Below are 57,671 nucleotides of genomic sequence, written 5' to 3'. Positions count from 1 at the left end.
GAATGGACCGGGGTCGGCCTGGGCAATTCGGTGCAGAAGCTCTACTACCTGCCCGAAGCGCACACCGACTTCATCTTCTCGGTCACCGCCGAGGAGTTCGGCTTCCTGGGCACCTGCGTGATCGTGGCCCTGTACGCGCTGCTGGTCGGCCGTACTTTCTGGCTGGGCATGCGCTGCGTCGAGATGAAGCGCCACTTCTCCGGCTACATCGCCTTCGGCATCGGCCTGTGGATCAGCATGCAGACCTTCGTTTCGATCGGCGTGAACCTGGGCATCCTGCCGACCAAGGGCCTGACCCTGCCGCTGATCTCCTCCGGCGGCTCCTCGGTGCTGATGACCTGCGTTGCGATGGGGCTGCTGCTGCGCGTGTCCTATGAGCTCAAGCGTGCCGAGCGCCGCCAGGCCGTGCGCATCGGTGGCGGTGAAGAGGCCGTCGCTGCGGCGGCCGTGCACGAACCGGTGGCGCCGGCCACGGCCAGTGGGCCGATGCGCGCCGAGCCCGTGGCAGTAGCGCCCGCCGCACGGGGGACCAGCCGGCTGCAGTCGCGCGTTGAACCCACTTTCGGGAGGCTGTCATGAGCGCCGCTCCGAACGCCGCTGCCAGCCCCCGCCCCGTGATGATCCTGGCCGGTGGCACCGGCGGGCACATCTTCCCAGGTCTGGCCGTGGCCCGCGTGCTGCGTGAGCGAGGCGTTCCGGTCACCTGGATGGGTGCCGAGGGCGCGATGGAGACCCGCCTGGTCCCGCAGCACGACATTCCGATCGACACCCTGGCCATCACCGGCCTGCGCGGCAAGGGCAAGCTGGCCCTGCTGGCGGCACCGTGGCGGCTGATGCGCGCGCTGCGCGCCGCAGGCATGATCATCCGCCAGCGCCAGCCACGTGCGGTGGTGGCTTTCGGTGGCTTCGCGTCCGGCCCCGGCGGGATGGCCACGCGCCTGCATGGGCTGCCACTGGTCGTGCATGAGCAGAACCGTGCGCCGGGCCTGACCAACCGCATCCTGTCGCGCTATGCCCGTCGCCTGCTCACGGGTTTCCCGGATACCTTCGCCGCGCGCGAGGAGTTCGTCGGCAACCCCGTGCGTGCCGAGATCGCCGCCATCGCGCCGCCGGAACAGCGCTTCGCCGACCGCCAGGGCCCGCTGCGCGTACTGGTGGTCGGTGGCAGCCAGGGCGCGCGTGCGCTGAACACCGGCGTGCCACAGGCGGTCGCCGCGCTGGGCACGGGTGTTCCGGTGCAGGTGCGCCACCAGAGTGGCGAGAAGATGCATGCAGAAGCCGTCGAGGCGTATGCCAAGGCCGGCGTGCAGGCTGAAATCACACCGTTCATCGCCGACATGGCCGAAGCCGTTGCCTGGGCGGACCTGGTGGTCTGCCGTGCCGGCGCATCGACCCTGGCCGAGCTGTGCGCGGCTGGTGTCGGCAGCGTGCTGGTGCCGTTCCCCGCTGCCGTCGACGATCACCAGACCCGCAATGCGGAGTACCTGGCCGAGCGCGGCGCGGCGGTGTTGCTGAAGCAGGACGGAACGCTGGCCGACGGCATTGCCGCACTGCTGCGCGATCTGTCCGAAAATCCCGCCCGCCGCATGCAGATGGCGCAAGCCGCGCGTGCCCTGGCCAAGGTCGATGCCGCCGAGCGCATCGCCGATATCATTCTCGAGGAAGCTGTATGAAGAAGGCATGCCACCGCGCCTGCCCTGCGCGAGGCCGCGCATGATCCGCCGCCTGCACGACACCAACGACCTGGTGCGCGCGTTCCCGCGCGTGCATTTCGTCGGCATCGGCGGCACCGGCATGAGCGGTATCGCCGAAGTGATGCTGACGCTGGGCTATGAAGTGTCCGGCTCGGACAACGCCGACAACGTGGCGACCCGCCGCCTGGCCAGCCTCGGCGCGCGCATCATGCGTGGCCACTCGGCGGCCAACGTGCTGGGCACCGACTGCGTGGTGGTTTCCAGTGCTATCCGTGAGGACAACCCGGAACTGATGGAGGCACGCAGCCAGCGCATCCCGATCATGCCGCGGGCAGCGATGCTGGCCGAGCTGATGCGCTTCCGCCGCGGCATCGCGGTGGCCGGTACCCACGGCAAGACCACCACCACCAGCCTGACCGCTGCGGTGCTGAGCGAAGGCGGCCTGGATCCGACCTTCGTGATCGGTGGCCAGCTGCTCGCCGCCGGTGCCAACGCCAAGCTGGGCGGTGGGCAGTGGCTGGTGGCCGAGGCCGATGAAAGCGATGGCAGCTTCCTGCGCCTGAATCCGCTGATGTCGATCATCACCAACATCGATGCCGACCACCTGGAAAACTACGGCAACGACTTCGCCCGCGTGCAGGCGGCGTTCGCCGAGTTCCTGCAGCGCCTGCCGTTCTACGGCCTGGCGGTGCTGTGCATCGATGATCCGGAAGTGGCGCACTGGCCGCCAGGACCCCGCGCCACGTGATGAGCTACGGCATGAGCCCGCAGGCGGACGTGCGTGCCGAGAACGTGGTGCAGGACGGTGCGCGCATGCGCTTCACCCTGCGCCTGCCGCAGGGCACCAGCCAGGAGGTGGTGCTGGCACTGCCGGGCCGGCACAACGTGCTCAATGCACTGGCTGCCGCTGCGGTGGGTTGGCAGCTGGGCGTGGCGCCCGACGCGATCGCGCGCGCGCTGGAAGGGTTCGCCGGCGTTGGCCGTCGCTTCAACGACCTGGGTGAGGTGACCACCGCCAGCGGTGCCCGGGTGCGCATCATCGACGACTACGGCCACCATCCGAGCGAGCTGGAGGCAGTGTTCGCCGCCGCGCGTGGCGGTTGGGCCGACAAGCGCCTGGTGGTGGCCTTCCAGCCGCACCGGTACAGCCGCACCCGCGACCAGTTCGACAAGTTCGCCGCCGTGCTTTCCAGCGTCGATGCACTGGTGCTGAGCGAGGTCTACCCGGCCGGTGAGGAGCCGATCGCTGGTGCCGACTCGCATGCGCTGGCCCGCGCCATCCGTGCGCGCGGCCGCAGCGAGCCGGTGGTGGTGGGCAAGGCCGCCGAGCTTGCCAGCGTGCTGCCGGACGTGCTGCAGGATGGTGACCTGCTGCTGATGATGGGGGCGGGTGATATCGGCGCCGTCGCCACCCACATCGCGGTGGAAGGCTTCAAGGCGGAGGGCCAGGCGTGAGCGCACTGACCTTCCCGCCGCTGCGCGTGACCGATCCGGCCGTGTTCGGCCGTGTTGCGGTGCTGCTCGGCGGCAGCTCCAGCGAACGCGAGGTGTCGCTCGACTCCGGCCGCAACGTGCTTGAAGCCCTGCAGTCGCGTGGCGTCGACGCCTTCGCCGTGGATGGCATTCCAGCACTGGCGGGGGCGCTCGCTGCCGGCGGCATCGACCGCGTGTTCAACATCCTGCATGGGCACAACGGTGGCGGTGAGGATGGCATCGTGCAGGGGCTGATGGAGGCCTTCGGCGTGCCGTACACCGGCTCGGGCGTGCTGGGCTCGGCGCTGAGCATGGACAAGATCCGCACCAAGCAGGTGTGGCTGTCGTTGGGCCTGCCGACCCCGCAGTACAGGAAGGTGGACGCATCGAACGTGCATGCGCTGGCCGCCGAACTGGGCCTGCCGGTGGTGGTGAAGCCGGCCAACGAAGGATCCAGCGTGGGCATCAGCCGGGTCACCGACGAAACCGGGCTGGACGACGCCGTGGCCCTGGCTGCGCGCTACGACGGCCAGCTGCTGATGGAGCAGATGGTGGTCGGGGACGAACTGACCGTGGCCATCCTGGGTGACATCGCACTGCCGTCGATCCGTATCGTGCCCAAGGGCCAGTGGTACGACTACAACGCCAAGTACATCGCCGAAGACACCCAGTACTTGTGCCCGGGGCTGGAAGGTGAGGCCGAGGACGAGATCCGCCGCATCGCGCTGGCCGCGTTCCAGGCTGCTGGCTGCCGCGGCTGGGGCCGCGTGGATGTGATGCGCGACCGCAGCAGTGGCCGCTTCTTCCTGCTGGAAGTGAACACCGCGCCGGGCATGACCAGCCACTCGCTGGTGCCCAAGGCGGCGCGCGAGGCCGGCGTCGGCTTCGAGGAACTGGTGTGGCGCGTGCTGGAGCAGACCCTGGAGGCCTCGCACGCATGAACGCGGTGCTGCGCATCTTCGTCTGGCTGTTGGCGCTGTCGGTGGTTGCACTGCCGATCGTGGCGGTGGTCAACGGCTGGGTCGGCGCCGAGCGCTGGCCGCTGGCGAAGCTGCGCGTGCACGCCGAGTTCAAGCGGGTGCCGGCTGAACAGTTGCAGCAGGTGCTGCTGCCGTATGCACGTGCCGGCTTCTTCGCCGTCAAGCTGCAGGATGCCCAGGATGCGCTGGAAAAGCTGCCGTGGGTGGAAAGCGCGCAGGTGCGCAAGCAGTGGCCGGACGTGCTGGAGGTGACGCTGGTCGAGCACAAGCCATTCGCGCGCTGGGGCAACGATCGCCTGCTGTCGGAGCAGGGCAAGCTGTTTCCCACGCCGAAAAAGCTGGCCGACCTGGCCCTGCCCGAACTGGATGGCCCGGACAGCCAGACCGGAGAGGTGATGAAGTTGTACAGCGATTCGCGTGCCTTGTTCGCACCGGCCGGCGTGGACGTGCGCGGGGTGACGATGGATGCGCGGGGCAGCTGGTCGCTGGTGCTGAGCAATGGCACCGAAGTGGTGGTTGGCCGTGACGACGCGCGCTCGCGCCTGCAGCGCTTCGTCAAGGTGCTGCCGCAGCTCAACCGCCAGGACGCGCCCATCGAGCGCGCCGACCTCCGTTATACCAATGGTTTCACGCTGAGCTGGGGTACCCCGGCCACGCCGGCGAAAACGCCGGCGACCCCGGCCAGAAGCACGCAGGAAAGGACATGAATCGCAAGGGTGACAAATCGCTGATCGTTGGCCTGGACATCGGCACCTCCAAGGTGGTGGCGCTGGTGGGCGAGTATTCGCCGGGCAATCCGATCGAAGTGATCGGCATCGGCTCGCATGAATCGCGCGGCCTGAAGCGCGGCGTGGTGGTGGACATCGAATCGACCGTGCAGTCGATCCAGCGCGCGGTGGAGGAAGCCGAGCTGATGGCCGGCTGCGAGATCCGCTCGGTCTACGCCTCGATCTCCGGCAACCATGTGCAGTGCAAGAACTCGCCGGGCATCGTGCCGATCCGCGACGGCGAAGTGACCTGGGGCGACCTGGACCGCGTGCTTGACGCGGCCAAGGCGGTGGCGATCCCGGCCGACCAGAAGATCCTGCACGCGATCCCGCGCGAATACGTGCTGGACGATTCGCAGGAAGGTATCCGCAATCCGGTCGGCATGACCGGCGTGCGCCTGGAAGTGCACGCGCACCTGGTGGTGTGCGCGCAGTCGGCGGCGGCCAACATCAGCAAGTGCGTGCAGCGCTGTGGCCTGCAGGTGGACGACCTGGTGCTGTCCTCGCTGGCCTCCAGCGTGGCGGTACTGACCGCCGACGAGCGCGAGCTCGGCGTGGTGCTGGTCGATATGGGCGCCGGTACCACCGATATCGCGGTGTTCGTGCAGGGCGCGATCTGCCACACCGCGTCGCTGCCGATCGCCGGCGACCACGTGACCAATGACATCGCGCACATGCTGCGCACGCCGACGCCGGAAGCCGAGCAGATCAAGGTGCGCTACGCCTGCGCACTGGCCCAGTTGGCAACCGCCGAAGAAAGCATCCAGGTGCCGTCGGTGGGTGACCGCCCGCCGCGCCGCATGCCACGCCACTCGCTGGCGCAGGCGGTGCAGGGCCGCTACGAGGAGATCTTCGAGATGGTGCAGGCCGAACTGCGCCGTTCCGGTTTCGAGGAACTGGTACGCGCCGGCATGGTGCTGACCGGTGGCGCCTCGAAGATGGAGGGCGTGGTCGAACTGGCCGAGGAAATGCTGCAGATGCCGGTGCGCGTGGGGATCCCCCAGCACGTCACCGGCCTCGGCGAAGTGGTCGGCAACCCGGTGCATGCCACCGGCGTGGGCCTGCTGCTGATGGGCAGCCAGATCGAACACCCGCGGCGGCCGACACTGCCGACCGGGCGCGCTGGAAGCATGTTCAAGAAGCTCAAGACCTGGTTCCGCGGCGAGTTCTGACGCGGCACCGGCAAGACCGGGCATTGCCCGGGCGCAACACCCGCAGTACCTGCATCACAACGCAACACTGGCAACACACAACCCACACAGCCGCAACGTCGGCATGCAGCAGGACGGCAGGATGCCCGAATGCCCATGCCAGCCAAAGCGGATACAACGAGGACACGGACATGGCGCATTTTGAACTGATCGAAAAGATGGCACCCAATGCGGTGATCAAGGTGGTTGGCGTGGGCGGCGGCGGCGGCAACGCCGTGGCGCACATGGTCAACTCGGCGGTGGACGGCGTGGAATTCATCACCGCCAACACCGACTCGCAGGCCATCAAGAATTGTGGCGCCAAGCTGCAGCTGCAGCTGGGCACCAACGTGACCAAGGGCCTGGGCGCTGGTGCGAACCCGGAAGTCGGCCGCCAGGCCGCGCTGGAGGACCGTGAGCGCATCATGGATGCCCTGCAGGGGGCGGACATGGTGTTCATCACCGCCGGCATGGGCGGTGGCACCGGTACCGGCGCCGCGCCGGTGGTGGCGCAGCTGGCCAAGGAAATGGGCATCCTGACCGTGGCCGTGGTCACCAAGCCGTTCCCGTTCGAAGGCCGTCGCCGCATGCAGGTGGCACTGAAGGGCATCGAGGAGCTGAGCCAGCACTGCGACTCGCTGATCACCATCCCGAACGAGAAGCTGATCACCGTGCTGGGCCGCAACGCGACCATGATCCAGGCCTTCCGTGCCGCCAACGACGTGCTGCAGGGCGCCGTGCAGGGCATTGCCGACCTGATCGTGCGCCCGGGCCTGATCAACGTCGACTTCGCCGACGTGCGCACCGTCATGTCCGAAATGGGCCTGGCGATGATGGGTACCGGCACCGCCCGCGGCGATGACCGTGCCCAGGCCGCTGCCGAGGCTGCGATCCAGAATCCGCTGCTGGACGACGTGAACCTGGCCGGTGCCAACGGCATCCTGGTCAACATCACCGCCGGCGCCGACTTCACCATGGCCGAGTTCGACGAAATCGGTCGCACCATTGATGGATTCGCCTCCGAGGACGCCACGGTCGTGGTCGGCACCGTTCTGGATCCGGACATGCAGGACGAGGTGCGCGTGACGGTGGTCGCCACCGGCCTGAACCGCGTGGCAAGCAGCAAGAGCCAGCGTCCGGGCGAGCGCGCACCGATCAAGCTGGTGCGCAACGCCACCACCGGCCAGCCGGAGTTCGGCGATTTCGACAACGGCGGTGACGCCGTGTCCAAGGCCGTTGGAGGCGTGGGCCTGGGCCTGCGGCGTGCCAGCAGCGATACCGCCGCCGCCTCCGCATCGTCGGTGGGTGCCTCTTCGGCACCGGCGGCAGCGGAACTGCCGAACGATTACCTGGACATCCCGGCCTTCCTGCGCCGCCAGGCGGACTGAGCGGGGCCGCCCGGGGCTTGTCCTCTCCGGGTCGCACCACCATGTCCTGAATACGCGGACGCCGGGCCAGGATGGGCCCGGCGCCCCGCTTGAGCGCGCGTTCCACCCGCGTGCCGGCATGCCCTGCCGGCGGCGGTCACTGGCGTTTCAGCCAGTGTAGGGGGAGGCGCGTGTTAATCTGATGTGTCACTTCCGGTCCATCCCCATGATCCAGCAACGCACCCTCAAGAACACGATCCGCGCCACCGGCGTTGGCCTGCACAGTGGCGACAAGGTCTACATGACCCTGCGCCCGGCACCGGTCAATCATGGCATCGTGTTCCGCCGCGTGGACCTGGACCCGGTGGTGGAAGTGCCGGCCAAGGCCGAGCTGGTCACTGAAGTGACGCTGTGCACCGGCCTGACCTGCAACGACGCCAAGATCCAGACCGTCGAACACCTGATGTCGGCGCTGGCCGGCCTCGGCGTGGACAACATCATCGTCGAACTGTCTTCGGCCGAGCTGCCGATCATGGACGGTTCGGCCGGCCCGTTCGTGTTCCTGCTGCAGTCGGCCGGCATCGTGGAACAGGAGGCGCCCAAGCGCTTCATCCGCGTGCTGAAGACCGTGGAGGTCACCGAGGGCGACAAGGTGGCCCGCTTCACCCCGTACGAGGGCTACAAGCTGGGCTTCACCATCCAGTTCGATCATCCGATGATTCCGGCCAAGCAGTCCCGCCAGGAAATCGAGTTCTCGACGCTGGCCTACACCAAGGAAATCTCCCGCGCGCGCACTTTCGGTTTCATGCGCGACCTGGAATACATGCGCGAGCGCAACCTGGGCCTGGGCGGTTCGATGGACAACGCCATCGTGCTTGACGAATTCCGGGTGCTCAACGAAGACGGCCTGCGCTACGCCGACGAGTTCGTCCGGCACAAGATCCTCGACGCGATCGGTGACCTCTATCTGGCCGGTGGCCAGGTGCTGGGTGCCTACGAGGGTTTCAAGTCCGGCCACGCACTCAACAACAAGCTGGTGCGCGCGCTGATGGCCGATGCGACCGCCTGGGAATGGGTCAGCTTCGATTCGCCTGCCACGCCGGCGCCGGTCGAGTACGGCGCGCCTGCCTACGCCTGAGCGGTGCAGGTTATTGAATTGAAAGACAAAAGCGCCGCCTTCGAGGGCGGCGTTGTTGTTTCGCATGCCATCAACGTATTCAGCGTACTTGAGGATCCGCAAGTCCGGTTCGAAGTCACGGTTTTGTGAATCCGACGAATCTGAAGCCTGAATTTAACGTTATATTAACTTCAATCTAACGACAGGCCCCCGGTTGGTCGCTAGGATGCGACCCGGCCCCCGAAATGTTTCACGCCGTGGAGACACGCGCGACGGGGAGCGGAGCCGGATGCTCCGCTGTCGTCAGGACCGTTTTTTCGGTTTCGAAGGAACGTCCTGCAGGCAAGCCAAGGCGTCGCGTAGCCCTTTGTGCGTGGCGGCTGAAACTGCGTGGGGGCCATTCCGGTTGTCGACCGCTGGGGAGCGGGGGGGAGTGGATGACGCAGTCTTGATGGTCACCTTGGTGGCCTTCAGCCCGATGGAACGGGCCGCGTCGATCACCTGGGCCTCGGCAAGCCGCAGCTTGGCATGCCAGACGGGGGATTCGACGAGAAAAACGAGGTGTTCCCCGTCCACATTGGCCAGCCGGCAACGGCTGCGCAGAGCGGGCGGCAACTGGGGGCGCAACTGACGGTCCAGCGCGTCGAGCCACAGGGCACGCCGCAGCGGGTTTCCGCTTTTGTCCGCCATCACCGCATCCAGTGCCGGCTTCGGCACTGACGCGGGGCGAACGCTGGATTTCGGCTCAGACATGAAAACTCACTGATGGCATTCAAAAAGATCGTAATCAAAACGCGTGAAGGGCAGGGCAGGTCGTCGCCGATCACGCGTTTGCGGTTCTATTTCGAGGACCGCCCCCGCGCCCTGCTGGGCAGCGTGCTCGGGGTAGGCTGCATTATCGGCCTTGCCGGTGGCATTGGCGCCAGCGCGCTGAATGATTCGCGCCTGCAGGCCAAGGTCGAGCGCCAGGAAGCGGAGCTGGCCAAGGTCAGGCGCGACGCGCAGACCCAGGTCAACGCCCTGGCCGCGCGCCTCGGCGAACTGCAGGCCCAGGCCACCCGGCTGAACGCGCTTGGCGAACGGCTGACCCAGATGGGCAAGCTGGAAGATGGCGAGTTCGACTTCAACGAGACCCCGGGCCTCGGTGATGGCGACGCCGGCGGCACGACCGAAGACATTCCGGTCAAGGACGTCAACGCCGACTTACAGGTGCTGGAGCAGCGTTTCGCTGCTTCGGGCCGCCAGCTGTCGGTAATGGAGTCGCTGATGTTCGACCACCAGCTGCAGCAGAACGCCGTGCCGTCGCGCATGCCGATCCGCAACAGCTATGTGACTTCGGGTTCGGCACCCGTGCCGACCCGTTCGGCCGCGGTGCCGCTACCCACAAGGGCATGGACTTCCATGCACGTGTCGGTGACCCGGTGATGGCGGTGGCTGACGGTGTGGTCAGCTTCGCCGGCGTGAAGGGCGGTTACGGCAACGTGGTCGACGTCGATCATGGCAATGGCTATGTCACCCGCTATGCGCACAATTCGCGCCTGGTGGTGAAGGCCGGCGACCTGGTCCGTGCCGGCCAGGAAGTGGCCAAGGCCGGTTCCACCGGCCGCTCGACCGGTGCCCACGTGCACTTCGAGGTCTGGGAAAACGGCAACGTGGTCAATCCGCGCAAGTTCCTCGGCGACGGCGGCAATACGCCGGTCGGCCGCGTCAGCCGCGGCTGAACGCTGGTCGGGTGTCAGAGCCCGTTCGCCATGGCGAATGGGATCCGACCCCGATCCGACCCATCGCCGAAGGGTTGAAACCTCAGCCGGCCGTCCCAAGCTACAATGGGTGTTGCCATCGACAGGGCGCCAGGCGCCCTGTTTCGTTTGCGGCGGACGGATCCCCAGGGGGAGGCCGGGCGTCGTGTCCATCCAACCCGGTTCCTTCAATGATCAACAGCCTGCTTACCCGCGTCTTTGGCAGTCGTAATGAACGACAGCTGCGCCAGCTCAACCGCATCGTCGCCAAGATCAATGCGCTGGAGCCGGAGATCGAGAAGCTTTCCGACGAGCAGCTTCAGGCCAAGACGCCGGAGTTCAAGCAGCGCATCGCCGCCGGCGAAGCCCTGGACAAGGTGCTGCCGGAAGCCTTCGCGGTCTGCCGCGAAGCAGGCCGCCGCGTGCTGGGCATGCGCCACTACGACGTGCAGCTGATCGGCGGCATGGTGCTTCACCTGGGCAAGATCGCGGAAATGCGCACCGGTGAAGGCAAGACCCTGGTGGCGACCCTGCCGGTGTACCTCAATGCACTGGAAGGCAAGGGCGTGCACGTGGTCACCGTGAACGATTACCTGGCCCGCCGCGACGCTGCGCAGATGGGCAAGCTGTACAACTGGCTGGGCCTGAGCGTGGGCGTGGTGTACCCGGGCATGCCGCACAGCGACAAGCGCGAAGCCTATGCCGCAGACATCACTTACGGCACCAACAACGAATTCGGCTTCGACTACCTGCGCGACAACATGGCGCTGTCCAAGGCCGACCGCTACCAGCGCGGCCTGCATTACGCCATCGTCGACGAAGTCGACTCGATCCTGATCGACGAAGCGCGTACCCCGCTGATCATTTCCGGTCCAGCCGACGACTCCCCGGAGCTGTACATCCGCGTCAACCGTGTCGTGCCGCACCTGGTCAAGCAGGAGAGCGAGGACGGCGAAGGCGATTTCTGGGTCGATGAGAAGGGCAAGCAGGTGCACCTGTCCGAAGCGGGCATGGAGCACGCTGAGCAACTGCTGGTGGAAGCCGGCATCCTCAATGCAGAGACCGAAGGCCTGTACGCGGCGCAGAACCTGACCGTGGTCCACCATCTCAACGCCGCATTGCGCGCGCACGCGATCTACCAGCGCGACGTGGATTACATCGTGCGCGACGGCGAAGTGGTCATCGTCGACGAATTCACCGGCCGCACCCTGGCCGGTCGCCGCTGGTCCGACGGCCTGCACCAGGCGGTGGAAGCAAAGGAAGGCGTGCCGGTGCAGCGCGAGAACCAGACGCTGGCCAGCATCACCTTCCAGAACCTGTTCCGCATGTACAGGAAGCTGTCCGGCATGACCGGTACGGCAGATACCGAAGCGTTCGAGTTCCAGAGCATCTATGGCCTGGAAGTGGTGGTGATTCCGACCAACCGCCCGACCATCCGCAAGGACAGCCCGGACCAGGTGTTCCTCAACCGCAAGGGCAAGTTCAATGCGGTGCTGGCCGACATCGAAGAGTGCGCCAAGCGCGGCCAGCCGGTGCTGGTCGGTACCACCTCGATCGAAACCTCGGAGATGCTGTCCGAGCACCTGCGCAAGGCCGGCGTGAAGCACGAAGTGCTCAATGCCAAGCAGCACGACCGCGAAGCGACCATCGTCGCCAACGCCGGCCGCCCGGGTGCGGTGACCATCGCCACCAACATGGCCGGCCGTGGTACCGACATCGTGCTGGGGGGCTCGCTGGAAGCGGAGATCCACGCGCTGGGCGAGGACGCGACCGACGAGCAGAAGGCTGCGGTCAAGGCCGACTGGCAGAAGCGCCACGAGGCCGTGAAGGCCGCCGGCGGCCTGCACATCGTCGGCACCGAGCGCCATGAGTCGCGCCGTATCGACAACCAGCTGCGTGGCCGTTCGGGTCGCCAGGGAGATCCGGGCTCGTCCCGCTTCTACCTGTCGCTGGAAGACAACCTGATGCGCATCTTCGCCTCCGACTGGGTGCAGAAGGCCATGCGCATGATGGGCATGAAGGAAGACGACGTCATCGAAGACCGCCTGGTCAGCCGCCAGATCGAAAAGGCGCAGCGCAAGGTCGAGGCCCACAACTTCGACATCCGCAAGAACCTGCTGGACTTCGACGACGTCAACAACGACCAGCGCAAGGTGATCTACGCCCAGCGCGACGAACTGCTGGATGCCGAATCGGTGAAGGACAACGTCGATGGCATCCGCGACGACGTGATCTTCGACGTGGTTGCCCGCTTCGTGCCGCCGAACTCGATCGACGAGCAGTGGGACCTGCGTGGCCTGGAGGCGACCCTGGAGTCCGACTTCGGCCTGCAGATGTCGCTGACCGACCTGGTCAAGGAGCACGAGGAGCTGGATGCCGAGGCCATTGCCGCCAAGGTCCAGGAGCGCGTCAACCAGCATTTCGCCGAGAAGGAGGCCGGTATCGGCGAGGAAACCATGCGCGCGCTGGAGAAGCACGTCATGTTGACCGTGCTGGACCAGAGCTGGAAGGAGCACCTGGCGCGCATGGATTACCTGCGCCAGGGCATCTACCTGCGCGGTTACGCGCAGAAGCAGCCGAAGCAGGAATACAAGAAGGAAGCGTTCGAGCTGTTCTCGGACATGCTGGAGAACGTCAAGCGCGAAGTGGTGACCCTGCTGTCGCGCGTGCGCATCCGCAGCGACGAGGAAGTGCAGGCATTGGAAGCGGCCGAGCGCCAGCAGGCCGAAGCGCGCCTGCGCCAGTCTCAGTTCCAGCACCAGGACGCGGGCGGTTACAGCGCCGACGAGGAGGCCGCACAGGTGCAGGCTGCCCAGCAGGGCGTTGCGCAGCTGCAGCGCGACGAGCCGAAGATCGGCCGCAATGATCCGTGCCCGTGTGGCAGTGGCAAGAAGTACAAGCACTGCCACGGCCAGCTGAGCTGACCTCCGGAGAGCCCCGCGGAAGCGGGGCTTTTCTTTGGCCAGGATGGTCCGGCCTGGATCCGAGATTGCGCGGGTCGACCGGATCTGGGCATTCTTCCTCCATGGCTTCTCCCACCCGATCAATCCACGTCGTGGCCGCCGTCATCACCGACGCCCGTGGCCGCGTGCTGCTCAACCGCCGTACCGGGAACCGCGACATGGCCGGCCTGTGGGAGTTCCCCGGCGGCAAGCGCGAATCCGGCGAGACCTCCGAGCAGGCGCTGGTGCGCGAGCTGCGCGAGGAGCTGGGCATCGACGCCGATGTCGGCGAGTGGCTGATGGACGTACCGCAGCGCTACCCCGACAAGCACCTGACCCTGGAAGTACGCCACGTGCGCAGCTGGAAGGGCGCCCCGCGCGGCCGCGAGGGCCAGGCCATCACCTGGGTGGCGCCGGACAAGCTGGGCCGCTACTCGATGCCGCCGGCAGATCTGCCGGTGGTGGCTGCCCTGCGCCAGCCGGACAGTTACCTGATCACCCCGGCGCCGGCTGACGAAGGCAGCGGCATAGGACACTGGCACGAGCAGTTGCAGCGCGCGGTGGCTGCGGGCCAGCAGCGCATCCAGCTGCGGCTGCCGCCGGCACATGCGCAGCGGCAGGCGATGGTCGAGCAGGCCGTGCGCACGCACCGCCGCAGTGGAGTGCAGTGGCTGCTCAACCGTGACATCGAGCTGGCGCGGGCACTGGGCGTGGGTGTGCATCTGGGCAGCGAGCAGCTGCTGCAGTTGTCACAGCGCCCGCTGCCCGAGGGCCAGCTGGTGGCCGCGTCCTGCCACGATCTGCCGCAGCTGCAGGCCGCACAAAAGCTGGGCTGTGACTTCGCCGTGCTGGGGCCGGTGCAGGCCACTGCCAGTCATCCGGGCGCCACGCCGCTGGGTTGGGACGCCTTTGCCGAGCTTCGCGCCCAGGTCTCGCTGCCGATCTATGCCCTGGGCGGCATGGGCCGGGGTGACATCGCCGAAGCGCGCCGCCACGGCGGGCAGGGTATCGCCGCCATCCGCGGCCTGTGGCCGCAGTGAGGCCGCGCGCGGGGTCGGATCCCTGCGCAGCAGGGCGCTGACCCCATCGCCGCCCCCTCCCGGAAGCAATGGATCAATGCCAGGCGTGGATGCCTGCCTGCGATCACAAGGTGATCCAGAAACATCCGTACTGCCGCCGCAGCCCCAGCACCGTCGAGGCGCGCGACACGCTGCCGGGCAGCGTCTGCTCCAGGCGCAGGCCGACCGGATGCCGTGTTACAGAGGGCTCAGGGTCGGATCCCTGCGCAGCAGGGGCCTGGCCCTCATCCTCCGACGACGGCAGCGCCTGTGACGGATACACCGGAACCACGTCCACCAGCGGCCGCCGTACCAGCGATTCCAATTGACCGAGGATGCGCTGTGCACCCGCGTCGGACACCGCGCCCCACAGGTACAGCGACGACAGGCGGTTCACGTCGTTGCTGACGATGCCGGTGCGCAGCGCGTCCACCAGCTCACTCAGCCGCCGTGGGCAGCGCGCCCCGAGTGTGTCGCGCGGCAAGGTGTTGCCGGTGGCAGCGGGCGGTGGCAGCCGCGATTGCGCACCGACGCTGTCACAGGGCCGGTCGGTATACACGCTCTGGCCCTGCGGATCCGTGCAGCGGTTCAGGCGCGTCGATTGCGCATGGGCAACGCCCGCGACCAGGTACAGCAGGAGCAGCAACAACAGCAGGTGGGAAAGCCGGTTCATCGGCGCAGGGTAGCGCCGATTGCGACGGCATGGTGTGCTTTCAGCCCTGCAGCAGCTTCAACACCGACAGGGTCGGCTTCGCCAGGTTCAGGGTATAGAAGTGCAGGCCAGGGGCACCGCCTTCGATCAGGCGTTGGCAGAGCCTGGCCACCACCTCAGCGCCGAACGCACGTACCGACGCGGCATCATCGCCATAGGCCAGCATCTTGCGGCCGATCCAGCGCGGGATCTCGGCGCCGCACTGCTCGGAGAAGCGGCGCAGCTGGCTGAAGTTGGAGATCGGCATGATCCCCGGGGTGATCGGCACCTGCACCCCCAGCCGGCGCACTTCGTCGACGAAGTGGAAATAGGCATCCGGGTTGAAGAAATACTGGGTGATCGCCGCGTCGGCACCGGCATCGATCTTGGCCTTGAAGTGCTTCAGGTCGGACAGGGCATCGGCGGCCTGCGGATGGGTTTCCGGGTAGGCCCCGACCTCGATGCGGAAGGCGTCGCCGTGCTCGGCACGGATGAAGTCGATCAGTTCCGCGGCGTAGCGCATGTCGCCGGGGAAGCCCATTCCCGACGGAAGGTCGCCGCGCAGCGCGACCAGGCGGCGGCAGCCGATGGCGCGGTACAGCTTGAGCAGCTCGCGGATTTCCTGGCGGGTGCCGCCGACGCAGGACAGGTGCGGCGCAGCCTCGAAGCCATGGTGCTGGTTCAGATGGCGCACGGTCTCGGAGGTGTAGCTCAGGGTCGAGCCACCGGCGCCGAAGGTACAGGATACGTACTCGGGGCCGTAGTCCTTCAGCCGGGTGGCGGCGCGGTCGAGCTGGCTGCGCTGCTCGTCGGTCTTGGGTGGATAGAACTCGAAGCTGATGGCAGTCATGGCACGGGCGGCAGCGGCGGGTGCGGGTGAGTATATCGCTTCATCAAGATGGATGTGCGATTGCCGTGTGAGGGCAGGCCGTCCGTGGCACGCGACCGTTCACCCGGGTGACCGGCCGCTGCTCCGAAATCGCAACCGGCTTGCCTCGTCCAGGCCCACGCTGCTCCCGTCCCGGCAACACCCACCCGATGAAGGAGCTGACGATGAAGATCTTCCTGGCACTCTGGTACGCAATGAAGGCCCTGGTCCGGCTGGCGATGACCGGCATGGCGATGGCCGTGCTCGGTACCGGCCCGGCGCATGCCGCCACTGACTCGACCGCCGGCAAAGTGCAGGTCGAGGTGGTCGGCAAGGGGCGCCCGCTGCTGATGATCCCTGGCCTGAACAGCAGCGCCGAGGTCTGGCGTGAAACCTGCCTGGCATTGAAGGATGCGCAGTGCCACCTGGTGCAGCTGCCGGGCTTTGCGGGCGCTGCGCCGGCAGACCCGCGCCCGGCGGAGTTCCTGCCGGCGATGCGTCGGCAGCTGCTGGCCTACCTGCATGACGGGCACCTGGGGCCGGTGGTGGTGATTGGCCACAGCCTTGGCGGCCTGCTGGGCCTGCAGATGGCGCAGGCCGAGCCGAAGGCGGTCAGTGCGCTGGTAGTGGTCGACGCACTGCCATTCCTGCCGGCAGCGCGTGACCCGAACGCCACGGTGGAACGCGCACGCCCGATGGCCGACGAGCTGCGCAAGGGCATGCTGGCCACCGACGCCGTGCAATGGCAGGCACAGCTGAAGGCGGGCCTGGCGGGCATGACCCGCGATCCGCAGCGCCGGCCGAATTGGTGCGCTGGGGGGAAACCAGCGATCGCCAGACAACCGCCGATGCCATGCATGCGGTGATGACCACCGACCTGCGCGCCAGCATCGCCTCGATCAGCGCGCCGACGCTGGTGCTGGGAAGCTGGGCCGGCTACCAGCCGATGGGCGCGACCGAGGAAAGCACCCGCGCCGTCTTCCGGACCCAGTACGCGGAACTGCAGGGTGTGCAGATTGCGATGAGCGCGCAGGGTTTTCATTTCCTGATGTGGGATGATCCGCGCTGGCTGCAGGGGCAGGGCAGGCCTTCCTCGACCATCACCGCTGAGTTTCAATTCGCCTCGGAATGGACATGCCGGACTCCTCCTCATCGCTACGCTTCTGGCTGCTCAACGGGCTGGCATGGGCGCTTTATGGCCTTGCGGGAATCGGCCTGCGCCAGGCCTATCTCGACGATGCCGGAAGCGCTGGCGCGTTGATCACGCTGGGCCTGGCATTGGCCCTGTTCGGGTGCAGCGGCGCCATCCGTGCGCGGGCGCTGCGCGCCGACTGGTGGGCGCGCGGTACGGCCGGGCTGTTGCTGCGGCTGGCGCTGTCGGTGGCATTGGGCGCGGCAGTGGCGCAGGTTCTGGTGATCATGGCGCTGCACTCGGCGCTGGCCTGGAACTGGGTGGGCCCGGGGCGGCAGGCGGCCGACTTCAGCCCCAAGGCGCTGCTGCTCTACTGGTACACCACGGCGGTGATACTGGCCCTGTGGGCCGCACTATGGGCAAGCCTGCACAGCCTGCGCCGGATACGTGGTGCGGAACTGGCAAGGCTGCGCGCCGAAGCGGAGCGCAGTGCGCTGGAGCGAGATGCGCTGCGTGCCCGGCTCAACCCGCACTTCATGTTCAATGCGCTGAACAACCTGCGCGCGCTGATCCTGGAAGATCCTGAGCGTGCGCGCGACATGGTCACCCGCCTGTCGCGCACGCTGCGCCAGGCGCTGGCGCACAACCGCAGCGAGCAGGTCACGCTGGCAGAGGAACTGGCGGTGGTGGAGGACTACCTGGCCATCGAGACGATCCACTTCGAACAGCGCCTGCAGGTAAGCCGGCACATCGATGCCGGTGCCCTGCAGGCGCTGTTGCCGGCGATGGCGCTGCAGCTGCTGGTGGAAAACGCGATCAGGCACGGCATCGCCAGCCGCCCGGGGGGCGGTGAAGTGCAGATCCGGGCCACGCTGGACAATGACCTGCTGCGTCTGCAGGTAGACAACCCGCTGGGCACGGGCGATGAACCCAGCCATGGCCATGGCCATGGCGTCGGCCTGGCCTATCTGCGCACGCAGCTGGGCAGGCGCGGCAGTTTCACGCTGCAGCCGGTTGGCAACCACATGCAGGCGCTGCTGGAGATCCCGCAGTGAATGGTGTCCTGCGCGTACTGATTGTCGATGATGCGCGCCTGGCCCGGCAGGAGCTGCGCACCCTGTTGTCGGCACTACCATGGGTGCGGTGCGTGGGCGAAGCCGACGATGTGCCCGCCGCACGCGAGGCGATCGCCACTTTGGCGCCGGAGCTTGTGTTGCTGGATGTGCAGATGCCCTCCGGCAGTGGCTTCGATGTGCTGGACGGGCTGGAGACGGTGCCGGCGGTGATCTTCGTTACTGCCTACGACACCTACGCGGTGCGCGCGTTCCAGGCCAACGCGCTGGACTATCTGGTGAAGCCTGTCGAGGCACCGCGCTTGCTGGAAGCGCTGGAGCGGGCGCGCCAGCGCAGCGTGGTGACGAGCGAAACGCCGGAGCCGCGCAGCACGCTGGCTGCACAGGACCAGGTGTTCGTGCGCGAAGGCGATCGCTGCTGGTTCGTCGCGGTGTCCGAGATCCGCCGGCTGGTGGTGGATGGCAACTACACGCGGCTGTGGTTCCGCGACCAGGACGCCTTGCTGACCCGCAGCCTGAGCGCCCTGGAAGCTCGCCTGCCGCAGGATCTGTTCTTCCGTGCCAACCGCAATACCCTGGTCAACCTGCGCAGGATTCGCGGGGTAACACCCAGCATTGCCGACGGCTACGGCTTGACGCTGGACGATGGCAGTGAAGTGGAAGTGTCGCGGCGGCAGGCGCGCGAGCTGCGCGAGCGGATGGCATTGTAGCTGCCGTTACAGTTCGGCACTGACCGGGCTGGTGATGAAGCCCCACAACAGCCGCGCCATCACTGCTGGCGAACGTGCCTGCCTGCGCGCATAGGCCAGCAACGCATCCAGCCGCTGGCGGTCATAGAGATGGCCGGCCAGCAGCACCGCATGCACGCGGCGGGTATTGGCAATGTCGTGCAGCGGATTGCCATCAAGCAACACCAGGTCGGCGGCTTTGCCGACCTCGACACTGCCATGTGATGCGTGCAGCTGCAGATGGCGCGCAGGCTGCAGCGTGGCTGCACGCAGTACGTCGGCCTGGCTCAGGCCGGCTTGCCGCAGCCACTGCAGTTCATCGTGGTAGCGCAAGCCGCCCAACCCGGTATCGGTGCCGACCAGCACGGTGACGCCGGCACGATGCGAAGCGCCGGTCAGCGCCAACCCGTGCTCAAAGTAGGCCTTCAGTGCGGTTTCGCCGCGCGGGCCGGGGTGGCGCGCCACGATGGCCTGCAAGTCATCACGCCACGCCCAGCGTGAAAGCGGATCCATATAGGCCAGGCGCGGATCGTCGACGAAGGCGGGGTCGCGTGCACGCGCATCCTCTTCGCGGGTGACATGGGTGGGCACGAACGCGGCACCGCTGGCCTGCATCAGATCGAATGCTTCGTCGCAGACCGCGGACTGGTATCCAGTGACCGTTCGTTCGGCCAGTACGGTTGGGTCTTCGCCGTCGAGCGTGCCACTGCGCCACGCCGCCGCGTTGTCCGAGCAGTGGCGCACGAAGAGATGGGCGTGTTCGAAGCTGCGCTGGCCCGCCTGCAAGGCATCCTGCAGCGGCACGGCCCTGGGCAGATGGCCTACCAGCGGATGGCGCAGTTGCTGCGCCTCGGTGGCCAGCCGCTGGTAGGTGTCGGCACGCAGCCGGTTGTAGACCTTCAACGCGTCGATACCTCGCGCGCTGTACGCGCGTGCACGCGCAGCGCCGGCCTCCGGCGCGAGTGACGGATCTTCGAAATAGAAGCTGGCGATCTGCACGAAGCGCGGCGCAACCTGCTGCCCGGCAATGGCCTGTGCGGTCCAGCGGCGCTTGTCGGCCACGCAGGCGATCAGCGGATCGGTGGCCTGCGGGCAATCCATCATGTCGCGGGTGCCGGTGATTCCGTTGGCCAGCATCAACGGGAACTGGAGCTGCGGCGACAACTGCAGTGCATGGGTGTGCATGTCCCAGAAACCGGGCAGCAGCCAACGGCCGCCTGCGTCGAGCACCGGCAACGTGGTATCCCGTGGGGCTTCGCCAACGGCAGTGATCGTGCCGTTGCGCACCGTCACTGTGGTGGGTTCGCTGACCTGGCCGCGCGCGACGTCCACCACTCGCGCGTTGACGATCACGCGGCTGTCGCCCGGCTCGGGCAAGGGCGGTGCCGACAGCGGCCAGAGCAGGGCCGCGCTGAACAGCACCGGCGGCACCAGCATGAGGGCGACCAGCACTTTCAGCCATCGGCGGGGACGGGCGGAGCGGGATAACGCGCGTGCTGCTTCCATGAGCTGGCGATCCTGACGGTGGGTCGCCCGCAGGGTGCGGCAAGACGGAGGCGGATGCCAGTGACCATCGGCATCCGGCCCTGCCTGCCTTCGGGCCGGTTACCCTGTGCAGCAGCACTCCTGATCACACCTGCGCCATGTCCATCGTCCTCACCGATTTCGCCCGTCCCCGCCTGTTCCCGCGCGTGCCGCGCGGCAACACCATCCAAGACTGCACTGCCGAGCAGTTCGAGGCACATCTCAATGCGCATGCGCCACTGAAGGTGCTCGACGGCTACGCTCCGTTCTGCAAACTGTTCGTCTACGAGAACTGGACCAGCACGCGCTGCCTGACGGTGCCGATCACCGAGGCCAACCGCCACCTGCTGCGCAGCGGCTACGAAGCGCGCAACCGCGATGAGCTGCCGGTGCTGGTGCGCTGGTTCGAGGGCGTGGAGTCCCCGCGCGCGAACTATCTGGTGGTCATCCTGTACAGCGCCGAGCAGCTGGCGAAGGAAGGTTCGCCGATCGAGGCCGACTGGGGCATCGTCGGCTGCATCTACACCGCCGAGCCGGAAGAAGTACCGATGGCGCCGATCACGATGATGCGCAATGCGCTGGGCGTGGAGGAGGGCGGTTCCGGCGTGCCGCTGGACCGCGAGGCCTACCGGCGCGCGGTGGCGTTCTGGGAGAACAACGCCAACTGGCGACCCTGAGTCCATCCGCGCATCGCGTGGCCCTCACTCCGCGATCCATTCCCACCACGGGTAGTGGTACTCGCGGTCGATGGCCTGCCAGTGCTGCCCGCACTGGGTACAGGAGACAGCGTGGCAGTCGCCCCAGCCGTCCTTGGCCTCTTCCAGCGAGAGCAGCTGCATCTGGCCTTGCTCGATCAGCCGGCGGGGATCGAAGAACGGGTAGCCGCGATTGAGCGCGCACAGGCAACCTGCCCGCGCCTGCCAATAGCGCAGTCGTTGCAGCGCTGCCCCCAGGTGCGCCTGGTTGCTGACCAGCATGCCGCCCAGCCTGATGCCCTGGCAGCGTTGTTCGATCAGATCGGCATGTGGCGCCAGTCCTTCCAGCGTGGCAGCGGCGAACAGCCGCGCGACCGTGCGTGCGGCATCGGTGATGCGCGTGCCGTCGCGCGACAAGAGGTCCTGCAGCAACCCATCGGCCTGTGCATCTTCGAGCCGGGGTATTGGCGATGCAGGCCACGGCCAGCGCATCAGCGTGCCTTGCCGATGACGGCGAAGTGGCCGGCGGTGAGGCGCAGCAGGTCGGCCGGTGCCAGTTCCACTTCCAGTCCGCGGCGACCGGCGCTGACATGCAGGCGGGGCAGCGCCTGCGCGCTGGCGTCCAGGAAGGTGCGCAGGCGCTTCTTCTGCCCGAGCGGGCTGATGCCACCGACCAGGTAGCCGGTGGCGCGTTGTGCCACATCCGCGGCGGCCATCTCGCACTTCCTGCAGCCGGCTGCTTCGGCCAGGGCCTTCAGGTCGAGCTGGCCGGCTACGGGCACGATCGCGACCAGCAGTTCGTGCGTTTCGGTGCTGGCCAGCAGGGTCTTGAACACCTGGGCCGGATCGAGGCCGAGCTTGTCGACAGCTTCGCTGCCATACGATCCGGCGTGGGCGTCGTGCACGTAGCTGCGCACGGTGTGGGCGATCTTCTCGCGCTTGAGGAGGTTGATGGCCGGAGTCATGGGGGCATCGTAGCGTGGGGCAGGGGCGCTGCCTTGACCGAGGCTATTGTCCCACGCCATGCGTAGATGCATGCGATGCGGGGGGGCACCCCAACGCAGAACGGGCGCCCGAAGGCGCCCGTTCTTTCCGCTTCCATGGCGGGGGTAGTGCCGGCCGCTGGCCGGCACCGCGCAGGCATCAGTAGCGGTAGTGGTCCGGCTTGAACGGACCTTCCACCGGCACGCCGATGTAGTCGGCCTGTTCCTGGGTCAGGGTGGTCAGCTTCACGCCGATCTTCTCCAGGTGCAGGCGCGCCACTTCCTCGTCCAGCTTCTTCGGCAGCAGGTAGACCTTCTTCTCGTAGCTGTCCTTGTTCGCCCACAGGTCGATCTGGGCCAGGGTCTGGTTGGCGAAGCTGTTGGACATCACGAAGCTGGGGTGGCCGGTGGCGCAGCCCAGGTTCACCAGGCGGCCTTCGGCCAGCAGGAAGATCGCATTGCCGTTCGGGAAGATGTACTTGTCCACCTGCGGCTTGATGTTGACGTGCTTGATGCCCGGGTAGGACACCAGCGCATCGACCTGGATCTCGTTGTCGAAGTGGCCGATGTTGCAGACGATGGCCTGGTCCTTCATCGCGCTCAGGTGCTCGATGCGGATGATGTCGCGGTTGCCGGTGGTGGTGACGTACAGGTCGGCACGGCCCAGGGTCGACTCGATGGTGTTGACTTCATAGCCTTCCATCGCCGCCTGCAGCGCGCAGATCGGGTCGATCTCGGTGACGATCACGCGCGCGCCGTAGGCACGCAGCGAGGCCGCGCAGCCCTTGCCGACGTCGCCGTAGCCGCAGACCACGGCCACCTTGCCGGCCAGCATCACGTCCATCGCGCGCTTCAGGCCGTCGGCCAGCGACTCGCGGCAGCCGTACAGGTTGTCGAACTTGCTCTTGGTGACCGAGTCGTTGACGTTGATCGCCGGGATCAGCAGGGTGCCGGCCTGGGCCAGCTGGTACAGGCGGTGCACGCCGGTGGTGGTCTCCTCGGAGACGCCCTTCCAGTCCTTGACCACGCGGCCCCAGTAACCCGGACGCTCCTTGGCCACGCGCTTGAGCAGGTTCTTGATCACCTGTTCTTCGTGCGAGGACGAGGCGGTGTTGACCCAGTCGCTGCCGTTTTCCAGCTCGTAGCCCTTGTGGATCAGCAGGGTCACGTCACCGCCGTCGTCGACCACCAGCTCCGGGCCGGTCAGGGTGCCGTCGGGCAGGGTGAAGGTCAGCGCGTCCAGGGTGCAGTCCCAGTACTCTTCCAGGGTCTCGCCCTTCCAGGCGAACACCGGGGTGCCGGTGGCGGCGATGGCCGCCGCAGCGTGGTCCTGGGTCGAGAAAATGTTGCACGAGGCCCAGCGCACGTCGGCGCCGATGTCCTTCAGGGTCTCGATCAGCACTGCGGTCTGGATGGTCATGTGCAGCGAACCGGTCACGCGCACGCCCTTCAGCGGCAGCTCGGCCTGGTACTTGCGGCGGATCGACATCAGCCCCGGCATTTCGTGCTCGGCGATGTCCAGTTCCTTGCGGCCCCAGTCGGCCAGGGTGATATCGCGGATCTTGTAATCACCTTCGGTGGAGAAGGTCTTGGCAACAGCGTTCATTCGTGTGCTCCGGTTGTGGGCGAGCGGGTGCTCGCATCTAGCCGGGCGCCGTTGTTACAAAGCCACCTTACCGAGCCTGGCCGGGCCTCGTGGGAACCGGTCGCAGCGCCCCTCGGCAGGGGAGAACCGCCATTATATCGCGACCCTGGCATGACATCGGGATGACCCAACCATCGGCAGGTGGGGCGGCGTGCACGGCCTGTTAAGGTCGGTGTTTTCACGCATCACGCAGGTGGAACGATGAGCATGCATGCGCGCCGTACGCGGCGCTGGACCGGCCTGGTCCTGTCGATGGGACTGTTGGCGGTGGCCCCGCTGGCCTGGGCGGCAGCACCGCAGCCCGTTGCCGCGCAGGCCCAGGGCGTCAACGGCTACGAACTTCCCTCGGCCGCGCTGCAGGCCGTGGTTGATGCGCCGCGCGCGCCTTCGCTGTTCCTGTCACCGCGCCGCGACATCGCCGCGATGATGCAGATGCCGTCGCTGCCGTCGATCCAGGTGGTGGCGCAACCGGAACTGAAGCTGGCCGGCCTGCGCATCAACCCGCGCACATTCTCCGAGAGCCGCTTCAGCTTCGGCGAGAAGGTGTGGTTGATGAATGTGGCCGACGGCAAGGCGCGGCAGATCAGTGGCCTGCCGGACAGGTTGTCGATCGCCAGCCTGATGTGGTCGCCGGACCAGAAGTGGCTGGCCTTCAACCAGGTCGACGCTGCCAGCGGCGCCAATGAACTGTGGCTGGTGGACGTGGCGGCTGGCCACGCCCGCCGCCTGGTGGCGGGCCTGAACACGGTGATGGGCAGCGGCTACCAGTGGCTGCCGGACAGCCGTGGACTTGTGGTGTTCACCCGCCCGGCCAACCTCGGTGCGGTCCCGGCCACCGACGGCATCCCGAGCGGCCCGGCCGTGCAGCAGACCCGCCAGGGCAGCGGCGTGGTGTCGATCCGCACCTACCAGGACCTGCTGAAGAACGAGGCCGATGCGCGCCAGTTCGACTACTACGCCACCACCCAGCCGGTGGAAGTCGGCCTGGATGGCAGCACCCGCGCGATCGGCGCCGCCGGCATCTTCATGGGATTCTCGGTCTCGCCGGATGGCCGCTTCGTGCTGCGCCAGCAGGTGCAGCGCCCGTACTCCTACCTGGTGCCGGTGAGCAGTTTCCCTCGCCGCATCGAAGTGATCGAGCGTGCCAGCGGCAGGCTGGTGCACACCGTGGCGGTGCGCCCGCTGGTGGAAGGCCTGCCGACCGGCAACGATGCCGAAGTGACTGGCGTGCGCGACATCAGCTGGCGTGGGGATGCTGACGCCACCCTGGTCTGGGCCGAAGCACAGGACGGCGGTGACCCGAACAAGGAGGCCAAGGTGCGCGATGCGGTGCTGATGCAGGCGGCGCCCTTTGACAGGCCGCCGGTGACCCTGGCCCAGCTTGGCAGCCGCTTCGCCGGTATCAACTGGGGCCGCGGTGACCTGCCCTGCTCACCGAATCGTGGTGGAAGACCCGCAGGACCAGGACCTGGCTGATCGCCCCGGACGATGCCGGTGCCGAGCCGCGCCTGCTGTGGGATCGCGACGCACAGGACCGCTATGCCGACCCGGGCCGGCCGTTGCTGCACAGCGACGAACGCGGGCGTTCGCTGCTGCAGACCAGCGCCGATGGCAGCAGCCTGTACCTGGCTGGTGCCGGTGCGTCGCCGGAAGGCGACAGGCCGTTCGTGGACCGCTTCGACATCGCCACCGGCACGGCGACGCGCCTGTTCCACTCGCAGGCGCCGAGCTATGCATCGCCGGTGGCACTGCTGGACGATCAGGCCAGCTCGCTGCTGCTGAGCCGCGAGAGCCCGGACGAGCCGGCCAACTTCTACGTGCAGTCGCTGGCCGATGCGACCACCGCGCCGCGCGCGCTGACCCATTTCGCGCATCCGCTGCCGCAGTTGAAGGGCGTGCAGAAGGAGCAGATCCGCTACAAGCGCAAGGACGGCGTCGACCTGACCGCGACCCTGCTGTTGCCGCCGGGCTACGACCCGGAACGCGACGGCCCGCGTCCGCTGCTGATGTGGGCCTACCCGGGCGAGTTCAAGAGCGCGGCCGCGGCCAGCCAGGTGACCGATTCGCCGTACCGCTTCAACGCGGTCAGCTACTGGGGCCCGCAGGCGTTCCTGGCCAAGGGCTATGTGGTGCTGGCCAGCCCGTCGATGCCGATCATCGGCGAGGGTGACAAGGAGCCGAACGACACCTACATCGAACAGCTGGTGGCCAACGCGCAGGCGGCGGTGGATGAAGTGGTACGCCGTGGCGTGACCGATCGCGACCATATCGCCATCGGTGGCCATTCCTACGGTGCGTTCATGACCGCCAACCTGCTGGCGCACACCCGCCTGTTCAAGGCCGGCATCGCGCGCAGTGGCGCCTACAACCGCACGCTTACCCCGTTTGGGTTCCAGGCCGAAGAGCGCAACTACTGGCAGGCGCAGGACCTGTACCAGAAGATGTCACCGTTCAACTACGCCGGTGATATCAAGGATCCGATCCTGTTCGTGCACGGCGCCGACGACAACAACTCCGGCACGTTCCCGATGCAGAGCGAGCGCATGTTCGCCGCGGTCAAGGGCCTGGGGGGTACCGCGCGCCTGGTGATGCTGCCGAATGAATCGCATGCCTACCGCGCCCGCGAATCGATCATGACCATGCTGGCCGAAAGCGAGCGCTGGCTGGAGCAGACCATCGGCACGGCCGGGCAGGGCACGGCGAAGAAGAAGCGCTGATTCGCGCGCAATGATGGCGGCCCCTGCAACGGGGGCCGCCTGTGCGGCTGCGCCGCCGTCCGAGCATGGGCTCGGGCGCTACACGGTGTCACGCGGCATGATGGTTGTAGAGCCGAGCCCATGCTCGGCTGCATCTGCCGTGGATACGTGCAGATGAAACCATTTTTGCATCGCAGCACGACGCCCGATCTGGGATAGGCTTGGGGCCAGGATCCGTTGACCGAGGCCCGTGCGTCGCCGATGAACGAGTACCGCAGCAGCATCGAATTCGCTTCTCCCGATCTTCCGCTTCGCGATGACGTGCGCCGGCTCGGCGCACTGGTCGGCGACCTGCTGGTCGAGCAGGTCTCGACGGCGTTCCTCGACGATGTCGAGGATGTCCGCACCCGCGCCATTGCCCGACGCGAGAACCAGGCGCCATTGTCGGAGCTGGCCGCAGGCCTGGCCGGGCGCACGCCGCAGCAGGCCGAGACCATGGTGCGGGCCTTCAGCACCTACTTCCAGGTGGTCAACATCGCCGAGCGCGTGCACCGCATCCGCCGCCGCCGCGACTACCAGCGCGCCGGCACCGCTGCGCCACAGCCCGATGGCCTGCAGGATGCGCTGCAGCACCTGAAGGCGCAGGGCGTGACGCTGGACGAGCTGGCGCAGTGGCTGCCGCGTATCGACATCGAACCGGTGTTCACCGCGCATCCGACCGAGGCGGTGCGCCGGGCATTGCTTGAGAAAGAGCAGCTGATGGTGGCCAGCCTGGTCGACAACCTCGATGGCCAGCGCACGCCGGGGGAGGCCGCCGCCGATGCCGCGCGGTTCCGCATGGCGCTGACCGCTTCGTGGCAGACCACCGATTCCTCGCCGGTGCGGCCCACCGTCGATGACGAGCGCGAACACGTGGGCTTCTATCTGGTGCAGGTGCTGTACCGGGTGATCCCGGTGCTGTACGAATCGCTGCAGCAGGCGCTGCGCGATACCTATGGCGAAGAGCTCCCGCTGCCGCGCCTGCTGCGCTTCGGTACGTGGGTTGGCGGCGACATGGACGGCAATCCCAACGTGGATGCCCATACCCTCCGCAACACGCTGGATGCGCAGCGGCGGGCGGTACTTGCGCGCTACCAGAAGGAACTGCTGCAGCTGGCCAGCCTGCTCAGCCAGTCCACCGAGCGGGTGAGCGTGAGCGATGCGCTGCAGGCGCGCGTGGTGCATTACCAGCAGCTGCTGCCGCAGGTGCAGTCGCGCCCGCGACATGCCGACATGCCCTACCGCCTGCTCAACGACCGCATGCGCGCACGCCTGCAGGCCACGCTGGATGATGGCGAAGGCGCTTACGCCGGGCCGGACGAACTGATCGACGACCTGCAGCTGATCCTCGACAGCCTGCGCGCGAACCGCGGCGAACATGCTGGTGGCTTCGCCGTGCAGCGCCTGCTATGGCGCGTGAAGACCTTCGGCTTTCATCTGGCGCGGCTGGACGTGCGGCAGGAATCGAGCGTGCATGCGCGGGCGCTGGCTGCAGTGCTGGGTGGGGAAAGCGCATGGGAAACGCTGGACGCACCGGGCCGCGCGCGCCTGCTGGGCCCGCATGCCAGTGGCGAGGTACCGTTGCCGAAGGGCGACGACGAAGGCAACCAGCGGCTGGATGCGGTGTTCGCCGCATTGGCCGATGCGCGCGCGCGCCATGGGGGCGACGCGCTGGGCAGCTACATCATTTCGATGGCGCATGACCGCAGTGACGTGCTGGCGGTGCTGGCGCTGGCGCGCCGCGGCGGCCTGGTGGAAGGGGCGGTCCGGTACCGCTGGACATTGCTCCCCTGTTTGAAACCGTGGACGACCTCAAGCGCGGCACCGCCACCCTGCGCGACCTGCTGGCCGACCCGGTGTACCGCGCCCATCTGCGTGCGCGTGACAATGTGCAGATGGTGATGCTGGGCTATTCGGACAGCAGCAAGGATGGCGGCATCGCGGCCTCGCGCTGGGGGCTGCAGCGCGCGCAGGTGGAACTGCTGGAGGTGGCGGACGAGGCCGGCATCCGCCTGACCTTCTTCCATGGCCGCGGTGGCTCGATCAGCCGTGGTGGCGGCAAGACCACGCACGCGGTCGATGCCTCGCCGCGCGGCAGCATCGACGGCCGCCTGCGGGTAACCGAGCAGGGCGAGGTGATCCATCGCAAGTACGGCATCCGCGCGCTGGCCTTGCGCTCGCTGGAACAGGCCACCGGCGCGGTACTGCGCGCCAGCCTGCGCCCGCGTGCCGCCGAGCCGCGCGAAGACGACTGGCGCCCGGTGATGGACCTGGTGGCCGCTGCCAGCAGCGAGGTCTATCGTGCCTTCGTCGGCCAGGCCGGTTTCATGGACTACTTCCGCACCGCCACGCCGATCGACGTGATCGAGCGGATGACGCTGGGCTCGCGTCCTTCGCGCCGGCTCGGCCAGGACGCGGCGCTGGGCAACCTGCGCGCAATTCCGTGGGTGTTCGCCTGGAGCCAGGCGCGCGCGGTCATCCCGGGCTGGTACGGCGTGGGCAGTGGCCTGCAGGCGGCGGTCGACGCCGGCCACGAGGGCACGCTGCGCGCGATGGCGCGTGACTGGCCGTTCTTCCGCACCTTCCTAGACGACATCGCGATGGTGCTGTCCAAGGGCGATATCACCATTGCCGAGCAGTTCTCGCGGTTGTCGGGCGAGCTGCACGAGCACTTCTTCCCGCAGGTTGAACGCGAGCTGGCCCTGACCCGGCACTGGCTGCTGGCGTTGATGGGCCAGCAGACGCTGCTGGAGCATGATGCACGGCTGGAACTGTCGATCCGCCTGCGCAACCCCTACGTGGACCCGATCAGCGTGCTGCAGGTGGACCTGCTGCAGCGCTGGCGGGCCAGCGGGCGGGAAGACGACGATCTGCTGCGCGCGCTGGTGGCCTGCGTGAACGGTGTTTCGCAGGGTGTTCAGAACACCGGGTGATCCGCATCCGCCGGGCATGGCCCGGCGCTACCTGCCTCGATGGGTGCGGGGCTGGCCCCGCACGCCCTCATTCCTCCGGCGACGGCGGATTCGACGCCAGCAGTTCCAGGTGCCGCTGTTCCATTTCCTGGCGCAGCTGGCGGCGGATCTGCGCGGCGGCCTGGCGGCGCTTCTCGTCGGAGGTGGCTGGTTGCAGCGGTGGCACCGGGGTGGGCCTGCCGTTTTCATCCACCGCCACCATGGTGAAGAAGCAGCTGTTGGCGTGGCGCACGCTGCGCTTGAGGATGTCTTCGGCCACCACCTTGATGCCGATCTCCATCGACGACGTGCCGGTATGGTTCACCGAGGCCAGGAAGGTGACCAGCTCGCCCACCGCGATGGGCTGGCGGAACATCACCTGGTCCACCGACAGGGTGACCACGTAGCTGCCGGCGTAGCGGCTGGCGCAGGCATAGGCGACCTGGTCGAGCAGGCGCAGGATCGCCCCACCATGGACCTTGCCGGAGAAATTGGCCATCTCCGGCGACATCAGCACGGTCATGGACAGCTGGTGGGTTTTCAGTTCGGTCGACATGCGGCGGATTGTATCGGGCCAAGCGGGCCCCTGTAGAGCCGGGCCCATGCCCGGCTGCTCCTGGCGCAGGCAAAAAGAAAGCCGAGCATGGCTCGGCTCTACACAAAGAGAAGGGCCGCTTGCGCGGCCCTTCGTCTGTCTTACTTCAGCTTCGCGTCGGCGCGCAGGGCGGCGGCGCGGTCGGTCTTCTCCCAGGAGAAGGCCGTGGCATTGACGGTCTCGCCTTCGCCGTTGAGGTAGCTGAACTCCTTCGGCTTGCGGCCGAAGTGGCCGTAGGCTGCGGTCTGCTGGTACATCGGGTGGATCAGGTCCAGCATCTTGATGATGCCGTACGGGCGCAGGTCGAAGTGCTTGCGGATCAGCTTCTCGATCTTGTCATCGCTGATCTTGCCGGTGCCGAAGGTGGTGACCGAGATCGAGGTCGGCTCAGCCACGCCGATGGCGTAGGAGACCTGCACTTCGCAGCGGTCGGCCAGGCCGGCGGCAACCACGTTCTTGGCGACGTAGCGGGCGGCGTAAGCTGCCGAGCGGTCGACCTTGGACGGGTCCTTGCCGGAGAAGGCGCCACCACCGTGACGGGCCCAGCCGCCGTAGGTGTCGACGATGATCTTGCGGCCGGTCAGGCCGCAGTCGCCCACCGGGCCGCCGATCTCGAACTTGCCGGTCGGGTTGATGTGGAACTTGGTGCCCTTGTGCAGCCACTTGGCCGGCAGCACCGGCTTGATGATCTCTTCGCGGACGGCCTCGATGAGGTCCTTCTGCTTGATGCCCGGGGCGTGCTGGGTCGACAGGACCACGGCGTCGATGGCCGAGACCACGCCGTTTTCATAGCGCAGGGTGACCTGGCTCTTGGCGTCCGGGCGCAGCCACGACAGCGGCGAGTTCTTCTTCTTGCGGATCTTGGCCTGCTGCTCGACCAGGCGGTGCGACAGGTGGATCGCGGCCGGCATGTAGCTGTCGGTTTCGTTGGTGGCATAGCCGAACATCAGGCCCTGGTCGCCAGCGCCCATTTCTTCCGGCTTCTTGCGGTCCACGCCCTGGGCGATGTGCGGCGACTGCTTGCCGATCAGGTTCAGCACGCCGCAGGTGGCGCCGTCGAAGCCGACCTCGGAGCTGTCGTAGCCGATGTCCGTGATGACCTTGCGGGTCAGCGCTTCCAGGTCGATCCAGGCGCTGGTGGTGATTTCACCGGCCACGATGGCGACACCGGTCTTGACCATGGTCTCGCAGGCCACGCGGGCGCGCTGGTCCTGGGTCAGGATCGCGTCCAGCACCGCATCGGAGATCTGGTCGGCAACCTTGTCCGGATGGCCTTCGGAGACCGACTCGGAGGTGAAGAGATAGCTGGACATCAGGCGTAATATCCCTTGATTCGGATGGAAAGATGGGCGCGCATGATACACGGGGTGCGCCGCCTGTGCATTGTGAACCGGTACCGGTTGCCGGTGGTTAAGCCCGCGTCGGCCCGCAGGGCCCGCCACAGCGCCATTGGCCCGTGGACCCGGGGCCCAGTGTTCCACCTGCGCGACGACGGAACGGGCCACCGCGCGCCCCGTCCGCGCAGCCTGCGGCCCGGGGCCGGCTGACCGTCATCGTTCTGCCCCGGAACCGCCATCTCGCTGCCGTCTGCCGGGTGCAGGCTGTCGGCCAATCCGGCCGCCGGGCATGAGGGATCCAACCATGCAGGAACTTGAACAGCGTCTTGAACAACGCTTTCCCGGATGGTTCCACGGCCGCCGTGGCCAACTGGCGCGGCCACTGCTGCGCCGGGTTGGGCGCTGGTCGCGCCTGGATCAGATCGAAGCCTTCCTGCAGCGCAGCGCGGGCCTGCAGGGGTTCAACTTCGTGGCCGCCGGCCTGGAGTTCGTCGGCGGCCAGTACCGGGTCGATCCGGCGGCGCTGGCGAAGATCCCGGCCAGCGGCCGCCTGCTGATCGTTGCCAACCATCCGTCCGGGGCGCTGGACGCGCTGGCCCTGCTCGACGCGGTCGGTCGCATCCGCAGCGACGTACGGATCGTCGCCAACGACCTGCTGGGAGCAATCGCGCCCCTGCAGGAGCTGTTGCTGCCGGTCCGCATCCTTGGCGGCCGGGCCCAGCGCGGCAGCCTGCACGCTGTCGAGCAGGCGCTGGCGGCCGAGCAGTGCGTGATCGTGTTTCCGGCCGGCGAGGTCTCGCGGTTGTCGTTGCGTGGCATCCGCGATGGCCGCTGGCAGCGCGGGTTCGTCCGCTTCGCCCGCGCTGCCGGCGCACCGGTGCTGCCGGTGCGGGTGGAGGCGCGCAACTCGGCGCTGTTCTACGGGGCTTCGACCCTGTTCAAGCCGGCCGGGACCGCCTTGCTGGCACGCGAGATGTTCGCCCGCCGCGGCCGCCCGCTGCGGTTGAGCATTGGCCAGCCGATGTCGCTGGCAGAGGACGGCGATCCTGGCGCGCAACTGCTGGCGGTACGCCGCGCGCTGTACGCGCTGGGGCGCCGCGGCGCCACCGCTGATGCCAGCCCCGGCGAGGGGCCGGAGCCGTTGGCGGCGACAATGTCACCGGCGCAGGTCGCCGCGGCCATCGCCGCCACCGTCCAACTTGGGCAGACCGCCGACGGCAAGCAGATCCTGCTGGCGACCTGCACGGCCGATTCGCCGCTGCTGCTGGAGCTGGGCCGGCTGCGTGAGTTGACCTTCCGCAAGGTGGGCGAGGGCACCGGGCGCAGCCGCGACCTGGACCACTACGACCTGCAGTACGAGCACATCGTGATCTGGGACGCGGCCGCGCAGCGCATCGCCGGGGCCTACCGGATCATGCGCGGCGCGCAGGCACTGGCCCGGCACGGCCTGTCCGGACTCTACAGCGCGTCGCTGTTCCGCTACTCCGACGATGCCATCACCCACATCGCCGAGGGCCTGGAACTGGGCCGCAGCTTCGTGGTACCCGACTACTGGGGCAGCCGCAGCCTGGACTACCTGTGGCAGGGCATCGGTGCCTACCTGCAGTGCCGGCCCGGCATCCGCTACCTGTTCGGGGCGGTATCGATCAGCGCGGCACTGCCACGCGACGCGCGCGAACAACTGGTGGCGTATTACCAGCGCTACTACGGCGGCACCGCTGGGTGGGCGGAATCGAACCGGCCGTTCCAGTACTTCGCTGCGCCGCCGAGCTTCGGCGAACTGGATGCGGGCGCTGCGTTCGATGTACTGAAGGCCAACCTGGCAGCGCTCGGCACCGGTGTGCCGACGCTGTACCGCCAGTACACCGATCTGTGCGAACCCGGTGGTGCCCGCTTCCTCGCTTTCGGCGTCGATCCGGACTTCAGCGACTCGATCGACGGCCTGATCGAAGTGGACCTGGGAGCGCTCCGGCCAAACAAGCGCAGGCGCTACCTGCGCGACGCGGGGACGCCGGCATGAGCACGCTGGCGAACCTGTCGCCGCAGCGGCGCGCAGTGTTCGTCTCCGACGTGCACCTGGGCTCACGCCACTGCCATGCCACCGAGCTGGCCGGCTTCCTCTCGCAGTTGCGCTGCGAACGGTGTACCTGGTCGGCGACATCATCGACCTGTGGTGGATGGCCCATCGCCGGGCCAACTGGCGGCAGTCGCACAGCGAAGTCATCCAGGCACTGCACGCGCTGCGCCGCGCCGGTACCGAGATCATCTACATCCCCGGCAACCATGACGCTTCGCTGCGCCACGTATGCGGGCTGATGCTGCCGGCGATGCAGGTGCGCCGCCGCGCCATCCATGTGACGGCCAATGGCCGGCGGCTGCTGGTCGTGCACGGCGATGACTACGATGGCGTGACCCACTTCGGCGGCCTGCAGGAAAAATTCGGCGACTGGCTGTATTACCGCATCCTCACCGGCAACCAGGCATTGAATGCGGTGCGGCGCCGGCTGGGCATGCGCTACTGGTCGCTGTCCGAGTTCCTGAAGAAGCGCAGCGGGGCCGCCGAGCGCTACATCGAGCGCTTCGTGCAGGCCGGGCTGGACGACGTGCGTCGGCGCGGCCTGGATGGCATCGTCTGCGGCCACATCCATCGCGCGGCACTGGTCGAGCGCGATGGCCTGGTCTACGCCAATGACGGCGACTGGGTGGAGAGCCTGACCGCGCTGGCCGAGGACCATGATGGCGCGCTGCGGCTGCTCGACCAGAACGGCCAGACCCTGGCGGAGCTGCCCGGCGCGCGGATGTCACAGGCTGCATAATCTGTGCCTGTCCCCTTGTAGAGCCGAGCCCATGCTCGGCTGCCGTTACGCGCAACGAAGAGCAGCCGAGCATGGGCTCGGCCCTACATGCACCGCCCGCAAGCCGCTAGCATCGACCCATGGATTCATTGACCCAGATCGTGCTTGGTGGCGCCGTCGCGGCTGCCATGGCCCCGCCCGGACACCGCCGTGCGGCCCTGCTGGCCGGTGCCGCGCTGGGGACCCTGCCGGACCTCGACGCACTGTGGCTCGGCTTCACCGCCGCCGATCCGGTGGCAAACATGATCGAGCACCGCAGCTTCAGCCATTCGCTGCTGGTGCTGCCCTGGGTGGCGGCGCTGATCTGGTGGCTGTTCAAGCGCTTTGGCAGTGGCCGGGTCGCGCAGTCGCCGACACGTTGGTTCTGGGCGATCCAGCTGGCGCTGGTCACCCACCCCGTGCTCGATGCGTTCACCGTCTACGGCACCCAGCTGTGGTGGCCGTTGCGGCCACACCCGACCATGGGCTCCAGCGTCTTCATCATCGACCCGGCATATACGGTGTGGCTGATGCTGGGCTGCGTGCTGGCCTGGTTCGGCCGCGCCCGGCCCTGGGCAGGCAAGGTGCTGGGCGTTGCCCTGCTGCTCAGCAGTGGCTACCTGGGCTGGGGCCTGATCGCCAAGGCCCAGGTCGACCGGGCCGCGCAGCAGAGCCTGGCCGCCATGGGCCTGGGCGATGCGCCGCGTTTCTCGGTGCCGATGCCGTTCAACACCCTGCTGTGGCGGGTGGTGGCGATGGCGCCCAATGGCTACGTGGTGGGTGACTACTCGCTGGTGGCCGACCACGGGCCGATGCGGTTCGAGGGCCATCCCTCCAACGTGCAGGCATTGCGCGAAGCACGGGCGATTCCAGCGGTGCAGCAGCTGCAATGGTTCAACCGCGGTTTCATGCGTGCACAGGTGATGGACGGCCGGCTGCTGCTGAGCGACCTGCGCATGGGCCTGGAGCCTGACTACACCTTCAGTTTCGTCGTGGCCGAGCAGGTCGATGGGCGGTGGCGGGCGATCGTTCCCGAGCAGGTCCGGGTAGATTACAGCCGTCCCGCCGCGCGTGCAGATGCCGGTCGCCGCCTGGCGGCGATGTGGCAGCGGATCTGGCAGGAACCGGCAGCGCCACCAGGTACGGCCGACCAGGCGGCCGTGCATTGAACCCATCCACGCCGGCGTGGAGGGCGTGCCGCCTCAATACACCGTCGCGCGGCCCTGCACGAACGAGTAGAAGAACACTGCGTTCGGATCGTTCTGCACCAGGCGGAACTCGCGGCGCATGCCTTCGACGGTTTCCTCGTCCACCGAGCCGGCCTGCAGCAGCTGGTCGGCGGCCGACAGCAGCAGCTGTTCCCAGAACGCGATCATGGTCTTGCGCCGTGCCGGTTCGCGGTTGTCCAGGTGGATGGTCTTGATCTCGGTGTGCACGTCGCGGAAGCCGCCCGCCAGCAGCAGGTTGCCCAGCTTGGCGCCAACGAACGGGTCGCCACCGTGGTCGTACTGGAAATCGTTGAACGCCATCCAGTAGCGCCAGATGTGTGGCGAATAGGGGTCGAGCAGGAACGATGCGTTCATCACCTCGGTGATGTACACCGGCGAACCCGGAGCCAGCACGCGGCGGACTTCGCTCAGCACGCGGGCCGGCGACGGCACATGCTCCAGCACCCAGCACAGGAACGCCGAATCGAAGCTGCGCGCCTCGAACGGCAACTCGCCGGCGTCGGCCTGCTGCAGGGTGTAGCGGTCGCTGCACCACGGCGTGCGCGCCAGGTTCTCGCGCGCGGCCGCCAGCTGGGTTTCGCTCAGGTCCACACCGGTCACGTGCAGCTCGGGAAAACGGCGCAACAGGATTTCGGTCTGGCGCCGACACCGCTGCCGATCTCCAGCAGGCGGCGCGCACCACCGTAGTCGATCTGGCCGAAGATGCTTGATTCCAGCAGCCGGGCCTGGGTCATCAGGCGCTGCTGCTCGGTGCCGGAAAAGCCGTGCAGGTAGGTCGGGGAGGAGATCGGCGGGGTCATGGTCGTGGTATCAGGCGGCGGAGGACAGCGCCGGTTCCCCGGCAATCAGGCGGTCGAAGTATTCGCCGGTCAACGCGACCTGGCTTTGCGGGTCCTCTGCGCGGTTGACCACTGCGCGGAAGGCGGCGTTTTCCGGCCGGTCCCTGGCATACCAGCCCAGGTGCTTGCGTGCGATGCGCACGCCCTGCGGCTCGCCGTAGAACCCATGCAGCGCATGCAGGTGGCCGAGCAGGATGTCGCGCACTTCGGCCAGCGACGGTGGCGGCAGTTCCTCGCCGGTAGCCAGATAGTGGGCCACCTCGCGGAAGATCCATGGCCGGCCCTGCGCGGCGCGGCCGATCATCACCGCGTCCACGCCGGTCTGCTGCAGCACATGGGCGGCCTTTTGCGGCGAATCGATATCGCCGTTGACGATCACCGGAATGCGTAATGCCGCCTTGATCTCGCCGATGGTGCCGTACTCGGCCTGGCCGGTGTAGTGCTGGTCGCGGGTGCGGCCATGCACGGCCAGTGCGGCGATGCCGCTGTCCTCGGCGATGCGCGCGATCACCGGCCCATTGCGGTGGTCGCAGTCCCAGCCGGTGCGGATCTTCAGGGTTACCGGCACATTCACCGCATTGACCACCGCCTCGAGGATGCGCGCCACCAGCAGCTCGTCCCGCATCAGTGCCGAACCGGCCCAGGCGTTGCACACTTTCTTGGCCGGGCAGCCCATGTTGATATCGATGATCTGTGCGCCGTGGTCCACGTTGTAGCGCGCCGCATCAGCCAGCTGCCGCGGCTCGGTGCCGGCGATCTGCACGCTGATCGGGGCCGGCTCGCCTTCATGATCCATGCGATGGATCGACTTGCGCGTGTTCCAGAAACGCGGGTCGCTGATGGTCATTTCCGAGGCGGCAAGTCCCGCGCCCAGCCGTTTGCACAGCAGGCGGAACGGTTTGTCGGTAACGCCGGCCATGGGCGCCAGCACGACGTTGGGAGCAATGGTGTACGGGCCGATCTGCATGTGCCCATTGTAGGGCGTGGATGGTCACCGGGCCGTGCCGGCGGCACCCCGGTTCAGGCCGATCGGCACCGACCTCATGCGGTACCGGCATCAGCAGATGCTTGACGATTGCTTCCGCCGTCCCCAGTGGCGGGCCATGCTGGGCGGCTGCGCATTCCAGCTGGCCCGACGCTCCCGGTCGCCGGCTATCCCAGGCTGTTCCATGCCTGGTGGGTCCCCAGTGCAAAGGCCAGGCCCAGGCCCAGGCAGGTCAGCGAACTGATCACCAGAAACGGGCGCCGTTGTAGCCGGGCCGGAACAGTGCCAGGCCGAAACCCATCGCCGCGCGCAGCAGCAGCAGTGCGGCGATGCCTGGGAGGATCAGGCGGCTGGCCGGCAGCGGCGAGTGCCGGCCAGCGGCCAGGGCGTACAGCGTCCAGGCCACCAGCACTACGGTGATGCAGGCGGTCACCAGCGGTGGCCACCAGTGCCCGGCCCTGGCCAGCTGGACCATGCGCCGGCCGGCACCGAAGCGCTGGTACCAGGGGGCACCGAAAGCGATGCAGCCGATGTGCAGCAGGGCCACGAGGGCACTGCCAGCGGCTGCAGCCAGCAGCCAGGGGAATCCGTCCATGTCCTGCCCGAGCAAAGCGAAGTGCGGATGGTGCGCGGAGCCACCGTTGAGGGCAATGCGACAGTCGGTCGCAGGGGGCTTGCCGTGGACCTGCGCGATGGCGGGAACCAGGACCCGGGAGCGCAGACTCCCGGGGCGGATCATCCACGCCTGGATGGGTTTACCGGGGGTCGGCGTCGGCCGGGGTGAAGTGCGGCATGGCCGCGGCAGCCCCTTCCTTCTCGGTCGAGCGACCGGCGAACTGATTGGCAAAGCGCACGTGGCGGGCGAACGGGACGTCGGCGACCTGTGCCATCGAGGCCGCCAGGGCGCCGTTGAAGGCGTCGCCGGCACCGGTGGTGTCGATGGCCTGCACCTGTTCGGCCCCCACGCGATAGTACGGCAGGGTATCGCCACGCAGGTTCTCGTCCGCATGCGAGACGAATACACCCACTGAACCCAGCGTCACCACCACGGTACCGTTGCCGACCAGCTTGCGGCACAGCGCGTGCAGGCTGGCGCCGTCCAGCGCGGCGACATCATTGGCATCCACGCGCTCACCGACATGGCGGCCAAGCAGCGCGGCGAATTCGGTCTCGTTCGGAGTGATCACATCGGCCAGCTTGAGCAGGCCGATGGTCGAAGGTGCGTCGGCCGGAGCAGTATTGAGCACCGTCGTGGCGCCGGCCTCGCGGGCTGCGGCCAGTGCCGCTTCAATGGTCTGCACCGGCGATTCCAGCTGCGCCAGCACGACCTTGGCCCCGGCCAGCAGCGCCTGCTGCGCCTGCACGAAGCCGGTGCTGAGAGCAGCGTTCGCCCCCGGGCCGATCACGATGGTGTTACGGCCCCGGGCATCGACATAGATGCCTGCAGTGCCGGTCGGCTCGCTGCTGGCTTCGGCGATCAGCGCGAAGCCATCCTGGGCGGCCAGCTCGCGCGCGGTGGCGCCACCGGCGTCATCGCCCAGCGCGCACACGAAGCGGGTGTCGGCACCGGCGCGGCGGGCGGCCACCGCCTGGTTGAAGCCCTTGCCACCCGGGCCGGTGCTGTAGCGGCCGGCAATGGTCGCACCCGGTGCCGGCAGCGACTCGCACCGCCACACGTGTCGACATTGAAGGAACCGACGACAACGACACTGCTGCTCATAGGGAATCTTTTCTCAACCAAGGGTTCAACTGAAGTGCGTCAGCACGCCGGCGATGGTGGCCGTCATGAAGGTGGCAATGGTACCGCCCAGCACCGCGCGCAGGCCGAACCTGGCCAGGTCATGGCGGCGTTCCGGGGCCAGGCCACCAATGCCGCCGATCTGGATCGCGATCGAGCTGAAGTTGGCGAAGCCGCACAGTGCATAGGTCGCGATCAGGCGGCCTTCGCTGGACAGGGTCACGCCCGGCACCTGGCCGTTCACGATCTGCGACAGCTCGGTGTAGGCGACGAATTCGTTGATCACGACTTTCTGCCCGATCAGCGAACCGACCGTGGTGGCATCGGCCCACGGGGTGCCGATCACCCAGGCGATCGGCGCCAGCACGTAGCCGAAGATGGTGGACAGGTTGGTCGGCTTGCCGATCTGCGCGGCCAGGCCGGTCACTTCACCGAACCAGGTCAGCGGCGCGTTCAGCAGCGCGATCAGGGCAATGAAGGCCAGCAGCATCGCACCGATGTTCAGTGCCAGCTTGAGGCCGTCGCCGGCGCCAGCCGCGGCCGCGTCGATGATGTTGCTGGAGGTCTTCTCCACTTCCATCTTCACCGTGCCCCGGGTCAGCGGCGTGCCGGTTTCCGGAATCAGCAGCTTGGCCACGACCAGGGTGGCCGGCGCGGCCATGATGCTCGCCGCGAGCAGGTGCTTGGCGTAGAACGCCTGCTGCACCGGGTCGCCGCCGCCGAGCATGCCCACGTAGGCGGCCAGCACGCCGCCAGCGATGTGCGCCATGCCGCCGATCATCATGGTCAGCAGTTCGGACTGGGTCATCTTCGGGATGTACGGGCGCACGGTCAGCGGCGCCTCGGTCTGGCCGATGAAGACGCTGGCGCAGACGCTGGTGGTTTCCGCGCCCGATACACGCATCACCTTGGTGATTGCCCATGCCATCACGCGCACGATCGCCTGCATGACGTTGAGGTGGTACATCACGCCCATCAGCGCCGAGAAGAAGATGATGGTGGGCAGCACCTGGAAGGCGAAGATGAAGCCGTAGTTCTTGGTGTCCATCAACGAGCCGAAGATGAAGCCCGAGCCTTCGTTGACATAGCTCAGCACCTTGACGAAGCCCTTGCCCAGCGCATCGAACACATCGCGCCCGCCGGGTACCAGGATCACCAGCGCGGCGAACGCGACCTGCAGGGTGATGCCGGTGGCGACCAGCTTCCAGTCGACCGCGCGCTTGTTGTTGGAAAACAGCCAGGTGATGCCGACCAGCACCGCCAACCCGAACAGGCCGAAGCCGATCCTGCCCAAACCTTCGACCATGTGAGTGACTCCCCTGGGGCGTCGCGAAAAACGGGAAGCCTAGTGCAGGCCCGGGGCCGGAGCAAGGAAAAGCCGCGTGCGCGCGGCCATCGGCACCGATCAGGCCAGCAACGGCAAGGGGTTGCGCCCGCCACGCCAGCTAGAATGGGGGCCCCGACCCCGGCCCCATGCGGGCCCGCAGCAGGAGATTTGCATGCAATACCGCCGCCTGGGCTCCACCGGCCTGCCGATTTCCGCCCTGTCCTTCGGCGCCTGGGTGACCTTCGGTGACCAGATCCCGCGCGACGAGGCCCGCAACCTGGTGGCCGCCGCCTGGGACCATGGCGTCAACTTCTTCGATAATGCCGAAGGCTATGCCAACGGCCGCGCCGAACAGGTGATGGGCGATGTGATCGCCGACCTGCGCCTGCCGCGCGATGGATTCTGCGTCTCCAGCAAGGTGTTCTTCGGCAGCGCCCGGGACCCGCGTCCGACCCAGCGCGGCCTGTCGCGCAAGCATGTGACCGATGCCTGCCATGCTGCGCTCACGCGCCTGCGGGTGGATTACCTGGACCTTTATTATTGCCACCGTCCGGATCCGGATGCGCCGATTGCCGAGACCGTGCATGCGATGGACACGCTGGTGCGCCAGGGCAAGATCCTCTACTGGGGCACCTCGGAATGGTCGGCGGCGCAGATCCAGCAGGCGCTGGACATCGCCGCAGCGCGCAACCTGCAGGGCCCCTCGATGGAGCAGCCGCAGTACAACCTGCTGCACCGCGAGCGGGTCGAAGTCGAGTACGCGCCGCTGTATGCCCGTGCCGGCCTGGGCACCACCATCTTCTCGCCGCTGGCCTCGGGCCTGCTGACCGGCAAGTACGACCATGGCATCCCGGCCGATGCGCGGCTGGGCCGCGAGGGCATGGAATGGTTGCAGGCGCTGGTGCTGGGGGAGGACACCGAGGCCCGCCTGGCCCAGGTGCGCCGTTTCAGCGACGTGGCGCGCGCACTGGGTCACGCCCCGGCCACTCTGGCCATCGCCTGGTGCCTGCGCAACCCGAACGTCTCCAGCGTGATCCTTGGCGCCAGCCGGGTCAGCCAACTGCTGCAGAACCTGCAGGCGCTGGAGGTGCTGGAGCAGGTCGGCGCGGCTGGCTGGGCGGAGGTCGAAGCCGTCTTCGGCTGACAGCCCTTTGTAGAGTCGAGCCCTGCTCGACTCCGCGCGCAGCGCGGTTTCACCTGGCTGGGATCGAAGAGCAGTCGAGCATGGCTCGACTCTACAGAAGCGGATTCCCCCATCAGGCAATAGATAAAATCTATCGAATTTCAGAATTTGATCATTAATCCCATCAATCAAATTGAGAATGGTTGTTGATTGTCAACTGAGAATCATTATCATTTAACTCGTCCCTCGCACGAGTCCAGATGCTCATGAACGCTCAACCTGTACTGCTGCGCCCCGAAACGCTGACCCTCCGCGATCGCCCGGTTCGTGTCGTTCCGCCGGAAGAGGTCATCGACAGCGAAGCTCTGCTCAAGGGCCGTCGTGAAATCCTGATCCAGCACGGCGACCGCTTCTACCGCCTGCGGCACACCAGCAACGACAAGCTGATCCTGACCAAGTAATCGCGGCCTGGTCGCCCGCCTCCCTCCCTCCTGCCGGCCGCGCCGGCAGGGTGGGCGACCCGGTCCGCTCCCGCTCTCTCCCCCTCGGTCTACCGCGCGCACCTTCCGGGTGCGCCGGTTGCCGGGGGTTCCCTTGCCCGACAGAACGAACCGATGACCCGCCCTACCGCCCTTTGCATTGCCGTCTGGATGGCCCTGCCGCTGTCCGCCCATGCTGCTGCCGCGGCCACCGCCGCGCCCGATGCGCGCGACTTCGACCGCGTGCAGGTCACCGCCACCCGCACCGAGCGGGCGGTGAGTGATGTGGCGGCCACCGTCGATGTGATCGACCGCGAGCAGATGGACCGGCATCTGGTGCACGACATCAAGGACCTGCTGCGCTACGAGCCGGGCCTGTCGGTCAGCCGCAGCGCCGCGCGCTTCGGCCTCGGCAGCATCCGCATCCGCGGACTGGACGGCAACCGCGTGCGCGTGCAGACCGATGGCATCGCCATGCCCACCAGCTTCAACATCGGCTCGTTCTCCAACGCCAACCGCAATTTCACTGACCTGGACACGCTCAAGCGCGTGGAAATCGTGCGCGGCCCGGCCAGTTCGCTGTACGGGTCCGATGCGCTCGGCGGCGTGGTCGCCTTCGTCACCAAGGATCCAGCCGATTACCTGAAGGATGGCAAGGACGGCTACGTCGGCCTGAAGTTCGGCTACGACGGTGAGTGGAAGGGCCTGCTCGGCGGCGTGACCAGCGCGTTCGGCGGCGAACACTGGAGCGGCATGGTCAACCTCAACCATCGCCAGGGCCAGGAAACCGGCAACAGGGGTGATGTGCGCAGCCTCGACAACACCCGCACCGCGGCCAACCCGCAGGACCGGGACGGTCGCAGCGGCCTGGCCAAGCTGGTCTATGCCCCCAGCGGGGACCAACGCTTCCGCCTGACCGTGGAAGGCAACGAAGACAACACCGATACCAACGTGCTGTCGTCGATCGACCGCACCACCACCACCGGCATGAAGGCACGCGATACGCAGAACCGCACCCGCGTGTCGTTCGCCCATGAAATGGATGCGCTGGACAAGGGCTTTGCCGACAGCCTGCATTGGCAGCTGTATACCCAGCACAGCGAGACCACCCAGATCACCGACGAGGACCGCGCCAACCGCAGCCGCCGCCACCGCGAGTTCAACTTCGACCAGCGCGTGCATGGCCTGCAGGCACAGTTCAACAAGGCGTTCCGCACCGGCCGTATCGAACATGCGCTGACCTACGGCTTCGAGGGGGCGCGCACCGAGATCCGCCAGAAGCGCGATGGTTTCCAGGTCCTGGCCAACGGCCAGGCCAGCACCACGATCCTGCCCGATGCGTTCCCGGTACGCGATTTCCCGATCAGCAGGACCACCGAGCTGGGCCTGTACGCGCAGGATGAAATGCGCATGGCCGACGGCAAGCTGTCGCTGGTGCCGGGCGTGCGCGTGGACCGCTACGAACTGAAGCCGGAGGTGGACAGCATCTTCGCCGAAGACAATCCCGGCGTTGCCGTGTCCAGGCTGACCAAGACCAGCGTCTCGCCCAAGCTGGGCATGGTCTATCGCTTCACCGACGAATGGTCGCTGTTTGCCGGCTATTCGCGTGGCTTCCGCTCGCCGCCGTACAACGACGTCAACCTCGGCTTCACCAACTTCGCCTTCGGTTACACCGCCATTCCCAATCCGGACCTGAAGCCGGAGACCAGCGACGGCATGGAGCTGGGCCTGCGCTTCCTGTCGCCGGCGGCCTACGCCAGCCTCAGCGGCTACTACAACGAGTACAAGGACTTCATCGAGTCGCAGTCGCTGGTCGGCACCAACGCACAGGGGCTGATGGTGTTCCAGTCGCGCAACATCGCCGATGCGCGCATCTACGGCGCGGAACTGAAGGCTGGCGTCGACTTCGGCCAGATCAGTCCGGCCCTGCAGGGCTGGGCGCTGCGCAGTGCGGTGGCCTGGTCGCGCGGCGACAACAAGACCGAAGACACGCCGCTGGATTCGGTCGACCCCCTGCGCGGCACCGTCGGCCTGATGTACGACACCGACACCTGGGGCGTCGAACTGGCCGGTACCTTCGTCAAGCGCAAGGACCGGGTCACTGCGGCCACGGTGTACCGCCCGGCCGGCTACGGCGTGGCCGACCTGATGGCGCACTGGAACTTCGCCCCGGGCGCGACCTTCAACGTCGGCGTATTCAACCTGGGCGACAAGCGCTACATCGATTGGTCCAACGTGGGTTCGACGCTCACGCCGGCCAGCCGCGTGCTGGATCGCTATACCAGCCCGGGCCGCACCCTCTCCGCCAGCCTTGCCGTTTCCTGGTGATCCCATGAGCCGAGCCTTGTCCGCACGCAGGAATGACGCCATCGCCGCGCAGGGAAGCGCGGCGTGGCCGACGCCGGCACAGCTGGCCACGCTCGGCACCGTGTTGTGCCTGTACCGCGCCGACGGAAACGAACTCGGTGGCTGGCGCCAGGCGGTCCGCGTGCACGCCTGCCAGGGCGTGGACAGCGAGGGCGTGCGCGAAAGCCTGTGTTTCCTCGATGCCCGCGGCCGCTGCGTGTGGCGCCTGTACCTGCTGCCCGACAGCGATTTCCTGGCCTGGGACCGGCTGGTCGCGGCGTTGCCGCCGGGCCCCGAGCACGTCAGCAACGGCAGTGTCGGCGAACGCCTTTGGCGGCGCCTGGCCGGGCATCTCGGTGGCCAGCGCTGGCGCCTGTGCACGCTGCGCCTGCATGCCGCCGACGATGGCAGCACCCTCGCTGCAAGCCTGTCGACGTTGTCCTCGCTGGGCGCATCCACCGCGCGTCGCATCGCGCGGTTGGAAGGTGCTGAAGGCGAGCTGGCAATCGACGATTGCTGCTGCGCCGACGCCGCACGCCGGCCGGCACCGCGGGTTCCCGGCGACCTGCCGCTGATCCGGCTGTGACCCTTTCCTGATGGAACGCCTGTCGGCCACGGACGGCCTCTCACTACACCTGCAACCCCGAAGGAAGACCCCGATGAAGTTCCAGACAGCCAGCGTCATGCTGCTGCTCGCTGCCAGCGGCGTGGCCAGCGCGCAGCCCTCCGACATCGCCCGCGACCACGACAGCATCCTCGCCATGCAGGGCGAGTACACCGTCGATTTCGCGTTCGACGAGACCGTGCTGCTGAAGCCCGGCTACGAACGCGCGCCGGCAATGCGCAGTGGCGGCAGCGAAGTGGTCATCGTGGTCGAGGACACACCGCAGCGCATCGTTCTGCAGCACCTGTTGCTGGACGAGAAGAGCGGCCACGTCACCAAGCACTGGCGCCAGGACTGGGTCTATGAAGCGCCCAACCGCTTCGAGTTCAGCGCCGACCAGACCTGGCAGGTACGCCGCATCCCGACCGAAGTGAACCAGGGCGCCTGGACCCAGTGCGTGTACGAAGTGAGCGACGCGCCGCGCTACTGCGGCACCGGTAAATGGACGTACACCAACAACGTGCCGAGCTGGACCAGCGACCTGAGCTGGCGCCCATTGCCGCGTCGCGAGTACACAAGCGCAGCGACTACAACGCGCTGGCCGTGGTCAACCGCCACACGCTGACGCCCAATGGCTGGACCCACGAGCAGTTCAACACCAAGGTGCAGCGCAACGCCGACGGCAGCCAGGTGGAGATCGCCCGCGAGTTCGGCTTCAACGATTACGTGAAAACCACCGAGATCGACTTCAGCCCGGCGCGCAACTACTGGAAGGCCACCGCCGGCTACTGGGCCAAGGTGCGCCAGCGCTGGGACCGCTTCCTCGGCCAGGCCCCGGGCGTGCACCTGAAGACCAAGCTGGACGGCATGGCGATGATCATCCCGCTGTTCACCCAGGCCGAAGAGATCCAGGCCGGCAAGAAGGTGAAGGACGCGCAGATCGACGAAGTCTTCGCCAGGTACGTTGAAAAGGCCCAATAGAGTCGAGCCATGCTCGACTCCACAAGCGGATCCACGCATGGCCTGGATCTACCGGCCTCTGCTTCTGGTGGGTGCCGAGCTTGCTCGGCACGCCGTCCGGGGGCGCAACTGCTTCAGGCCTCCCGCAGTGCCAGTGCCGGTGGCGTATGCAGGATCGCCCGCGTGCCCCACCAGCCTGCCAGCAGGCTCAACCCGATGCCGACCACGCCACCGATCAGCAGCCCCGGCCACGGCGGCAGCAACGGCAGCTCGAACACCTTCTGCGAGACCGCCACACCGATGGCAGCGGCCGCGGCCACGGCCAGCAACGCGGCCAGCGTGCCCAGCGCGCCGAACTCCACCAGCACCGCGCCGCGCAGCTGGCGCCGGGTCGCGCCCAGCGTGCGCAGCACCGCGCTGTCGTAGCGACGCTCGCCCGCCGTGGCCTGCAGTGCGGCCAGCAGCACCAGCACGCCGGCCAGCAGGCTGAACACCATCACCAGCTGCACCGCCTGCGCCACACGCTCCATCACATCGCGCACCTGCGAGATCACCGCGTCCACGTCCAGCAGCGACAGGTTCGGCTGCGCGCGCACCAGTTCGCCCAGCCCGGCCGCGTTGCCGGCCGGCAGATGGAACGCCGACAGCAGGTTGTGCGGCGTATCGCCCACCGCGTTCGGGTTCAACAGCACGAAGAAGTTCGGCCGGAAAGTATTCCAGTCGGCCTTGCGGATGCTGGTGACGGTGAACTCGCGCTGCTGTTCGCCCACGGCAATCGTAATCCGATCCCCCAGGTGCGCGCCGTAGCGACGTGCCCAGCCGGTTTCCACCGACGCTTCCGCTGCGGTGCTGCCGGTTTGCCAGAAGCGGCCTCCCAGCAGCGCATTGGCGGGCGGGAAGGTGCTGCGCCAACTGAAGTTCAGCGGGCGGTTCTCGTCGTCGTCTTCGCGCTGGCCGTTGTTCGCGCCGCTCCCTTCGGCCGCTGCCTGGTCCACGCGCAGCGGCGGCTTGCCATTGATGGCGATCAGGCGGCCGGTGGCCATCGGCTCGATGCTGGCGTCGCCGGCGCCCAGTCCGCGCAGTGCGGCCAGCACGCTCTCGCGTTGCTCGGGCTGGATGTTGATCAGGAAGTAGTTCGGGGTATCCGCGGGCAGGCGTTCGCGCCACTGCTGCAGCAGGCCGGGGCCGGTCACCGCCAGCAGCAGCAGCGCGCACAGCGACAGCGACAGCCCGACCAGCTGCATCACCGCCAGCATCCGGCGCCGGGTCAGCGCGGCCAGGCCCAGCCGCCAGTTGCCGTGCAGGCGGTGCTGCAGGCCGCGCAGCAACTGCAGCAGCACGAAGCCGGCCCCACCGGCCGCGACCGCCAACGCAGCCAGGCCGCCGAGCACCCACAGTGCCAGCTTCAGATCGCCGGTGACCTGCACCGCCAACAGCAGGCTGGCTACCAGCGCAGCCACATAGGCCAGCAGCGAGGCCGGCGGCAACGCGGCGAAGGAGCGGTTGAGCACCCGCATCGGCGGTACCCCGCGCAGGCGCAGCAGCGGCGGCAGGCCAAAGCCGAACAGCAGCAGCAAGCCGATACCGGCGCCGGTCAGCGCGGGCATCGCCTCCGGCAGCGGAAGGCGTTGCGGTACCAGGCTGCCCAGTACCTGCACCAGGCCTTCCTGCGCGGCCATGCCCAGGCCGATGCCGAGTGCGCAGGCCGGTATCGCCAGCATCAGCAGCTGCAGCGCCAGGCCCAGCAGGATGTCGCGCTGGCGCGCTCCCAGGCAGCGCAGGATCGCCACCTGGTCGATGCGGCGCAGGGCAAAGCGGTTGGCCGCCAGCGCGGTGGCCACGCCGGCCAGCAGCACCGCCAGCAGCGCGCTCAGGCCAAGGAAGCGGCCGGCCAGGTCGAACGCCTGGCGCACGCCGCGCTGGGTGTCATCCACGCTCAGCAGGCGCAGGCCCTTGACCTGCGGCAGCAGCCACTGGCGCAGGGCGGCAACCTGATCGGCCGGCCCGGCGAACATCAGCCGGTAATTGATGCGGCTGCCAGGGCCGAGCAGCCCGGTGCCCTCCACATCGGCGCGGTTGACCAGCAGGGTGGGGGACAGCGTGAGCAGGTCACCCCCGCTATCCGGCTCGGCCTCGATGATGCCGGCGATGCGCAGCGTGCCGGCGCCGAACTCGAGCTCGTCGCCGGCCTTCAGCCCCAGCCCCTGCAGCAGCCGTGGGTCGGCATAGGCCTGGCCCTTCGGCGGCATGCCGGCGTCGGCGATCAGCGGCCCGCCGGGCGTGGCCCGTACCCGCAGCGTGCCGCGCAGCGGGTAGCCGGCCTGTACGGCCTTGATGCTGGCCATCTGGCTGGCATCGCCGTTGAACAGCACGCTGCCGAAGCCGGCGATGCGGGTATGCGCCAGGCCACGCCGTTGCGCCTCCTCGGCGAATGCCTGCGGCGGATCATCGCGCCCGGCGATGCCGAGGTCGCCGCCGAGCATTTCCGCCGCGCTGCCGGCCAGCGCCAGGTTGACCCGGTTCACCAGCGTGCCGACCGCGGTCATCACCGCCACGCCCAGCACCAGCGCGGCAAACACGGTCAGCAGGTCGCCGGCCAGGGCCTCGCGGCGCAGCGCACGCCACGCGTGCCGCAGCAGGTTCATGCCTGTGCCCCACGCTCGACCGGCAGCAGGCGGCCGCTGTCGATGCGGTGGACGTACTGGCAGCGCTGGGCCAGGCGCAGGTCGTGGGTGACCAGCACCAGCGTAGTGCCGCTGCCGGCATTGAGCTCGAACAGCAGGTCGCTGATGTGCTGGCCGGTGGCGTGATCCAGCGAGCCGGTGGGTTCGTCGGCGAACAGGATGCGTGGGCGGGTGACGAAGGCGCGGGCCAGCGCCACGCGCTGCTGTTCGCCGCCGGACAGCTGGCGCGGGTAGTGGCGGGCGCGATGGGCCAGGCCGACCTGCGCCAGCACCTGGTCCACCCGTGCGCGGTCCTCGCGTCCGGCCAGTTCCAGTGGCAGCGCGACGTTCTCGGCAGCGGTCAATGCCGGCAGCAGGTGGAAGCTCTGGAACACGAAGCCGACGTCGCGCGCGCGCAGCTGCGCACGGGCTTCTTCATCCAGCGTTCCCAGGTCCTGCCCGGCCAGGCCGATGCGCCCCCGGCTTGGCAGGTCCAGCCCGGCCAGCAGGCCGAGCAGGGTGGTCTTGCCGGAGCCGGAGGCGCCGACGATGGCCACGCTGGTGCCTTCATGGACGGTGAGGGTGATGTTGTCCAGTATGTGGACTTCACCCTCCGGGCCCTGTACGGACTTGCCGACCTGGTCGACGGCGATGGCGACAGGCGCGCTGCGGGGGGACAGGCTGTCGATGAGGAGACTCCAATGCGCAAGATGGATGGACGCCGGCGCGCCGGCGCGTTGCTGGTGCTGCTGCTAGGGTTCCTGCTGCTGCCCGGGCTGGCCTGTGCCAAAGGTACGGCCGGCACCGTGCTGGTACTGGGCGACAGCCTCAGTGCTGCCCACAATATCCCTGCCGACGCTGGCTGGGTCAGCCTGCTGCAGCAGCGGGTCAGGCTGCAGTCGAAATCGCCGCCGCGCATCGTCAACGCCAGCATGAGCGGGGAGACCACGGCGGGTGCGCTGACCCGCCTGCCGGGCCTGTTGGCCCGAGAGCGCCCGACCGTGGTGGTGATCGCGCTGGGGGGCAACGATGCCCTGCGCGGACTGACCCCGGCGCAGGTCCAGGGCAACCTGGGGAAGATGGTGCAGGCCAGCCAGAAGGCCGGTGCCAAGGTGCTGCTGCTGGGCATCGACGTGCCTCCCAACTATGGCCCGGCCTATCGGCAGCGGCTGGCCGCAGCCTACAAGGCGCTGGCCACGCAGTACCGGGTGCCGCTGCTGCCGTTCCTGCTGGAAGGCGTCGCCCTGCAGCCGGGCATGATGCAGGCCGACGGGCTGCACCCGACCGCGCAGGCGCAACCCAGGGTGCTGGACAATGTCTGGCCGCTGCTCAGGCCGCTGCTATGAACGGTTTGATTTCCTCTTGACGGAACTTCACATCACGTCCACCGTCGATCCGGCATGTTTCACAAAGCTGAAGTAAGAGGGAATCACATGCGTCAGACGAAGGAGACTTCCGGCTTGGTGCTGGTGGTCGAAGACAACCGCAACATCTCCGAGATGATCGGGGAGTACCTGGAAGGCCGCGGCTTCGAAGTCGACTATGCACAGGACGGCCTGGATGGCTACCGCCTGGCGGCGGAGAACAGCTATGACGTCGTGGTGCTCGACCTGATGCTGCCGCGCCTGGACGGCATCGAGGTATGCCGCCGCCTGCGCAACGATGCGCGCAAATCCACCCCGGTGCTGATGCTTACGGCACGCGATACCCTGGACGACAAGCTCACCGGCCTCGGGTTCGGCGCCGATGACTACCTGACCAAGCCGTTCGCGATCCAGGAGCTGGAAGCCCGCCTGCGCGCGCTGATCCGCCGCGAACGCCGCCAGGTCGGGTCGGAAGTGCTCAAGGTGGCCGACCTCGTGCTCGATCCGGTCAGCATGCGCGCCACCCGCGCCGGCACCGAACTGCAGCTTTCGCCGATCGGCCTGCGCCTGCTGACCATCCTGATGCGCGAATCACCGCGGGTGGTGACCCGCCAGGAGATCGAGCGCGAGATCTGGGGCAATGGCCTGCCGGATTCGGATACCCTGCGCAGCCATCTGTACAACCTGCGCAAGATCATCGACAAGCCGTTCGACCGCCCGCTGCTGCACACCGTGCAGAGCGCGGGTTACCGCATTGCCGACATCGCGCAGCCGATGGCCTGAACAAGGCCCGCGCGGGTGCAACCGGCCAGAGCCGGGCTGCTGCCTCGCGCGGGCGCTGGAGATGGCGGCCCGGCAGTGCCGCCGGTCATCATTCCTGCACGACGACGGCGTGGTGCGCTGCCTATAATCGCAGCGCTCTGACCGGGACCCCGCAATGCCGCACGGCCTGCCGCGCAAGATCCGTATCGCCTTCATCCTGCAGGCAGTGCTGGCCAGCCTGGGTATCCTGCTCGGTGCCTGGCTGGTATCGCTGGTGATCAAGCACAGCCTGGTCGGTGCCGCCCTGCGCGAGGAAGCGGCCTATTTCTGGACACTGCATGAAGCGTCGGCGGTGCAGCCGCCGCCCAATACCCAGAACATCCGCGGCTACCTGCTGGAAAACGGGCAGTCGGCGCTGTCGCTCCCACCGAACCTGCGTGACCTCGAGCCCGGGTTCCACGAACTGCCCAAGGACGATCAGCTGGTGCTGGTCGACGTGCGTCCGGAGGGTCGCCTGTACCTGGTGTTCCTGCGTTCGCGCGCGGAAATGCTGGCGTTCTGGTTCGGCATCGTGCCGGTACTGCTGACGCTGCTTGCGGTGTATGGCGCCACCTGGGTGACCTATCGCGCATCCAAACGCCTGGTATCGCCGGTGAACTGGCTGGCGCGGCGGGTGTCGCGCTGGGACCCCGGGCACCCGGAGGCCGCCGACCTGGAACCGGACAAGCTGCCGGCGGACATGCAGGGAGAAACCCGGCAGCTGGCGGCGGCATTGCATTCATTGGCCAACCGGGTCAGTGCGCATGTGGCCCGCGAGCGCAATTTCACCCGCGATGCCAGCCATGAGCTGCGCACGCCGTTGACCGTCATCCGGGTGGCCAGCGACATGGCGCTGGGCGATGACACCCTGCAACCGCGTCTTCGTCGCAGCCTGCAGCGGATCCAGCGCGCCGGGCGCGACATGGAAGCGGTGATCGACGCGTTCCTGATCCTGGCCCGGGAAGCGGACGTCGAGCCGCAGATCGAACTGTTCGACGTCAACGACATCGTCCGCTATGAGGTGGACAGCGCCAACGAGCTGCTGGGCACCCGGCCCGTGTCGGTGCACCTGCACAGCGACGGCCCGGTGCAGCTGCATGCACCGCCGCGGGTACTGCAGGTCGTGGTCAGCAACCTGGTGCGCAACGCCTGCAGCTATACCGACGAAGGCCGTATCGACGTGCATGTGCATGACGATCGGGTCGTGGTGCGCGACACCGGCATCGGCATGTCCGCCGACGCGCTGTCCAGGGCCTTCGAGCCGTTCTACCGCGCCGAGCCGAGCCGCCCGCAGGGTACCGGCCTGGGCCTGTCGATCGTGCGCCGCCTGTGCGACCGCTTCGGCTGGAAGGTCGGCCTGGCCAGCGAGCCGGGGCAGGGTACCGAGGCCACGGTCATCTTCCGCTGACCCGCCGCCCTGCCGGGGCCGGATCCCGTTGCCGCGCAACGGGCTCTGACCCCATTGCCGCTGGGATGCAGGTGGACACCTTCATGCCAACCCGGGTTGGCATCCATCGGAGCGCGTGCGCGTGGCGCCGGCACCTGCCTCCCTCAGTTGCAGTTGACCTTCGGCGCCAGTGCCTTGGTCCAGATCGCGTAGCCGGCCGGGGTCATGTGCAGCATGTCTTCGCGGAACAGCGACCGATCTGGCTGGCCGTCGGCGCCGAGCATCGGCGTGTAGACGTCGGTGAACCCGGTGTTGGGCAGTTTGGCCAGGGCGGCCCGGATCAGCGTGTTGGCTTCCTTGATCGCTGGCAGCAGATGCGCGCGCGATGGGCTTGGCTTGATCGACAGGTATTCCACCCGGGTGTCCGGCAGGTCGCGATGCACGCGCTGCACGAAGGCGACTACGTCATCGCGCACCTGCACGGCGCTGCGGCCACTGTTGAGGTCGTTGTCGCCGGCGTAGAAGAACACCTTGCACGGCGCGTAGGGCACCACGATGCGGTCGGCATACCAGGTGCTGTCACGCACCTCCGAACCGCCGAAACCGCGGTTGAACACCGGTTGGCCGGGAAAGTCGGCGGCCAGGCCCTCCCACATGCGGATCGAGGAACTGCCGATGAATTCGATGCCGCCGTGCGGGGGCGGGTTCGTCTGGTCGGCATGGGCGAACTGGGCCATGTCGCCGGCCCAGGCCACGTTGGAGACCTGTTCGGGCACCTGCGGCGGCTTGGCTGGGTCCAGGGCGTGGGCAAGCGGTGCGATGGTCAGCAGGCCCAGCATCAGCAGGCAGGTACGGCGACGGGACATCAGGCGCTCCAGCAGGCAAGGGGCCTCCATCATAGGAGTACCGCCGGGTCCGGTGCTTGCCCCGGGCAGGCGGTTTGCTGCCAGGGGCGGGCGTGCCGCTGGCGGCCTTGTGGCAAAATGGCGGCCCTCTGCCTATTCCTGTGCACCCATGATTGCCTGCCGTGCGTCTGAGCGGTCGCTGCGCCGCGCCCCTGTTGCTGGATGCTCCACCCGTGGCTGATCAGTTCGGTCACCTGCCCCGCGGCCCGCGCCGCATCTTCCAGGCCGCCCGCTGGTCCTGGCAGGGCCTGCGCGCGGCCTGGCTGCATGAGTCCTCGTTCCGGCTGGAGGTCTACCTGCTGATTCTGCTGACCCCGCTCGCGATCTGGTTGGGGCAGACCCCGGTCGAACGCGCGCTGCTGATCGGCTCGATGCTGCTGGTGCTGGCGATGGAGCTGGCCAACTCGGCCATCGAGGCGGTGATCGAACGTTACGGCAGCGAGATCCACGAACTGGCCGGCCGCGCCAAGGACATGGGGTCGGCGGCGGTGTTCGTGCTGATGATGAACGTGCTGCTGTGCTGGGCGCTGGTCGTGGTTCCGCACGCGCTGGCCGGCAACTACGGCTGAAACCCCATTCCCCCACTGTCTTGAAGAGTTTCCATGTCCTTTGAGTTTCTCGCCGACCCCAATGCCTGGGTGACCCTGTTCACGCTCAGTGCGCTGGAAATCGTGCTCGGCATCGACAATCTCGTGTTCATTTCCATTGCGGTCAGCAAGCTGCCGGAAGAACGCCGGCCCTTCGCCCGCAAGCTCGGCATCGCAGTGGCCTGCATTACCCGCATCGCACTGCTGGTGTCGCTGGCCTACCTGGCGCACATGTCCGCCAATCTCTTCACCGTGGCCGGCATGGGCATCTCCATCCGCGACCTGGTACTGATCATTGGTGGCCTGTTCCTGATCATCAAGGGCTACCTGGAGATCAGGGAACTGATCACGGGTGGCGAGGATGAGGACCCCGCCACCAGCAAGGCTTCGGGCGTGTTCGGCATGGTCATCCTGCAGATCGCGATCATCGACATCGTGTTCTCGCTGGATTCGGTGATCACGGCAGTCGGCATCGCCGACCACATTCCGGTGATGGTGGCTGCGATCCTGTTGTCGGTGATGGTGATGCTGCTGGCCGCCAATCCACTGGGCCGTTTCATCGACGCCAATCCGACGGTGAAGATGCTGGCCCTGGCGTTCATCCTGTTGATCGGCGCGGTGCTGATCCTGGACGGCCTGGACGTGCACGTGCCCAAGCCCTACATCTACGCCGCGATGGGCTTCTCGGTGCTGGTGGAGTGGCTGAACCTGCTGATGCGCCGCCGCGCACGCGAGCACCACGTGCCGGGTGCCGGCGAGTGGTAAGCGTCTGACCCCGCCCCCCGGCGCGGCCGGGGGGCTTGCCTTGTAGAGCCGGGCCCACCTCGGCCTGCATTCAACCGAGCATGGGCTCGGCCCTGCAGGGACGGTTTCCGCACCTGTGGTGGAGTTCGGGCCTCCACCTGTGAATCAGGGTCAACAGTGTTTTCCCGGGGCGAGGCTTAATCCCGTGCGGCAGAGCGCGCAGTCTACGCGCCTGCCTGTTTTTCCCCGGGAATTGTCCGTGAACTCCAGAGCCGCTCTACTGGCCCTTGCCGTCGGCGCCTTCGCCATCGGCACCACTGAATTCGCCCCGATGGGCCTGCTGCCGGTGATTGCCAAAGGAGTCGGCGTGGGCATCCCCACCGCCGGCATGCTGATCACCGCCTATGCGATGGGCGTGATGCTCGGCGCACCGGTGATGACCCTGCTGATGGGACGCTTCGGCAAACGCACCGCGTTGATGCTGCTGATGTCGATCTTCGTGGCCGGCAACCTGTTGTCGGCCATTGCCCCGAACTATGGCCTGCTGATGCTGTCGCGCCTGGTCACCAGCCTCAACCATGGCGCCTTCTTCGGCATCGGAGCGGTCGTCGCCGCCAGCCTGGTGCCGAAGGAAAAGCAGGCCGCCGCCGTGGCCACGATGTTCATGGGCCTGACCATCGCCAACATCGGCGGCGTGCCACTGGCCACCTGGGTGGGCCAGCAACTGGGCTGGCGCCTGTCCTTCGCCGGTACAGCGGTGCTGGGCGTGGTGGCGATCACCGCGCTGGGCCTGGCGCTGCCGGCCTCGGCACCGGGCCCGCGCCCGGACGTGCGCCGCGAACTGAAGGCGATCCTGCAGCCGCAGGTGCTGCTGGCGATGGCCACCACCGTGCTCGGAGCCGGTGCAATGTTCACGCTCTACACCTACGTCGCGCCGGTGCTGGCCGAGCTGACCGGTGCCTCCAATGCGTTCATTGCGATGTCGTTGGCATTGATCGGTATCGGCTTCACTTTCGGCAACGGTATCGGTGGGCGCATGGCCGACTGGTCGCTGGATGGCGCCACCCGCATCCTGCTGGCGGTCCTTGCGGTGCTGATGTTCGTGCTGCCGCTGGCCTTCATGAGTCACGCCACTGCGGCGCTGGGCGTACTGCTGTTCGGCGCGGCGACCTTCGCCCTCGTGCCGCCGCTGCAGATCCGGGTGATGGCGGCAGCGTCCGAGGCGCCGGGTCTGGCGTCGTCGATCAACGTGGGTGCGTTCAACCTGGGCAATGCCGTGGGTGCGGCGCTGGGTGGTGCGGTGATCAGCTCGGGGCTGGGATACGCGGCGGTGCCGGTGGCCGGTGGTCTGCTGGCGGCATCGGGTTTGGTGCTGGCCTGGCTGGGGCGTCCGCGCACTGTGGTGGCGGAGGCCTGCTGAGGGGTGTTGGATTCCGGCAGGGCTTGCAGCCCTGCACCCGCTGAAGGCCAAGGCAACCGCCGAAGCAACATCAACCGCAACAGCCGGCGCTGGTTTTCTGAGGGTTGGGCGGGGCGGTGTGGGTTGGCAGGACACGCCGTGAACCCATCCATGGGGGCTCGATGGCGCCATCCATGGCGCCAACGGTCCTGCCAACCCACACCGCCCCACCTCCGACAGATTGCCGCGATCGGCCGGAACGGCGTCCCGCTCCGGTAGGTGTCGACCTTGGTCGACACGAATGCCTGAAGAACCGGCTTTTGCTTTTGATTTTTCTTTTGATCTTCCCGCGGTGCGCAGGAAATTGTCCGTGGCCGGGAGGGTGGGTTGGCTGGGGGCGTGAGCGCCATGGATGGCGCGACCGAGCCTACAGGGACGTATTCACGGCGTCCCCCAGCCAACCCACCCTCCCGGCCAACCCCGATATCCAGCAAACACAACCCACCGCGGAGGGGGCCGGCGCCCGATGGCCGATCTTTCACCCCAACCGTGGCATGCTCGGCGCCAAGCCCACCCGGAACCTCCGCCATGCGCCTGTTCACCCGTATCCTGCCCCTGATGCTGCTGGCCTCCCTGCTGTCCGGCTGCGGCTACAACGCCATCCAGCAGAAGGACGAGGCGGTCAAGGCCAGCTGGTCGGAAGTGCTCAACCAGTACAAGCGCCGCGCCGATCTGGTGCCCAACCTGGTACAGACCGTGAAGGGCTTCGCCAGCCAGGAGGAGCGCGTGCTGACCGAAGTCACCAATGCCCGCTCGCGCGTCGGCCAGATCAACGTCAATGCCGATGACGAAGCCTCGCTGAAGCAGTTCCAGCAGGCCCAGGGCGAACTCGGCAGCGCGCTGTCGCGGCTGCTGGTGGTCACCGAGAACTACCCAGTGCTGAAGTCGGACCAGAATTTCCGCGACCTGCAGGCACAGCTGGAAGGCACCGAAAACCGCATCACGGTTGCCCGCGGCCGCTACATCCAGCAGGTGCAGGACTACAACACCTACATCCGTTCGTTCCCGCAGGTGATCACCGCCAAGATCTTCGGCTACAAGACCAAGCCCAACTTCACCGTGGAAAACGAGGCGCAGATTTCCAGCGCGCCCGCGGTCGACTTCGGCAACGCTCCGCAACAGCAGCCGGCACCGCAGCCGGGGCACTGATCGATGCGCCTGGCCACCGCGCTGCTGGCCCTGCTGCTGTGGCTGCCCCTGGCGTCGCATGGGCAGCAGTTGGCCCCGGTTCCAGCGCTGGATTCGCCGGTGGTCGACACCACCGGCACGCTGGACGCCGCGCAGAAGCAGGCGCTGGTGCAGCAGGCGCTGGATCTGCAGCAGCGCAAGGGCAGCCAGCTGCAGGTGCTGGTGGTGCCCACGACGCAGCCGGAGGACATCGCGCAGTACACCACGCGGGTCTTCGAGCAGTGGCAGATCGGCCGCAAGGGCGTCGATGATGGCGTGCTGCTGGTGGTGGCCAAGGATGACCGGCGCGTGCGCATCGAGCCTGGCTACGGCCTGGAAGGCGCCATCCCCGATGCCATCGCCAACCGTGTGATCCAGGAGTACCTGGTGCCGCGTTTCCGCAGCGGTGACTACGCCGGTGGCATCACCGACGCCACGGCGGTGCTGGTCAGGCTGATCGACGGCGAAGACCTGCCGGCGCCGGTCAGCGGCCAGCAGGTTCGCGAGCCCGGCGGAGGCGGTGATACCTGGTTCCTGGCACTGTTCACCGGCGTCTTCGCCGGCAGCCTCCTGCGTGGGGTGTTCTCGCGCGCGCCGCGCCCGCTGCGTGGCCTGCTTGGCGGTGCCGGTGCGGCGCTGGCGGCGTTCCTGTTCACCTCCACGCTGCTGGCCAGCGGCCTGGCCGGCATCGTCGGCTTGATCGTCGCCATGCTCTCCGGCCACCCGGGCCGTTTCGCCGGCGGTGGGGGCTGGGGCGGTGGCAGCTGGGGTGGTGGCAGCTGGGGCGGGGGAGGCGGCTTCGGCGGTGGCGGTTGGGGCGGCGGCGGTGGCCGCTCCGGCGGTGGC

39 protein-coding genes, 11 pseudogenes and 1 riboswitch (1 of these 51 running past the window's edge) are annotated in these 57,671 nt (G+C 67.7%); of the genes and pseudogenes, 33 read left to right on the top strand and 17 right to left on the bottom strand.

Annotation, left to right across the window (positions count from 1 at the left end; translation table 11 throughout):
* The 8 genes and pseudogenes from ftsW to lpxC all read left to right on the top strand — a co-directional run.
* Positions 1–579, top strand: partial view of a putative lipid II flippase FtsW gene (gene ftsW / locus A9K58_RS10310; RefSeq protein ID WP_065199284.1) — the final stretch only. Its footprint begins 738 nt before the window's first position; only the last 579 of its 1,317 coding nucleotides appear in the window; the start codon falls outside the window, past its left edge; it ends in the stop codon at positions 577–579.
* Positions 576–1,673 carry an undecaprenyldiphospho-muramoylpentapeptide beta-N-acetylglucosaminyltransferase gene (murG, locus tag A9K58_RS10305; RefSeq protein ID WP_065199283.1) on the top strand — a complete coding sequence of 366 codons (1,098 nt, stop codon included), beginning with the start codon at positions 576–578 and terminating at the stop codon, positions 1,671–1,673. The genes ftsW and murG overlap by 4 nt, the downstream gene beginning before the upstream one ends.
* Before the next feature lie 40 nt (positions 1,674–1,713).
* Positions 1,714–3,149, top strand: a pseudogene (gene murC / locus A9K58_RS20070) (UDP-N-acetylmuramate--L-alanine ligase).
* Positions 3,146–4,108 (top strand): D-alanine--D-alanine ligase, encoded by a 963-nt coding sequence (locus tag A9K58_RS10295; RefSeq protein ID WP_065199282.1) that lies wholly within the window; start codon positions 3,146–3,148, stop codon positions 4,106–4,108. The pseudogene murC and the gene A9K58_RS10295 overlap by 4 nt, the downstream one beginning before the upstream one ends.
* Positions 4,105–4,782, top strand: a pseudogene (locus tag A9K58_RS10290) (cell division protein FtsQ/DivIB); the annotation flags it as partial. The gene A9K58_RS10295 and the pseudogene A9K58_RS10290, both read left to right, overlap by 4 nt.
* Before the next feature lie 68 nt (positions 4,783–4,850).
* A complete protein-coding gene (gene ftsA / locus A9K58_RS10285) occupies positions 4,851–6,086 on the top strand; it encodes a cell division protein FtsA (protein ID WP_065199280.1) in 1,236 nt (411 codons plus the stop codon).
* A gap of 170 nt (positions 6,087–6,256) precedes the next feature.
* On the top strand, positions 6,257–7,492 hold the full coding sequence (gene ftsZ / locus A9K58_RS10280; RefSeq protein ID WP_065199279.1) for a cell division protein FtsZ: 1,236 nt from the start codon (positions 6,257–6,259) through the stop codon (positions 7,490–7,492).
* Between the two features lie 205 nt (positions 7,493–7,697).
* A complete protein-coding gene (gene lpxC, locus A9K58_RS10275; RefSeq protein WP_065199278.1) occupies positions 7,698–8,609 on the top strand; it encodes a UDP-3-O-acyl-N-acetylglucosamine deacetylase in 912 nt (303 codons plus the stop codon).
* A gap of 282 nt (positions 8,610–8,891) precedes the next feature.
* On the opposite strand, the gene A9K58_RS10270 is transcribed toward lpxC, so the two are convergent.
* The gene (locus A9K58_RS10270; RefSeq protein ID WP_065199277.1) at positions 8,892–9,341 is read right to left on the bottom strand and encodes a DciA family protein; all 450 of its coding nucleotides are present in this window, start codon (positions 9,339–9,341) and stop codon (positions 8,892–8,894) included.
* A gap of 12 nt (positions 9,342–9,353) precedes the next feature.
* Between A9K58_RS10270 and A9K58_RS10265 the strand changes: the two are divergent.
* The 3 genes and pseudogenes from A9K58_RS10265 (at position 9,354) to A9K58_RS10255 (ending at position 14,309) form a co-directional block, all read left to right on the top strand.
* Positions 9,354–10,309: pseudogene (locus A9K58_RS10265) on the top strand (M23 family metallopeptidase).
* 209 nt (positions 10,310–10,518) lie between these two features.
* Positions 10,519–13,251, top strand: a complete 2,733-nt coding sequence (secA, locus tag A9K58_RS10260; protein WP_065199276.1) for a preprotein translocase subunit SecA — start codon at positions 10,519–10,521, stop codon at positions 13,249–13,251.
* 101 nt (positions 13,252–13,352) lie between these two features.
* On the top strand, positions 13,353–14,309 hold the full coding sequence (locus A9K58_RS10255; protein ID WP_065199275.1) for a Nudix family hydrolase: 957 nt from the start codon (positions 13,353–13,355) through the stop codon (positions 14,307–14,309).
* 103 nt (positions 14,310–14,412) lie between these two features.
* Here the strand turns inward: A9K58_RS10255 and A9K58_RS10250 are convergent, their stop codons facing one another.
* Together A9K58_RS10250 and metF are read right to left on the bottom strand one after the other, a co-directional pair.
* Positions 14,413–15,000, bottom strand: a complete 588-nt coding sequence (locus A9K58_RS10250; protein ID WP_065199274.1) for a DUF4124 domain-containing protein — start codon at positions 14,998–15,000, stop codon at positions 14,413–14,415.
* 40 nt (positions 15,001–15,040) lie between these two features.
* Positions 15,041–15,868: a methylenetetrahydrofolate reductase [NAD(P)H] gene (metF, locus tag A9K58_RS10245; RefSeq protein ID WP_065199273.1), complete on the bottom strand. Its 828-nt coding sequence runs from the start codon at positions 15,866–15,868 to the stop codon at positions 15,041–15,043.
* Between the two features lie 203 nt (positions 15,869–16,071).
* On the opposite strand from metF, the pseudogene A9K58_RS10240 reads away from it, so the two are divergent.
* The 3 genes and pseudogenes from A9K58_RS10240 to A9K58_RS10230 all read left to right on the top strand — a co-directional run bounded on the left by A9K58_RS10240 (position 16,072) and on the right by A9K58_RS10230 (position 18,801).
* Positions 16,072–16,996, top strand: a pseudogene (locus A9K58_RS10240) (alpha/beta fold hydrolase).
* Positions 16,997–17,020: 24 nt separating this feature from the next.
* Positions 17,021–18,073 carry a sensor histidine kinase gene (locus A9K58_RS10235; protein WP_065199272.1) on the top strand — a complete coding sequence of 351 codons (1,053 nt, stop codon included), beginning with the start codon at positions 17,021–17,023 and terminating at the stop codon, positions 18,071–18,073.
* Positions 18,070–18,801 (top strand): LytR/AlgR family response regulator transcription factor, encoded by a 732-nt coding sequence (locus A9K58_RS10230; RefSeq protein WP_065199271.1) that lies wholly within the window; start codon positions 18,070–18,072, stop codon positions 18,799–18,801. Before A9K58_RS10235 ends, A9K58_RS10230 begins: the two co-directional genes overlap by 4 nt.
* A 6-nt stretch (positions 18,802–18,807) precedes the next feature.
* Here the strand turns inward: A9K58_RS10230 and A9K58_RS10225 are convergent, their stop codons facing one another.
* Positions 18,808–20,325 (bottom strand): amidohydrolase family protein, encoded by a 1,518-nt coding sequence (locus tag A9K58_RS10225; RefSeq protein ID WP_065199270.1) that lies wholly within the window; start codon positions 20,323–20,325, stop codon positions 18,808–18,810.
* A 137-nt stretch (positions 20,326–20,462) separates the two neighbouring features.
* Between A9K58_RS10225 and A9K58_RS10220 the strand changes: the two genes are divergently transcribed.
* On the top strand, positions 20,463–21,020 hold the full coding sequence (locus A9K58_RS10220) for a DUF3228 family protein (RefSeq protein ID WP_065199269.1): 558 nt from the start codon (positions 20,463–20,465) through the stop codon (positions 21,018–21,020).
* 24 nt (positions 21,021–21,044) lie between these two features.
* On the opposite strand, the gene A9K58_RS10215 is transcribed toward A9K58_RS10220, so the two are convergent.
* From A9K58_RS10215 to ahcY, 3 genes are all read right to left on the bottom strand, one after another.
* Positions 21,045–21,530 carry a hypothetical protein gene (locus A9K58_RS10215; protein WP_065199268.1) on the bottom strand — a complete coding sequence of 162 codons (486 nt, stop codon included), beginning with the start codon at positions 21,528–21,530 and terminating at the stop codon, positions 21,045–21,047.
* The gene (ybaK, locus tag A9K58_RS10210; protein ID WP_065199267.1) at positions 21,530–22,003 is read right to left on the bottom strand and encodes a Cys-tRNA(Pro) deacylase; all 474 of its coding nucleotides are present in this window, start codon (positions 22,001–22,003) and stop codon (positions 21,530–21,532) included. The genes A9K58_RS10215 and ybaK overlap by 1 nt, the downstream gene beginning before the upstream one ends.
* Before the next feature lie 178 nt (positions 22,004–22,181).
* On the bottom strand, positions 22,182–23,627 hold the full coding sequence (ahcY, locus tag A9K58_RS10205; protein WP_065199266.1) for an adenosylhomocysteinase: 1,446 nt from the start codon (positions 23,625–23,627) through the stop codon (positions 22,182–22,184).
* Between the two features lie 36 nt (positions 23,628–23,663).
* Positions 23,664–23,747: riboswitch (S-adenosyl-L-homocysteine riboswitch) on the bottom strand.
* A gap of 120 nt (positions 23,748–23,867) precedes the next feature.
* Between ahcY and A9K58_RS10200 the strand changes: the two are divergent.
* Both A9K58_RS10200 and ppc read left to right on the top strand, forming a co-directional pair.
* Positions 23,868–26,383, top strand: a pseudogene (locus tag A9K58_RS10200) (S9 family peptidase).
* Between the two features lie 240 nt (positions 26,384–26,623).
* A pseudogene (gene ppc / locus A9K58_RS10195) lies at positions 26,624–29,334 on the top strand (phosphoenolpyruvate carboxylase).
* A 67-nt stretch (positions 29,335–29,401) separates the two neighbouring features.
* Here ppc and A9K58_RS10190 read toward each other — a convergent pair.
* Both A9K58_RS10190 and metK read right to left on the bottom strand, forming a co-directional pair.
* Positions 29,402–29,908 (bottom strand): acyl-CoA thioesterase, encoded by a 507-nt coding sequence (locus A9K58_RS10190; RefSeq protein ID WP_065199265.1) that lies wholly within the window; start codon positions 29,906–29,908, stop codon positions 29,402–29,404.
* Between the two features lie 140 nt (positions 29,909–30,048).
* A complete protein-coding gene (metK, locus tag A9K58_RS10185) occupies positions 30,049–31,260 on the bottom strand; it encodes a methionine adenosyltransferase (RefSeq protein WP_065199264.1) in 1,212 nt (403 codons plus the stop codon).
* 328 nt (positions 31,261–31,588) lie between these two features.
* Here metK and olsF point away from each other — a divergent pair, with 328 nt between their 5' ends.
* The 3 genes and pseudogenes from olsF to A9K58_RS10170 all read left to right on the top strand — a co-directional run bounded on the left by olsF (position 31,589) and on the right by A9K58_RS10170 (position 35,287).
* Positions 31,589–33,304: a bifunctional ornithine lipid synthase OlsF gene (gene olsF / locus A9K58_RS10180; protein ID WP_065199263.1), complete on the top strand. Its 1,716-nt coding sequence runs from the start codon at positions 31,589–31,591 to the stop codon at positions 33,302–33,304.
* Positions 33,301–34,100: pseudogene (locus A9K58_RS10175) on the top strand (UDP-2,3-diacylglucosamine diphosphatase). The gene olsF and the pseudogene A9K58_RS10175 overlap by 4 nt, the downstream one beginning before the upstream one ends.
* A 119-nt stretch (positions 34,101–34,219) precedes the next feature.
* On the top strand, positions 34,220–35,287 hold the full coding sequence (locus tag A9K58_RS10170) for a metal-dependent hydrolase (RefSeq protein WP_065199262.1): 1,068 nt from the start codon (positions 34,220–34,222) through the stop codon (positions 35,285–35,287).
* A 33-nt stretch (positions 35,288–35,320) separates the two neighbouring features.
* On the opposite strand, the pseudogene A9K58_RS10165 reads toward A9K58_RS10170, so the two are convergent.
* The 5 genes and pseudogenes from A9K58_RS10165 to A9K58_RS10145 form a co-directional block, all read right to left on the bottom strand.
* Positions 35,321–36,147: pseudogene (locus A9K58_RS10165) on the bottom strand (class I SAM-dependent methyltransferase).
* A 10-nt stretch (positions 36,148–36,157) separates the two neighbouring features.
* A complete protein-coding gene (gene dusB, locus A9K58_RS10160) occupies positions 36,158–37,153 on the bottom strand; it encodes a tRNA dihydrouridine synthase DusB (RefSeq protein ID WP_065199261.1) in 996 nt (331 codons plus the stop codon).
* Positions 37,154–37,338: 185 nt separating this feature from the next.
* Positions 37,339–37,766, bottom strand: a pseudogene (locus A9K58_RS10155) (hypothetical protein).
* 160 nt (positions 37,767–37,926) lie between these two features.
* Positions 37,927–38,891 (bottom strand): annotated as a pseudogene (locus A9K58_RS10150) (ribokinase).
* 25 nt (positions 38,892–38,916) lie between these two features.
* Positions 38,917–40,215: a NupC/NupG family nucleoside CNT transporter gene (locus A9K58_RS10145; RefSeq protein WP_065199260.1), complete on the bottom strand. Its 1,299-nt coding sequence runs from the start codon at positions 40,213–40,215 to the stop codon at positions 38,917–38,919.
* Positions 40,216–40,408: 193 nt separating this feature from the next.
* On the opposite strand from A9K58_RS10145, the gene A9K58_RS10140 reads away from it, so the two are divergent.
* From A9K58_RS10140 to A9K58_RS10120, 5 genes and pseudogenes are all read left to right on the top strand, one after another.
* Positions 40,409–41,380, top strand: coding sequence for an aldo/keto reductase (locus A9K58_RS10140; RefSeq protein ID WP_065199259.1), 972 nt, complete (start codon positions 40,409–40,411; stop codon positions 41,378–41,380).
* 245 nt (positions 41,381–41,625) lie between these two features.
* On the top strand, positions 41,626–41,820 hold the full coding sequence (gene hemP, locus A9K58_RS10135; protein ID WP_005412278.1) for a hemin uptake protein HemP: 195 nt from the start codon (positions 41,626–41,628) through the stop codon (positions 41,818–41,820).
* Positions 41,821–41,973: 153 nt separating this feature from the next.
* Positions 41,974–44,166: a TonB-dependent hemoglobin/transferrin/lactoferrin family receptor gene (locus A9K58_RS10130; RefSeq protein WP_407070827.1), complete on the top strand. Its 2,193-nt coding sequence runs from the start codon at positions 41,974–41,976 to the stop codon at positions 44,164–44,166.
* A gap of 4 nt (positions 44,167–44,170) precedes the next feature.
* Positions 44,171–44,770, top strand: a complete 600-nt coding sequence (locus A9K58_RS10125) for a Hemin transport protein (RefSeq protein WP_065199257.1) — start codon at positions 44,171–44,173, stop codon at positions 44,768–44,770.
* A 73-nt stretch (positions 44,771–44,843) separates the two neighbouring features.
* A pseudogene (locus tag A9K58_RS10120) lies at positions 44,844–45,769 on the top strand (DUF6607 family protein).
* A gap of 113 nt (positions 45,770–45,882) precedes the next feature.
* On the opposite strand, the gene A9K58_RS10115 reads toward A9K58_RS10120, so the two are convergent.
* Together A9K58_RS10115 and A9K58_RS10110 are read right to left on the bottom strand one after the other, a co-directional pair.
* Positions 45,883–48,393 carry an ABC transporter permease gene (locus A9K58_RS10115; RefSeq protein ID WP_065199256.1) on the bottom strand — a complete coding sequence of 837 codons (2,511 nt, stop codon included), beginning with the start codon at positions 48,391–48,393 and terminating at the stop codon, positions 45,883–45,885.
* A complete protein-coding gene (locus A9K58_RS10110) occupies positions 48,390–49,064 on the bottom strand; it encodes an ATP-binding cassette domain-containing protein (protein WP_081284022.1) in 675 nt (224 codons plus the stop codon). The genes A9K58_RS10115 and A9K58_RS10110 overlap by 4 nt, the downstream gene beginning before the upstream one ends.
* A 48-nt stretch (positions 49,065–49,112) precedes the next feature.
* Between A9K58_RS10110 and A9K58_RS10105 the strand changes: the two genes are divergently transcribed.
* The 3 genes from A9K58_RS10105 (at position 49,113) to A9K58_RS10095 (ending at position 51,984) form a co-directional block, all read left to right on the top strand.
* Entirely contained in the window at positions 49,113–49,757 is a 645-nt protein-coding gene (locus A9K58_RS10105; protein ID WP_065199443.1) for an arylesterase, read from the top strand.
* 87 nt (positions 49,758–49,844) lie between these two features.
* On the top strand, positions 49,845–50,558 hold the full coding sequence (locus A9K58_RS10100) for a response regulator transcription factor (RefSeq protein ID WP_002811889.1): 714 nt from the start codon (positions 49,845–49,847) through the stop codon (positions 50,556–50,558).
* Between the two features lie 154 nt (positions 50,559–50,712).
* Positions 50,713–51,984: a sensor histidine kinase gene (locus A9K58_RS10095; protein WP_065199254.1), complete on the top strand. Its 1,272-nt coding sequence runs from the start codon at positions 50,713–50,715 to the stop codon at positions 51,982–51,984.
* Positions 51,985–52,127: 143 nt separating this feature from the next.
* Here A9K58_RS10095 and A9K58_RS10090 read toward each other — a convergent pair whose 3' ends face one another.
* Complete coding sequence (locus A9K58_RS10090; RefSeq protein WP_065199442.1) at positions 52,128–52,829, bottom strand: SGNH/GDSL hydrolase family protein; 702 nt, start codon at positions 52,827–52,829, stop codon at positions 52,128–52,130.
* Positions 52,830–53,041: 212 nt separating this feature from the next.
* Between A9K58_RS10090 and A9K58_RS10085 the strand changes: the two genes are divergently transcribed.
* From A9K58_RS10085 to A9K58_RS10065, 5 genes are all read left to right on the top strand, one after another.
* On the top strand, positions 53,042–53,437 hold the full coding sequence (locus A9K58_RS10085; protein WP_019661109.1) for a diacylglycerol kinase: 396 nt from the start codon (positions 53,042–53,044) through the stop codon (positions 53,435–53,437).
* Positions 53,438–53,470: 33 nt separating this feature from the next.
* Positions 53,471–54,220 carry a TerC family protein gene (locus A9K58_RS10080; protein WP_065199253.1) on the top strand — a complete coding sequence of 250 codons (750 nt, stop codon included), beginning with the start codon at positions 53,471–53,473 and terminating at the stop codon, positions 54,218–54,220.
* 238 nt (positions 54,221–54,458) lie between these two features.
* A complete protein-coding gene (locus A9K58_RS10075) occupies positions 54,459–55,619 on the top strand; it encodes an MFS transporter (protein ID WP_065199252.1) in 1,161 nt (386 codons plus the stop codon).
* A 567-nt stretch (positions 55,620–56,186) separates the two neighbouring features.
* Positions 56,187–56,807 (top strand): LemA family protein, encoded by a 621-nt coding sequence (locus tag A9K58_RS10070; protein ID WP_065199251.1) that lies wholly within the window; start codon positions 56,187–56,189, stop codon positions 56,805–56,807.
* 3 nt (positions 56,808–56,810) lie between these two features.
* Positions 56,811–57,671 (top strand): TPM domain-containing protein (locus A9K58_RS10065; protein ID WP_065199250.1); only part of this gene is annotated, 861 nt, incomplete at its 3' end.

It is taken from the genome of Stenotrophomonas maltophilia (assembly GCF_001676385.1).
Taxonomy (GTDB): Bacteria; Pseudomonadota; Gammaproteobacteria; order Xanthomonadales; family Xanthomonadaceae; genus Stenotrophomonas; species Stenotrophomonas maltophilia_J.
This window is presented reverse-complemented; position numbering and strand designations above follow the sequence as displayed.

Bases quoted from the DNA above. Each gene is read 5' to 3' on its own strand.
- murG (WP_065199283.1), top strand. From the start codon at position 576: ATGAGCGCCGCTCCGAACGCCGCTGCCAGCCCCCGCCCCGTGATGATC.
- ftsA (WP_065199280.1), top strand. From the start codon at position 4,851: ATGAATCGCAAGGGTGACAAATCGCTGATCGTTGGCCTGGACATCGGC.
- ftsZ (WP_065199279.1), top strand. From the start codon at position 6,257: ATGGCGCATTTTGAACTGATCGAAAAGATGGCACCCAATGCGGTGATC.
- lpxC (WP_065199278.1), top strand. From the start codon at position 7,698: ATGATCCAGCAACGCACCCTCAAGAACACGATCCGCGCCACCGGCGTT.
- A9K58_RS10270 (WP_065199277.1), bottom strand. From the start codon at position 9,341: ATGTCTGAGCCGAAATCCAGCGTTCGCCCCGCGTCAGTGCCGAAGCCG.
- secA (WP_065199276.1), top strand. From the start codon at position 10,519: ATGATCAACAGCCTGCTTACCCGCGTCTTTGGCAGTCGTAATGAACGA.
- A9K58_RS10255 (WP_065199275.1), top strand. From the start codon at position 13,353: ATGGCTTCTCCCACCCGATCAATCCACGTCGTGGCCGCCGTCATCACC.
- A9K58_RS10250 (WP_065199274.1), bottom strand. From the start codon at position 15,000: ATGAACCGGCTTTCCCACCTGCTGTTGTTGCTGCTCCTGCTGTACCTG.
- metF (WP_065199273.1), bottom strand. From the start codon at position 15,868: ATGACTGCCATCAGCTTCGAGTTCTATCCACCCAAGACCGACGAGCAG.
- A9K58_RS10235 (WP_065199272.1), top strand. From the start codon at position 17,021: ATGCCGGACTCCTCCTCATCGCTACGCTTCTGGCTGCTCAACGGGCTG.
- A9K58_RS10225 (WP_065199270.1), bottom strand. From the start codon at position 20,325: ATGGAAGCAGCACGCGCGTTATCCCGCTCCGCCCGTCCCCGCCGATGG.
- A9K58_RS10220 (WP_065199269.1), top strand. From the start codon at position 20,463: ATGTCCATCGTCCTCACCGATTTCGCCCGTCCCCGCCTGTTCCCGCGC.
- A9K58_RS10215 (WP_065199268.1), bottom strand. From the start codon at position 21,530: ATGCGCTGGCCGTGGCCTGCATCGCCAATACCCCGGCTCGAAGATGCA.
- ybaK (WP_065199267.1), bottom strand. From the start codon at position 22,003: ATGACTCCGGCCATCAACCTCCTCAAGCGCGAGAAGATCGCCCACACC.
- ahcY (WP_065199266.1), bottom strand. From the start codon at position 23,627: ATGAACGCTGTTGCCAAGACCTTCTCCACCGAAGGTGATTACAAGATC.
- A9K58_RS10190 (WP_065199265.1), bottom strand. From the start codon at position 29,908: ATGTCGACCGAACTGAAAACCCACCAGCTGTCCATGACCGTGCTGATG.
- metK (WP_065199264.1), bottom strand. From the start codon at position 31,260: ATGTCCAGCTATCTCTTCACCTCCGAGTCGGTCTCCGAAGGCCATCCG.
- olsF (WP_065199263.1), top strand. From the start codon at position 31,589: ATGCAGGAACTTGAACAGCGTCTTGAACAACGCTTTCCCGGATGGTTC.
- A9K58_RS10170 (WP_065199262.1), top strand. From the start codon at position 34,220: ATGGATTCATTGACCCAGATCGTGCTTGGTGGCGCCGTCGCGGCTGCC.
- dusB (WP_065199261.1), bottom strand. From the start codon at position 37,153: ATGCAGATCGGCCCGTACACCATTGCTCCCAACGTCGTGCTGGCGCCC.
- A9K58_RS10145 (WP_065199260.1), bottom strand. From the start codon at position 40,215: ATGGTCGAAGGTTTGGGCAGGATCGGCTTCGGCCTGTTCGGGTTGGCG.
- A9K58_RS10140 (WP_065199259.1), top strand. From the start codon at position 40,409: ATGCAATACCGCCGCCTGGGCTCCACCGGCCTGCCGATTTCCGCCCTG.
- hemP (WP_005412278.1), top strand. From the start codon at position 41,626: ATGAACGCTCAACCTGTACTGCTGCGCCCCGAAACGCTGACCCTCCGC.
- A9K58_RS10130 (WP_407070827.1), top strand. From the start codon at position 41,974: ATGACCCGCCCTACCGCCCTTTGCATTGCCGTCTGGATGGCCCTGCCG.
- A9K58_RS10125 (WP_065199257.1), top strand. From the start codon at position 44,171: ATGAGCCGAGCCTTGTCCGCACGCAGGAATGACGCCATCGCCGCGCAG.
- A9K58_RS10115 (WP_065199256.1), bottom strand. From the start codon at position 48,393: ATGAACCTGCTGCGGCACGCGTGGCGTGCGCTGCGCCGCGAGGCCCTG.
- A9K58_RS10105 (WP_065199443.1), top strand. From the start codon at position 49,113: ATGCGCAAGATGGATGGACGCCGGCGCGCCGGCGCGTTGCTGGTGCTG.
- A9K58_RS10100 (WP_002811889.1), top strand. From the start codon at position 49,845: ATGCGTCAGACGAAGGAGACTTCCGGCTTGGTGCTGGTGGTCGAAGAC.
- A9K58_RS10095 (WP_065199254.1), top strand. From the start codon at position 50,713: ATGCCGCACGGCCTGCCGCGCAAGATCCGTATCGCCTTCATCCTGCAG.
- A9K58_RS10090 (WP_065199442.1), bottom strand. From the start codon at position 52,829: ATGTCCCGTCGCCGTACCTGCCTGCTGATGCTGGGCCTGCTGACCATC.
- A9K58_RS10080 (WP_065199253.1), top strand. From the start codon at position 53,471: ATGTCCTTTGAGTTTCTCGCCGACCCCAATGCCTGGGTGACCCTGTTC.
- A9K58_RS10070 (WP_065199251.1), top strand. From the start codon at position 56,187: ATGCGCCTGTTCACCCGTATCCTGCCCCTGATGCTGCTGGCCTCCCTG.